The following is a 57,671-nucleotide window of genomic DNA, read 5'->3' as shown; positions in this document are numbered from 1 at the left end:
GGTGATACCTGCGCTTTGTGCACTCAACGGATTCGCAAAAGTAACAGGTTGGCCCTCAAAAATAATATCCCCTTCATCAGGCTGATAAACACCGGATAAAATCTTCATCAACGTAGACTTTCCTGCGCCATTCTCACCCAGCAGCGCATGAACCTCTCCTTTGCGTAAAGCAAAATCCACATTACTCAACGCTAATACGCCGGGAAAACGTTTCGTAATATGACTCATCTGTAAAAATGTTTCAGACATTGCTGCTTTCCTCAATATACAGAAACTGCAATCAGTGAATCAGGCACAAAACGTTGCCAGGAAGCCATCGTCACCGTTAATGCGAATACTACCTATAAGTTCATATGCGTTTTATCAATTATGCTAACTCGAGTTAGCGAAGTGCCTTTTAAAGCTATTTTAGCTACTCAAAATAGCCAAATCATTTGGTTTAAAACTGTGACGCTGAACAGACAATTTATTACAACCTATTAATTTAAAAAGGATTTATTGAAAATACCCGTCCAGGTTTATTTGACGCAGATCGAATTTTAACCACTTCTCGTGAAGCCTCTCACAGTTCCACAACAAAAAAGTTGTGCAAAAAACTCTCTAATACCTAAGCTAACTCGAGTTAGCAAAAATGGGTTATTCAGCCAACTGCGACAGTGGTGTTCAACATCCGCTTTTGCAGCACGGCATAAAGTGAGATGAGGAACCTCGAATGAACAAAAATAGCTTACCGAAAATTGGAATTCGTCCGGTGATTGATGGGCGCCGTATGGGTGTTCGTGAATCGCTCGAAGAGCAAACCATGAATATGGCTAAAGCCACTGCTGCGCTGATCACAGAGAAACTTCGTCACGCCAGTGGCGCACAAATTGAATGTGTGATTGCCGACACTTGCATTGCCGGGATGGCTGAATCTGCCGCCTGTGAAGAAAAATTCAGCAGCCTGAACGTAGGCGTGACGATTACTGTTACCCCATGCTGGTGCTACGGTAGCGAAACCATCGACATGGATCCGATGCGCCCGAAAGCTATCTGGGGCTTTAACGGAACAGAACGTCCCGGCGCAGTTTATCTGGCCGCAGCATTGGCTGCGCATAATCAAAAAGGACTTCCCGCCTTCTCTATTTACGGCCATGACGTACAGGATTCCGGCGATACCACGATCCCTGCCGATGTTGAAGAAAAATTGCTGCGCTTTGCCCGCGCGGGCCTGGCGGTTGCCAGTATGAAAGGCAAAAGCTACCTGTCCGTAGGCGGCGTTTCAATGGGCATTGCTGGCTCGATTGTCGATCATAACTTCTTTGAATCCTGGCTGGGAATGAAGGTTCAACCCGTTGATATGACCGAACTGCGTCGTCGCATCGACCAAAAAATCTATGACGAAGCTGAGCTGGAAATGGCGCTGGCGTGGGCGGATAAAAACTTCCGCTACGGTGAAGATCAGAACGCACAGCAATATAAGCGTAACGCAGAGCAGAGCCGTGCGGTGCTGAAAGAGAGCCTGCTGATGGCCATGTGTATTCGCGACATGATGCAGGGTAACCAGAAACTGGCAGACAAAGGTCGGGTTGAAGAGTCGCTGGGGTACAACGCGATTGCCGCAGGCTTCCAGGGCCAGCGTCACTGGACAGATCAATACCCGAATGGCGATACCGCCGAAGCACTGCTCAACAGCTCCTTTGACTGGAACGGCATTCGCGAACCGTTCGTTGTCGCCACCGAAAACGACAGCCTGAACGGCGTGGCGATGCTGTTTGGTCATCAACTCACCGGCACAGCGCAGGTCTTTGCCGATGTGCGCACCTACTGGTCGCCAGAGGCGGTTGAACGCGTCACGGGTAAACCGCTAACCGGCCTTGCTGAGCACGGTATTATTCACCTGATTAACTCCGGCTCGGCAGCGCTGGATGGCTCCTGCAAACAGCGCGACGGCGAAGGGAAACCGACCATGAAGCCGCACTGGGAAATCTCACAGAAAGAGGCGGATGATTGCCTGGCGGCTACCGAATGGTGTCCGGCTATTCACGAATACTTCCGCGGCGGCGGCTATTCTTCTCGCTTCCTGACCGAGGGCGGCGTGCCGTTCACCATGACCCGCATCAACATCATCAAAGGCCTGGGCCCGGTGCTGCAAATCGCGGAAGGCTGGAGCGTGGAATTACCGAAAGAGATGCACGACCAGCTTGATGCGCGCACCAACTCCACCTGGCCAACCACCTGGTTTGCCCCGCGCTTAACCGGTAAAGGCCCGTTCAGCGATGTCTATTCCGTCATGGCTAACTGGGGCGCAAACCACGGCGTACTGACGATAGGTCACGTGGGCGCGGACTTTATTACGCTCGCCGCCATGCTGCGTATCCCGGTTTGTATGCACAACGTGGAAGACGAAAAAATTTACCGCCCTTCAGCCTGGGCAGCCCATGGTATGGATATGGAAGGCCAGGATTATCGCGCCTGCCAGAACTACGGCCCGCTGTATAAGCGTTAATGCGACTCTGGCCCGGTGGCGCAAGCTTACCGGGCCTGCGCAGTGAATTTTGTAGGCCGGGTAAGCGCTGCGCCATCCGGCTACGTTTGGGGAGCGATTATGAAACAAGACGTTATCCTGGTTCTCGACTGTGGCGCGACCAACGTGCGGGCTATCGCCGTTGACCGACAGGGAAAGATTGTCGCCCGCGCAGCAACCCCGAACGCCAGTGACATCGCAACAGAAAACAGTACCTGGCATCAATGGTCGCTGGAGGCCATTCTGCAACGCTTCGCCGATTGCTGTCAGCGCCTCTGCACGCAACTAGCCGCCTGCCATGTCCGCGGGATCGCCGTCACCACTTTTGGCGTAGACGGCGCGCTGGTTGATAAGAACGGCAAGCAGCTGTATCCGGTGATTAGCTGGAAATGTCCACGCACCGCAGCGGTGATGGAGAATATTCACCGCTACATATCACCGCAGCAATTGCAGGAAATTTCCGGCGTCGGCGCATTTAGCTTCAACACGCTGTATAAACTGGTGTGGCTGAAAGAAAACCATCCGCAATTTCTGGAGCAGGCGCACGCCTGGTTGTTTATCTCGTCGCTTATCAACCACCGTTTAACCGGCGAGTTCACTACAGATATCACCATGGCGGGCACCAGTCAGCTGCTGGACATCCGGCAGCGCGATTTTAGTCATGACATTTTGCAAGCTACGGGCATACCGCGCCGTCTGTTCCCGCGCCTGGTTGAAGCAGGCGAACAGATTGGGGCTTTGCAACCAGAGGCTGCCAGCCTGCTCGGGCTTACGGCGGGAATTCCGGTCATCTCTGCCGGACACGACACGCAGTTTGCGCTATTTGGGGCTGGAGCCCAACCAGATGAACCGGTGCTCTCTTCCGGCACATGGGAAATTCTGATGGTGCGCAGTGCGCAGGTGGATACCTCCCAGCTCAGCCAATATGCGGGTTCCACTTGTGAGCTGGATAGCCAGGCTGGACTTAATAACCCCGGCATGCAGTGGCTGGCTTCCGGTGTACTCGAGTGGGTGCGTAAGCTGCTGTGGACTGCCGACACCCCCTGGCAGACGCTGATTGACGAAGCCAGGGCCATCCCGGCAGGCGCCGAAGGCGTGAAGATGCACTGCGACCTGCTGGCCTGTCAGAATGCGGGCTGGCAAGGGGTTACGCTCAATACCACCCGTGGGCACTTTTATCGCGCCGCGCTGGAAGGACTGACAGAACAGCTGCTGCGAAACCTCCATACGCTGGAAAAAATCGGTCATTTCCAGGCCACAGAACTGCTATTGGTTGGTGGGGGAAGCCGCAACGCGTTGTGGAATCAGATCAAAGCGAATGTTCTCGGGATACCTGTCAAAGTGCTGGATGACGCCGAAACCACCGTGGCAGGTGCCGCAATGTTTGCGTGGTCAGGCATTGGGGAATTTGCCTCACCGGAACAGGCACGCGGGCAGGTACGCTACCAGTACCGTTACTTCTATCCGCAAACCGAATCCGAACTAACAGGAGTCGAGTAACATGCTCAAAACAATATCTCCCTTAATTTCGCCCGACCTGCTGAAGGTGCTGGCTGAGATGGGCCACGGCGATGAGATTATATTTTCCGATGCCCACTTCCCGGCCCACAGCATGGGACCACAGGTTATCCGCGCCGACGGTCTATTGGTCAGCGACCTGCTACAGGCGATTATTCCGCTCTTTGAACTGGACAGCTATGCCCCACCGCTGGTGATGATGGCGGCTGTTGAAGGCGATGCCCTCGATCCTGACGTCGAGGCCCGCTATCGTCAGGCGCTTTCACTGCAAACCCCCTACCCGGACATCACGCGTATTGACCGCTATGCCTTCTATGAACGCGCGCAACAGGCGTTTGCGATCGTTATCACAGGAGAGCGGGCAAAGTACGGGAATATTCTATTAAAAAAAGGAGTAACCCCGTAATCTCTGGTCTGAATGCCCGTCAGCTACGGGCATTCATCATAAGATGAGGATCAGAACATGAAAGCGGCGCGCCAGCAGGCGATCGTAGATCTGCTTACCAACCACAAAAATCTGACAACCGAAACCCTTGCTTTGCAACTTAAGGTCAGCAAAGAGACCATCCGCCGCGATCTCAGCGAGCTACAAGCCCAGGGAAAAGTGCTGCGCAATCACGGGCGGGCCAAAGTGATTCATCGGGAAAATCAGGACAGCGGCGACCCGTTTCATATGCGACTCAAAAGCCACTATGCCCACAAAGCGAATATTGCCCGCGAAGCGCTGGCATGGATCGAAGAAGGTATGGTGATAGCCCTGGACGCCAGCTCAACGTGCTGGTACATGGCGCGACAGTTACCGGACATCAACATTCACGTCTTTACCAACAGCCAGCCCATTTGCCAGGAATTGGCTAAACGCGAACACCTTCAGCTAATCAGCTCCGGCGGTCGCCTTGAGCGTAAATACGGTTGCTATGTTAACCCCTCGCTCATCTCGCAGCTCAAACCACTCGAGATCGATCTGTTTATTTTTTCCTGCGCAGGGATCGACAGCGACGGCGCACTCTGGGACTCTAACGCGACCAATGCCGACTTCAAGTCCATTCTGCTTAAGCGCGCAGCGCAGTCATTATTGCTGATCGATAAAAGTAAATTTAATCGTTCGGGAGAGGCCCGGATTGGGCATCTGGATGATGTGACGCATATTATTTCAGATACGCCGCTGATTGAAACAATGCAGGCCGGATGAGACATTTACGCCTTCATCCGGCCTGCAATTTTACCTTATCGCTCGTCGCGACGACCACCAACAGCAGCCCACAGGCGACGGACGTGCACGGTGACTTCTTCACGGTCATGATACAGCTGACGCGCCTGAATCTGGGCATTTACGCCATGCTCGTCAAGCTGTGCCTGAATATAAGCCAGGTTTTGCGACACCTCTTCGTAGCGTTTTTTCATCGGCAGCTTGAGGTTGAAGATAGTCTCTCGACACCAGCCGTTGACCAGCCATTGCGCCATCAGGGCGGCAACCTTCGCGGGCTTTTCCACCATGTCGCAAACCATCCACGAAATGTTATTGCGATTTGGCCGGTACTTAAATCCGTCTTCGCGCAGCCAGGTAACTTGTCCGGTATCCATCAGGCTTTGCGCCATCGGACCATTATCCACGGAGTAAACCCACATGTTGCGTTTAACCAGTTGATAGGTCCAACCGCCCGGGCATGCCCCTAAATCCACCGCATACATTCCGTTAGCCAGACGTTCATCCCACTCATCGGCAGGAATAAACACGTGCAGCGCTTCTTCCAGCTTCAGTGTTGAACGGCTCGGCGCATCGGCCGGGAACTTCAGACGCGGAATGCCCATGTAGAACGGGGAGTTATTGTCGGGCCAGGAATAGCCGGTATAGCAACAGCCTGGTGCGATAAAGAACACATGAACCACCGGACGTTTTGGCGTTTCATATTTTGCCAGCACGCCCGCTTCCCGCAGCGCCGCGCGCAGTGGTACGGTAAATTTACGGCAAAATTTAACCAACTCTTTGCTTTCATTGGTATCAGCAACTTCAACGCGCAGATCGCCGCCTTTCTCTACCACGCCCTGCAACATGCCGACAATCGGCGTAATGCGGTCTTCCGGCGGTAAATATTGCAGCAGTTCGCCCACCACAAACATTTGACGGGCAAAAATCAGCGAGCTAAACGGCAACTCTTTCACTAACTTTTCGGCATCGTCCTGCTGATAGCATTCGAAGATGACGTAACCCGCATTGTCTTTCACGCGGGCAAAACCGAAGATTTCCCGGCGTCCTGCTTTATCCGTAATTTCTGCGGCGCACTCTTTTTCAAAACCTGGGCGACACAACAATACAACCTTATTCATGGCTAACGCCCTTACGTTTCAATCGAATAGCGCCCACTAACATCAGCGCCCAGCCCACAAGGAAGCTGAAACCGCCGACGGGGGTAACAAACGCCCACAGGCGTAAATGCGAGAGCGCGAGGCAATACAGGCTGCCGCTAAACAGCACGGTTCCTAATGCCAAAAACACGCTACTCCAGTAAAACCAAATGCTAATGCGCCGCTGCATGGCGACGGCCAGGCCAAATATAGCCAGCGTATGGAACGCCTGATACTCGAGGCCAGTCTGGATCCACCCCATCTCAACGACACCGAGGGTTTTACTCAGAACATGTGCCCCAAAGGCGCCCAACGCCACAAAGATAAAGCCACTTACGGCGGCAAAAATCAGCATAAAACGGCTGGTCATGTGAATACCCTACGTAAATTATTGTTCATAACGAAAGCGGAATTTTTCTTGTTCCGTGGCCGCTTTCGCCAGAATCCACTGACGGAAGGCGGCTATTTTACCCAGTTCTGCCTGACTGTCATGACAAACCAGATAAAATGCGTTTTTGCTGACCAGAACATCATTAAACGGACAGACCAGACGTCCGGCTTCTATTTCGGATTGCGCCATGACGTTATTAGCCAACGCAATTCCCTGTCCATGAATAGCAGCCTGGAGCACCATGGCGCTATGGCTGAAGATGGGTCCCTGCTGTACGTTGATATGATTCAGGCCAAGCTGGCGCGTATAGGCTTGCCAGTCACGGCGTGACGCATCGTGCAATAATGTGTGTTTCGCCAGATCTTCGGGCGTCTTTAGCGGTTTATCACCGGTGAGTAATAGCGGCGAGCAGACCGGCAATAAATATTCTGCGTACAATTTTTCAACGCGCAGACCCGGCCAGTTGCCACGTCCGTAGAAAATCGCCACATCAACATCGTCAGCCAGTTTGTCTTCCTGACGGTCCACCGCCTGGATCCTGACATCGATTCCCGGATAAGCTGAGTTAAAGCTAGAGAGTCTGGGAACCATCCATTGGATTGCAAAACTGGGCAATAAACTCACAGTGAGCGCACCTTTTGCACTGCGTGCCTGAAGTTTACGCGTCGCGTCGGTTAATTGCGAAAAAATCTCTTTGATGTCGAGAAAGTAGCTTTGGCCTTCTTCCGTTAACAGCAAAGATCGATTGCGTCGACGAAACAGCTTCAGCCCCAGGAAATCCTCAAGTGACTTGATTTGATGACTTACTGCGGCCTGCGTCACAAAAAGCTCTTCTGCTGCGCGAGTAAAGCTCAAATGACGCGCTGCAGCATCAAAAACACGCAACGCATTTAGGGGTGGTAATCGTTTTGACATGACTTTTAGGCTTTGATGTTAAATGAATTTAACAATTAACCAACAGGTTGTAACCTATTAGTTTTTTTTATCTGAGCCATTATAAATTGTCCGTTGAGGTTCTACCAGCAAATACCTATAGTGGCGGCACTTCCTGAAGCCGGAACGAAAAGTTTTATCGGAATGCGTGTTCTGGTGGGCTTTTGGCTTACGGTTGTGATGTTGTGTTGTTGTGTTTGCAATTGGTCTGCGATTCAGACCATGGTAGCAAGGCTACCCTTTTTCACTTCCTGTACATTTACCCTGTCTGTCCATAGTGATTAATGTAGCACCGCCAAATTGCGGTGCTTTTTTTTGTCCGACTCTTTGTCGATGGACGACCGGTTAGTTATCCAGTTCTACCATCTCTTTCACATCGGTACGGTTAATCTGCTGTTTGTTGCCGTTAGCGTCTTTATACGAAATCATCCCCGTTTCATTGTCGGTCTGTGGCTTACCATCAGATACGATTGATCGACCATCATTGGTGTGCATCACGTAATTCGAACCAGAACAGGCGCTCAGGGCAAAAGTCAGCATACAAGCAGAGATAATTGCGGCAGTCTTTTTCATCTTTTTCTCCTTAAAGCGATTTATGCTATTAAAAACACACTCCGTAACAGGCTAAATTGCTCGCCTAACGGTATATAGCATAAGACACTGCGTGGACTTTGCCAGGATATCCAGAGTATTCCGATGGTTAGCACACCCCTTGTATCAGCGCCCTTTTTGCGCCACGATCGGTTTACTGAACTGAGGAATACCATGAACGCTTTTAACCCCGCGCAGTTTCGCGCGCAATTTCCCGCACTCAACGATGCTGGCGTCTATCTCGACAGCGCTGCTACCGCACTGAAGCCGCAGGCAGTGATTGAGGCCACCCATCAGTTTTATAGCCTGAGCGCCGGGAACGTCCACCGCAGCCAGTTTGCTGAAGCACAGCGCCTGACCGCACGCTATGAAGCCGCACGGGAAAAAGTCGCAAGCCTGATTAATGCGCCGGATGACAAAACAATCGTCTGGACCCGCGGTACGACGGAAGCGATCAACATGGTTGCCCAAAGCTATGCGCGACCGCGCTTACAACCGGGTGATGAGATTATCGTTAGCGCAGCAGAACATCATGCCAACCTCGTGCCCTGGCTGATGGTGGCGGAGCAAACGGGGGCGAAGGTCGTCAGGCTGCCGCTTAACGCCCATTTATTGCCAGACGTTGAAAGCCTCGCGCAACTCATCACTCCACGCAGCCGCATTCTGGCGCTTGGGCAGATGTCGAACGTTACCGGCGGTTGCCCGGATTTAGCCCGCGCCATTACACTCGCCCATGCGGCTGGAATGGTGGTGATGGTGGACGGCGCCCAGGGGATTGTCCATTTCCCCGCCGACGTACAGCAATTAGACATTGATTTCTATGCGTTCTCAGGCCACAAGCTGTATGGTCCCACCGGCATTGGCGTGCTGTACGGTAAACCGGAACTGCTGGATGCCATGTCTCCCTGGCTCGGTGGGGGTAAAATGATTAGCGAAGTCAGTTTTGACGGTTTCACCACCCAGGCTGCTCCATGGAAGCTGGAGGCCGGTACGCCTAACGTTGCTGGCGTTATCGGACTAAGCGCGGCGCTCGAATGGCTGGCGGACGTTGACGTGGTGCAGGCCGAAAACTGGAGCCGGGGTCTGGCGACGTTGGCAGAAGATGCGCTGGCGAAACGCCCCGGCTTTCGCTCCTTCCGCTGCCAGGACTCCAGTCTGTTAGCCTTTGATTTCGCAGGCGTTCATCACAGCGACATGGTGACGCTGCTGGCCGAATATGGCATTGCACTGCGTGCAGGACAACACTGTGCGCAACCGCTGCTGGCAGAACTGGGCGTATCCGGGACGCTACGCGCCTCATTTGCACCTTATAATACGCAAAGTGATGTAGATGCGTTGGTCGCAGCCGTTGACCGCGCGCTGGAAATATTGGTGGATTAATGACAAGCCCTCTGTTCGCCGGACACCCGTTTGGCACAACCGTAACGGAAGAGACGTTACGCAATACCTTTACCCCGCTCACCCAGTGGGAAGATAAATATCGCCAGCTGATTCTGCTGGGTAAGCAGTTGCCAGCGCTTCCTGATTCGCTAAAGGCACAGGCCAAAGAGATCGCGGGCTGCGAAAACCGCGTTTGGCTGGGGCATACCCTTCATGAGAATGGTACTTTGCATTTCTTCGGCGACAGCGAAGGTCGCATTGTACGCGGGCTGTTGGCGGTATTACTCACGGCGGTTGAAGGTAAAACCGCAGCCGAGTTAGTGGCGCATTCGCCTATGGCATTATTTGACGAGCTAGGTTTACGCGCGCAGCTCAGCGCCTCGCGTACCCAGGGGCTGCATGCTCTTAACGAGGCGATTCTTGAGGCTGCCCGACAGGTTTGATGGTTGCCGGATGGCGACGCGAACGCGTCTTATCCGGCACAACACACTCAACTCTGGCGCGCCGCTTTCGCCATCATCTTCTTCAGCGCGTGTGAGACGGCAACAAAGCCAAAGGTGGCGGTCACCATAGTGGCCGCGCCAAAACCGGATGCGCAATCCATGCGCTTCGGCCCTTCCGCCGTCGCCTTCATCGCACATACCGAGCCATCTGCCTGCGGGTAAACCAGCGCTTCGGTCGAGAACACACAGTCCACGCCCAGCTTGCCTTTGCTGTTTTTCACCACGCCAAAATCGCTTTTCAGCCGCTCGCGTAGCTTGGCTGCCAGCGGATCCTGGATAGTTTTTGCCAAATCAACGACCTGTATCTGCGTCGGGTCGATCTGCCCTCCCGCACCACCGGTGGTCACCAGCGGAATTTTATTACGCCGACACCAGGCGATCAGTGCCGCTTTTGGGCGCACGCTATCAATCGCATCAATGACATACGAATAACCCGCACTCATATACTCAGCAACATTATCCGGCGTGACAAAATCATCGACCACGTTCACCCGGCACTCCGGGTTAATCTGGCGGATACGTTCAGCCATCACTTCAGCTTTTGCCAAGCCGACGTTATCGCGCAGAGCATGGATCTGGCGGTTAGTATTGGTGACGCACACATCATCCATATCGATGAGCGTGATGGCGCCAATACCGGTACGCGCCAGCGCTTCCGCCGCCCACGACCCTACCCCGCCAATCCCGACCACGCAAACGTGCGATTGGGCAAACAACTGCAGCGCATTTTCGCCATACAGACGCGCCGTACCGCCAAAACGCTGGCGCCAGGCATCACTGATAACCACAGACATAACACCTCAAATTCATTAATATCGAGCGCCATCCGGCTATTAACCGCTGAACACGTTACCTGTACCCGGCGCTGTTTTCAGTACCCAGACGCGACCGTAGTGATTATACCACCCCGCACGGTGTCCGGCGTCAGCACCAATGCCCTGATAGATATCGAAGTGTTGCCCTTTAATAGCGCCACCCACATCTAACGCCACCATCAGGCGCAGTTCGTACTGGCCGGTAAACTTGCCGTTATTGTCCAGTAACGGGACTTCCGCCAGCAATGTTGTGCCCGCCGGAATGATACTGCGGTCAGAAGCCACAGACGCGCGGCCAATCAACGGTACCGCGCTGGCCCCTTTGACCGGTGCAAAAGATTGCGGTTTAAAGAAGACAAACGATGGGTTCTGCTCCAACAGCTCACGCACTTCGGCTTCGCTGTGCGTTTCACCCCAATGGCGAATAGCCTGCATCGACATATCTTCTTTTTTCACTTCGCCACGATCGATAAGCACCTTACCGATGCTGCGATAGGCGTGGCCGTTTTTCCCGGAATAGCTAAAGAAGTTAAGCGGGCTGCCATCGCCAAAATCGATGTAACCACTGCCCTGCACATCCATAATGAAGTTATCCATTAGGGAGTTGCTGTACGCCAGAATGTAGTTGTCGCTCAGCGCGCCCGCGTAAATCTCGGCCCGGCTTGGTAAGCGGCCACGTTTTGGCGGCATGCGATAGATAGGATACTGAAACTCGCCCTGGCGCGTATGGCGCGCCTGAATAACCGGCGTGTAGTAACCGGTAAACTGGACGTTACCGTAATTGTCCGCCCCTTCCATTTGCCAGGCATCAATACCAAACTGGCGCATACTGCGCGTATCACCGCCCGCACGTAACCACTGCTGGATAGCGTTGTAAACGTTGCTCTGGTTGCCGTACAAACGTGGCGAAGCGCTGCGAATTTGATTAACCTGCTCGGCGAAATCACCGGCATTGATTGGTGCGCCAACCGCATCAGGCTGGTTCACCAGTGAGAAAGGCTGGGTAAATTTCCCGTCTTTATACTGCTGCCCACGATCGGTGGGTTTTGAGGAACACGCGGCGAGCATCGCGACGACAGCTCCCGCAAGAAGATATTTTGCCCAACGTCCTTTCATTGTTCTCGTCTTATGTTGCCTGAATGCGAGACGAAGATAACAAACCCCCGAACCTAATGAAATGCGTATACATACCCGAACGCAAATTTTGAGCAAAAAACAATCCAGAATGCGTTGTTTTTGTTCATTTTCACCTTAAAAACGTGATCAAGGTGAAAAAAGGGTTGCATGAAAATGCGAGCAGAGTATAGTGCGCATCCACGGACGCGGGGTGGAGCAGCTTGGTAGCTCGTCGGGCTCATAACCCGAAGGTCGTCAGTTCAAATCTGGCCCCCGCAACCAATTAAAATTTGATGAAATAAAAGCAGTACGGTGACGCGGGGTGGAGCAGCCTGGTAGCTCGTCGGGCTCATAACCCGAAGGTCGTCGGTTCAAATCCGGCCCCCGCAACCAATCAAATTTTATAAAATATAAAGCAGTACGGTGACGCGGGGTGGAGCAGCCTGGTAGCTCGTCGGGCTCATAACCCGAAGGTCGTCGGTTCAAATCCGGCCCCCGCAACCAACATTATAAACACCCTAAAGGGTGTTTTTTTGTATCTGCGGTCCATAAAAAAAGCGCTTTTCAGCGCTTTTTTGTTATCCCCTTCTCGCCAGCGTCGCACCATCGGCAAAGTAGGCTTTGATCCCCGCCAGAATCGACTCTGCAACTTCCTGCTGGAAGGTCGCAGTTTTGAGCTTGCGCTCTTCCTCAACGTTACTGATAAATGCGGTTTCCACCAGAATAGACGGAATATCCGGCGCTTTTAGTACCGCAAACCCGGCTTGTTCAACCTGGTTCTTATGCAGATTGTTAACTTTACCGAGCTTATTCAATACCGCTTTACCAAACTTCAGGCTGTCGGCGATGGTCAGCGATTGCACCATATCAAACATGGTATGGTCGACGTAGCGATCGCCGCTCTTGCTGACGCCGCCAATCAAATCCGAGGCGTTCTGCGTTTGCGCCAGATATTTCGCGGCGGTGCTGGTCGCCCCTTTGGTCGAGAGCGCAAATACCGACGAACCTCTGGGCTGTCGACTGGTAAATGCATCGGCGTGAATAGAGACAAACAGGTCTGCACGCTGCTTCTGCGCTTTCGCCACGCGGACTTTAAGCGGAATGAAGATATCTTCATTTCGCGTCATAAAGACCTTCATGTTGCCCTCTTTCTCTATGAGGGCTCGCAGGCGTCGGGCAATCTGCAGCACCACATCTTTTTCACGCGTCTTGTATTTCCCCACCGCACCGGAGTCCTCTCCGCCATGCCCTGGGTCAAGCATAATGACAATGGGACGATCGCGCCCCGCTTTACCCGGCTGTGGGCCACTTTGCGCAGGCGGCACCTGTTTGTCCAGATCGCCCTTGTTGTATTCTTCCAGCAACGCCAGCAGCGGATCCTGAACATCCTGGGCATTCGCAGGATAGAGATCCATCACCAGACGTTCTTTAAAGCCTGCCACCGGAGCCAGCGCAAAAAGTTGCGGCTTCACATTCTGTTTCAGCTCGAACACCATCCGCACGGTCTGTGGGTCAAACTGCCCGACACGTGCCGATTTAATATACGGATCGTCAGGACGGATCTGCGCACCCATGCCCTTGAGCACCGAGTTCAAATTAACGCCTTCAATATCCACAACCACACGCTCAGGATTACTCAGGGCAAACTGTTTGTATTTCAGCAGACGGTTAGATTCTACCGTGACGCGGGTGTAGCTGGACGCTGGCCAGACACGTACGGCAACGACCTGACTCATGGCAGCCAGACCAACCTGGCTGACGCTCAAAAGCCACATAGCACCCGCACCTTTCAGTAAACGGCGGCGACTGATTGCTGAATTGGATCCCGACATGCTTCTCCCGAGCAAAAAGAAATCTTTATTGAGGTAATACGTAAAACGTCTGAATTGACCGGAAACTTTAGCGAATGACGCATAATCTGTCATCTATAAAAGGGTAAACATTCTTTTTATATTCACGGCATTACTGAGAAAAATCTTCGGCATGGGTAAAAATTACGCTTGCGCACAGCGCCAAAACAGAATAAAAATACACAAATTACGAATAATCATGCAATGAGGGTGTGCCGTGGTGAAGGAGCGTAGAACCGAACTGGTACAGGGATTCCGCCATTCTGTTCCCTATATCAATACCCATCGGGGAAAGACGTTTGTCATTATGCTGGGCGGCGAAGCCATCGAGCATGAAAACTTTTCCAGTATCGTCAATGACATTGGCCTTCTTCATAGCCTCGGCATCCGCCTTGTCGTGGTCTATGGCGCACGACCGCAGATTGATGCCAATCTTGCGGCGCATCATCATGAACCGGTGTACCACAAGAATACGCGCGTTACCGACGCTAAAACCCTGGAGCTGGTCAAACAGGCGGCAGGGTTACTTCAGCTTGATATTACCGCCCGCCTGTCAATGAGCCTGAATAATACGCCATTGCAGGGGGCGCACATCAATGTGGTCAGCGGTAATTTTATTATCTCCCAGCCGCTGGGCGTTGATGACGGCGTGGATTACTGCCATAGCGGACGTATTCGTCGTATTGATGAAGATGCCATTCACCGGCAGTTAGACAGTGGCGCGATTGTGCTGATGGGTCCGGTCGCCGTTTCCGTCACCGGTGAGAGCTTTAACCTGACTTCAGAAGAGGTCGCCACACAGTTGGCTATCAAACTGAAGGCAGAGAAAATGATCGGCTTTTGCTCCTCTCAGGGCGTCACCAACGATGATGGCGATATTATTTCCGAGCTGTTTCCTAACGAAGCCCAGGCGCGCGTTGAGTTGCAGGAAGAGAAAGGCGATTACAGCTCCGGCACAGTGCGCTTCCTGCGTGGGGCAGTGAAAGCCTGTCGCAGTGGGGTACGGCGCTGCCATCTGATCAGCTATCAGGAAGATGGCGCATTGCTGCAGGAACTGTTCTCCCGTGACGGGATCGGTACGCAGATCGTAATGGAAAGCGCCGAGCAGATCCGCCGCGCTACCATTAACGATATCGGCGGGATTCTGGAGCTGATCCGCCCGCTGGAGCAGCAAGGCATTCTGGTACGTCGCTCCCGCGAACAACTGGAAATGGAGATCGACAAATTCACGATTATTCAGCGCGATAACCTGACCATCGCCTGCGCCGCTCTGTACCCTTTCCCGGAGGAGAGAATTGGCGAAATGGCGTGCGTGGCGGTGCATCCGGACTACCGTAGCTCATCGCGCGGGGAAGTATTGCTGGAGCGGATCGCCGCGCAGGCCCGGCAAATGGGACTGAGCAAACTGTTCGTGCTGACCACGCGCAGCATTCACTGGTTCCAGGAACGTGGTTTCACGCCGGTGGATATCGACCTGCTGCCGGAAAGCAAGAAAGAGATGTACAACTATCAGCGGCGGTCAAAGGTGCTGATGGCGGATTTGGGGTAGTGGTCGTTGCCGGATGCGGTATAAATGCCTTATCCGGCAACGAATTTTATTGACTAAACAACGCCGACAATCCGCTGCGACGTTCGGTGCGGGTGGCAATGGCGTTACTTAATATCCGCTCATCGGCATACAGTGACAGACGCCGGCGCGCGCGGGTGACGGCGGTATAGACCAGCTCGCGGGTAACCACGGGTGAATGCTGGCTCGGTAAAATCAACGCCGCATGGTCAAACTCAGATCCCTGCGATTTGTGCACGGTCATCGCCCAAGTGGTTTCATGTTCAGGTAAGCGACTGGGCTGGACTGATTTGATAGAACCGTCCGGCAGCGCAAACCACACCCTCAGGCCCTGTCCACGATCGAGGGCAATGCCGATATCACCGTTAAATAATCCCAGCGAACTGTCATTGCGCGCGATCATCACCGGCCTTCCCTCATACCAGCGGCTATGCGTTGAACGATGAATTTTACGTTTTTGCGCCATCACCTGCTCAAGGCGTTCATTCAAACCACCCACGCCAAACGGACCTTCACGCAGGGCGCACAACAGCTGATACTCATTGAAGGCCTGAATGACAGCATCCGGCTCAGCGCCCTCACGCAGTAAATCCAGATAGTGCCCATAACCCGCCAGCGCCTCATCCAACATCGCGGCGTAATCTTCGCTGCTATGTAGCGTGCGTTTTTCAATGTCGCTAAACCCCTGCCGGAAGACCGTTTTGAGCGCGGCTTTGTCACCACGATTAATCGCAGCAGCCAACTGACCGATTCCGGAATCGCTACCGAAACGGTAACTCTTTTGCAGCAGACACAAACTGTCGCGCAAAGCGGCGGCCTGAGTTCCCAGACCTGCCGGAATAGCGCTTCCGGTCAGACGACTGAGCTGGCGGGCGCGTTCCGGGGTAAACCCGTCACCGACGAAAGCACAGATATCCCCCAGCACCGCCCCCGCTTCGACGGAAGCGAGCTGGTCACGATCGCCAAGAAAAATCACCCGCCCGTGCGGCGGTAGCGCATCGATAAGGCGCGACATCATCGGCAAATCAATCATCGAGGCTTCATCCACCACCAGCACATCCAGATGCAGCGGGTTTCCCGCATGATGGCGCAGGCGCTGACTGCCTGGCTGAGCGCCTAATAATCGATGCAACGTACTGGCGTCATCGGGAATGCGTTTCTTTTGCTCTTCGGTTAACGGCAGTTCTCGTAGCGCTGCACCCAGCGAGGCAGTCAGGCGCGCTGCCGCCTTTCCAGTAGGAGCCGCCAGGCGAATACGGCAGCGTTCCCCCTCAGTCATCTGAATCAACGCCGCCAGAAGCCTCGCAACTGTTGTCGTTTTTCCGGTCCCCGGCCCGCCGGAGATCACCGATATACGACGGGTCAACGCCACCGCAGCGGCCACTTTTTGCCAGTTAACACCTTCCGCTGGTGGAAACAACGCCGCCAGCGTGTGGGTCAGCCGTTGTTCATCCACCTCAATGGCGTGGTTAACTTCACTGAAAAAGCGAGCCACCGCCCGTTCGTTATGCCACATCCGGTTCAGATACAAGCGATCGCCGTGCAGCACCAGCGGCGTGGGTTGCTCACCACGGCTTACCGCCCCGGAGGCCAGCAGACATTCCGTCCAGTCTTCTGGCTCCCCCACTTCAGCGAGCCAGGCGCTTAAAAGGGGATGGGCATCCTCGCTCAGGGATAACCGCGAAAGTGGTAAGCAGACGTGCCCTTCTCCTGCTTCACGACTGAGCAACGCCGCCGCCAGCGCAACGGCAGGGTTGTCATTTCCGGCAACCGCCAGCGCAAACTGAGCATCCAGAGGCCGGAGCTGTTTTTGCTCCACAGCTTCCAGTAATCGTTTCTGGATTGTCATGACATCTCCTCCAGTGGCGCACCGACAAACATCTCGTCCATCAAGGCGATTAACTCCCCGTCAGGTCGGGTCGCGTAAATTCCCTGTTGCGGATTTTCACTGTCAATGCCACGCAAGAAGAGATAGATAACACCGCCAAAATGGCGTTCATAATCGTAATCAGCAATGCGATGGCGCAAGTAGCGATGCAGCGCCAGGGTATAAAGTTGATACTGCAGGTCGTAGCGATGCGCCTGCATGGCAGAGGCCATCGCCTGCTGCGTATACGCTGAGCTGTCTTCCCCCAGCCAGTTCGATTTGTAATCGAGAAGGTAATAACGCCCCTGGTGGCGGAAAACCAGGTCAATAAATCCTTTCAGCATGCCGCGTACCTGCATAAATTCCAACGCAGGGCACCCCGCGGAGAGCGGATCGTATTGGCGAATTAACGCATCAAGTTGGCTGGCCATCAGCGGCTGCGAAATCGGCAGGTAAAACTCCATCTCCACCTGTTTTTCACGCGCGGAAAGATGGCTCAAACTCACGCCCGTCTCGTTGAGAGGCGCCTGCAAAATGGCGTCCAGCCATTCGGTCAAAACCGGCGTCCAGTGCGCGTCATAACCGCCCAACGCCAGTTTTTCCTCGACCCAACGCGGATCTACCGGTTGAGTAAAGTCGAGATCTTCAAACAGGCTATGCAAGAATGTACCTGGCGAAGCGCCGCGCGGGAACTGATGCGGTGTAAGCCCTGACTCTTCAATAACCTCACCAACGCCTGCGGCATCAATATCCAGTCGCGGGATCAGATCCTGCGCGATTCCATGCCCACGCTGCTGCAGACCGGAATAACTGGTCACGCGCCAGCTATCGCCGGGCGTACGCTGCAGTATTTTCGCACTCAGTTCGCAGCTAACAGCCTGCGCAACTTGCCAGCGTTCACCGTCAGGCTGCGCAGGCGTCTGGCAGGCAATATCATCACTGCACAGCGCTTCAATCGCACTACGCAGACCCGCGGCATCCATCGGCTCACCTTTTTGCAACAGGCGACCAAGGGCGCTGTGATGTACATCGGTATCCCCTTTTTTATCGCCCCGACGTCGCACCAACGGCGCCACGCCAAGGCTGCAGTGCCATACCGAACGGGTTAGCGCGACATAGAGCAAACGCAGGTCTTCCGCCAGACGCTCCGCTTCAGCCAGCTCAACGCTCTCCTCGGCATCGCTGAGATCCAGCATGGCTTCAAAAGAGCTGCGATCGTGGTAGAAAGCCTGATCCTGGACGCGGAAATTCGTGATAAACGGCAGCCAGACCAGCGGATACTCCAGCCCTTTAGATTTATGGATAGTGACGATTTTGACCAGATGCTTGTCGCTTTCCAGCCTGAGCTGCTGGCTGGACGCGTTGCTGTCGGGTTCAAGAATATGCTGGGACAGCCAGCGCACCAGCGCATGCTCGCTTTCCAGCTGCGAGCCTGCTTCCTGCAACAGTTCGCTGATATGTAAAATATCAGTCAGGCGGCGTTCGCCCCCCGCCGTCGCCAGCAGGTTTTCCGCAATCTGGCGGGTTGTCATCAGCGCGCGCAGCATCGGCATCACGCCGCGTTTATGCCAGATCTGACGATAGCCATCAAACTCTTCGACCACCGCATCCCAGGCATTTTCGTCGTTATTTAAGGCTTCAAGATCCTGCGCATTCAGCCCCATCATTGAGGTCGCCAGCGCGCTACGCAGCGTGTTCTCACGCTCCGGCGTCATCACCGCCTGCAGCACCCACAGTAACTCCCGCGCTTCCAGCGTTTCAAATACGCTGTCACGGTTGGAAAGGTAGACAGAGGGAATTGCCAGCTGCGTCAGCGCATCACGGACCAGTGCCGCCTCCTGGCGGCTACGAACCAGTACGCTGATGTCCGACGCGCGTACCGGACTGGATGTTTTACCACTGACCAGTTGCGCAGCGCCAGACTGCCCGGCTTTAAGCCAGTCGCGAATTTGCGTGGCGCACACCTGGGCCATGTAGTTCTGATAATCGCCTACGCCGCAGCTTTCCCCTTCCATCAGCCACATGCTCATGGCTGGCTGTGTCTCACCGTGTAAAACAAACCGAAACGACTGGTTTTTTTCTGCAAATTTTACCGGGCTAAAGGGGATTTCGCGGAACATAAAGGCGTCATCCATCTGGCTGAAAAGCGTATTTACGCTATTTACCATGCCGGGGGCCGAACGCCAGTTGGTATCGAGCGTATAGTGTGCGCTGACCTCGCTGCGCGCCTTCATATAGGTGAAGATATCCGCGCCGCGAAACGCGTAAATCGCCTGTTTTGGGTCGCCAATCAGCAACAGTGCGGTATCCGGCTGATGCTGCCAGATCCGGCGAAAAATACGGTACTGCTGCGGATCGGTATCCTGAAATTCATCGATCATCGCGACCGGAAAACGGGTACGGATAGCCGTCGCCAGCGCATCGCCGCTTTCACTGCGCAACGCCGCATCCAGACGGCTGAGCATATCGTCAAAGCCTAGCTCACCGCGGCGTCGTTTCTCCTCGACAACCGCTGAACGGATCTCCGCCAGCGCCCGGGTGATCACCAGATCGCGGAGAGTTAACGGTTCGCTAAGCAGTTCATCAATAGCGACAAACAGCGGGTGCTGAGGGGTTATTCCGCCCGCTTTAGTGCGCTCTTCCAGAAAACGCTGTGAGAATTTCTCCAGCGCGTCAGGAAGCTGATAACTTTGGGTTTGTTCTTGCGCCCATGCGCTGATCTTTTCGATCCACTTACCCTGGTTACCACGGTTAAATTTACGCCGGTCGATCCCGGAGGCTTCCAGCAGGCCATCCAGCTCATCAACGGAATCACGCCATTGCTGCTTGATCTGGTTAATGCGCGCGAGAATTTGTTCGTGTCGGGAAGCCAGCGTTTCGTCATCAGACGGCGGAGCCTTGATGACCGGCGCTTCCCCCTGCAGATAGCGATCGATGTCTCTCAGCAGAGCCTGCGGTCCTTTCCACGTTTCAAAAATCACCTGCGCAATGTCGCGGGGTAGCGGATAGCAATGCCGACGCCAAAAGTCCGCACAGGCCTGATAGCGCAGCAGCGATTCATCTTCTATCAGTTGCTGTTCGAACAGCATGCCTGATTCAAAGGCGTTGAGACTGAGCATACGCTGACAAAAGCCGTGGATGGTAAACACCGCCGCTTCATCCATCTGTCTTTCAGCCAATAGCAGCCACTGAGCGGCCTGTTTTTTATCGGCGATTTCATCTAACAAACGGGCATATAGCGGGTTGTCGGTTGTTTCACGCAGGCAGGCAATTCGCAGTTCATGAATGTTGCTACGAATTCGTCCGCGCAACTCTTCGGTGGCCGCCTCGGTGAAGGTGACCACGAGCAGTTCTTCAACGGTCAGAGGACGAGGAAAGGCGGCAGAGCCGCCCAGTCCAAGCAGTAAACGTAAATACAGGGCGGCGATGGTAAAGGTTTTACCGGTGCCCGCAGAGGCTTCAATCAGGCGCTCGCCCGTCAGGGGCAAGCGCAGTGGATCAAGGGACTCAGCGGCATCATTCATTCTTATCACTCATCAGGGGTAAGGTTTGCTGCAACGCGCTGACGGTCTGCCACACTTTCCAGCCTTCCGGGTGCACATATTCTGCTTTCCCGTTCTGACTGCCGGAAACCTGTGACAGTATCGCCATGCCTTGCGGCTCAACCACCGCCTGATGGAAGAAGTCGGCAAGTTTTTGCGGCGTCAGCAGTTTAATCTGAGCCACTATTTTATCACGTGAATCGAAGCGCATATTGCCGCGATCAAAATCTTTGCTTAACTGTGAGGCTTCTTCCCCCAGCGTTTGCGGCGCCTGCAGCATTTGCGCAATAATCGCCTGCTGAATTTGCGCAAACTCTTCAGGTTTCATCGCCCGCAGCTTCGCTTCCGCCGTCGGGAAAAACGCTTTATAACGCTCCCAAAGATAAGACGGCTGCTTATCATTGCTTTGCAGCAGGAACCCCATTCCCCACTGACGGCCGATACTCATCGGGAACGCAAATACAGCGTAGCCTAACTGCTCTTCAGTACGCAGTTGATTGTAGAACCACGGCTGAACAATCTGCCCTAACATGGCGCTGTAGGCTGAACTGGCGTATTCATCGTATCCGGTTGGCACAAATACCGCCGCCAGCGCGGAGTCCGTGCTACTGCCTGCTTTTTCAAAGATGACGGACTGCTTCTTGTCCACAACCACATCTTTATTGCGACACCACTGTGACCCGTTAGCGCCAAGCTGTTGTTGGATATCCCGCGCCATGGTCGTCGCCTGAGCGGCGCTCATATTACCAATTACCAGGAATTCAGGCCGCGCACCGGTTTTTAAGGCGTCGCGGTACGTCATCACCTCTTTCAGGGTGATAGAAGGCAGTAGCTTACGGCGCTCATCGCGTGAAAAGTACGGCACCTGAGAAAGCATTTGCACTGGCATAATTGCCTGATCGTAGGCTTTACCCTTCTCTGCAGAATCCATCATCTGGGCATACCAGGATTTCGCCTGTTCCAGCTGTTCATCCGTTGAGGTGTAGCTGAAATAGCCGCTCAGCAGAGCCTGAAAAAGCTGCGGCAGACGTTGGGTGTAGCCGTTGGCGTTAAGCATCAACCCATTGTTAGCGTTGGTAGAGAAACCAATTCCACCTACCGACGCCTGGTTGCTTAACTGATCGAGCGCAATCCCCGCCAGGTAATCGTTAAGTGCGAATAATACCTGGTTGCGGGCGCTGTCCATGGCCTTCGGGTTACGCAGGATCACGCTGACGTCAGCCTTCGGCTCACTGGCAAAATACTGGCTCGGCGCATACACCACGCGTAGATCCGGCTCATCAACGATCAGTTCCGGGTGAGCGTATTTTTTATCCGTTTTAATCAGCGTGAAATCATCCGGAATGTAGGGGTTCAACTCCGGTAACGACAGCGCAATGCCCTGCGCTTTTTGCTGCCAGTCGGCAAAGGTTTTGTCGCTGATTTTATCCACCTGGTAAGGCGCATCGACAAAATAAGCGGTTTTATTATGCGGTTCTTTCGCACTGATATACCAGATACGCGCATTCTGTGGCGTCATCATTGCCAGGCGTTGCTCAACGGCTTTCACATCGTACTGGTCGGCAATATTCACCGCATCCAGCGTATGTTCGACAGGAACGCGGATCATGGTATCAGCCAGCCATTCCACGTAGTCCATATCACGGGTGATGGAGGGATAACGGAAATCGAGATCCAGTACGTGCGCCAGTTCGTCAAAATAGCGTTTATCGACGCCTTTATCGCGTAACAGATTGAGATAACTGAAAATTGCCGCAACAACTTCATCGCGGTTCGCCAGCCCTTTGTCGGTTAACGTCGCGGAAATGGCTAACACGCCGCTGTTCCCATTGACCACCGGATCGGAATCCGCACGAATACCTTCAACCAGTCCCTGCTTTTGCAGCCAGTCAGACAACGTGCCAGGGCTACGATTACCAATCAGATAGGTCACCAGCTCATCGGTTTTACTGCGGAACTGCGCGCTGTTGTTATCGATACGAAACTCGACGCGCAGTACTTTACGCGGCATTGCCGGAACATAGTGGATGATGACGCCCTTTTGCGCGTCGGTGACTACCGGTACGGTAATTTCAGGCTTTGCGATATTTCTGTTCGGTACGCGTCCAAAGGTGTCAGCAGCTATCCGCGCCAGCTCTGGCAGGGGCTTATTGCTATAAATCACCGCCTTCATCAGGTTCGCGGAGTAGTACTTTTCATGAAATTTTTGTAATGCCTGCACCACCGGGTTTCCCGGTTTATCGCTTAATGTCTCGAGATTTCCGCCGGAGAAACGCGAGCCAGGGTGCGCCGGGTTGATGGTCTCAGCACTCACCTGCGCCATACGCATCCCGTCTCGGGTGCGCGCCAGCGTCAGCTCGGAGTTAACCGCGTTACGCTCACGATCGGCATATTTTTTATCCAGCAACGGATCGGCAATAGCGTCCGCCAGGCGATCCACCGCCCCCACCAACGCGTCGTTTTCGACTTCAAGATAGAAGGCCGTACGGTAAGGCGCGGTGCTGGCATTGTGGCTGCCGCCGTGCATTTTCAGGAATTCAGCCAGACTGTCCGGCTGTGGGTATTTTTTCGAGCCCATCAGACACATGTGTTCGAGATAATGCGCCAGCCCCTGATGCTCGTCCGGATCTTCCAGCGAGCCCACGGGAACCACCAGTGCAGAAAGGGATTTCACGGCCTGAGGATCGGATACCAGCAACACGACCATGCCGTTATCAAGGCGCACGGCCTGATACTGGCGGGTGTCTTTATCGCTTTTACGGATGGTTTCAGCTAAAGGCTGCCAACCGGTATCTGCCTGACTTACGGGAACCCAAAGGGCGACGAACAACAGTAATGCGCTGAACCAGGTGCTGCGGGGCATTCACAAACCTCATCATTAACGTATTCACCTGTTCACAGCAAAGCACGCATAAATACGTGGTCTGAACAGGGCAAGACTATGTGCTGAACGAGCCAGCATCCTCTCTTTGTAAGAATCAGTCCGTGACAGAATGCGCATCATAGTGGAAGCCATCGAACTGCGCAATTTTTATACAATCATCATGACTGATTAAAGCGAAAAATCGGTAACAGGTAGCGCTGAGACTGTAAAACAATGGTATCCAGCGTAGCCGCATCCAGCTGACGCCAAAGACGCTGATACCAGATATCATCACCTTCACCCCGTACCATCATGTTGCCTTCATAGGCCTGCAGAAACTTACTGCGCGCTTTTTGCAACGTTGCATCGTCATCTAACATGGCATCATTTACGGCGTCATAACAGGTTTTTATCCAGGCGCCGCCGCTTTCGGGCAATACCAGCAATGGTGACGACATGCCTTCCCGATACCCGTCAATGAGCTGCGACAGGTACAGCAGCGCCTGCTCTGCATCCAGTGGCGGAAAACGCCATTCCCCGTCTTTACGCAGGAACAACCGGCTCTCTCCCGTACCGCCACTGGCACAATAGACAAGATGTTCCAGCCAAAGTTGCACACCCTGCGCAATGCTTATCAAAGATGGGCGCCAGCGCAACAAACCGTCCTCTTGCACCTGTGGCAGCCAACCGGTGATTTGCACGCCGTTACAGTTAAGATCGATTTCCATACTCTGGCAGGGCTGACGACAGGCGATAATGCGTTCAGCCAGCGACTGCATCTCCTGACGCTGCGTATCCCACAGAATTTCGCCAAATGGCCCATAGGGAAGCGTGCCCGCCGCACGAAAACGGCGAAACAGTTGTTCAGCATCCTTCTCTTCAACCAGCGTGTTAAGCAATTGCTGATTAAGCTGATAGCGGGTTAATCCTTCAAGAGTGAACGGTTCCGTTTCCGGGATCTCACTTTCTTCAGAGCGGAAGTTGACCCTCAGCCGCATCTGGAAAAAAGCCCTTACCGGATGAGCCCAAAATCGCTGCAGCGTTTCCAGCGTCAGCGTTTCAGGCATCTCAAAGGGAAGCGTCTGGACAAAATCCGTGTGCGCTTTTCCTGACAGGCTCGCCGCAGGCAGCCATTCCCGGGCATAGCTTTGCTGTTCGCCCGGCAGATAGTTTTGTGCATCAAAGGGCATACGGGTATGCAAACGAGTAATGTGTGCTTTTACCCGGGCCTCGCTTTGATCGCAGGTCAACGATTCATCGCCCGGCAGATAGTGGCTTTGCCCGATGTAGTCCATCAGTTCCTGCACCAGTACCGACGGGAAGCGCTCGCTGTTGTCCTGAATGGAGCGGCCAATGTAGCTGATGTAGAGCGTTTGCTGTGCTGAAATCAATGCTTCAAGAAACAGGTAGCGGTCATCATCGCGACGGCTGCGATCGCCCCTCATCGGTTTTTGACTCATCAAATCAAAGCCCAATGGTGCAAGCTGACGCGGATAAACGCCATCGTTCATACCCAGCAGGCACACCACCTTGAAAGGAATAGAGCGCATCGGCATCAGCGTACAAATGTTAACTGGCCCCGCCAGGAAGCGCTGGCTAATGCGCTCCTGGTCAAGACGCTGGGCCAGCTCATCACGCAATAGAGAAAGCGGTATGGCATCACCATACTCAGCCCCCAGACCTTGAGTGATAATGGCCTGCCACTGCTGTTCAATCAGCGTCATCGCCGCTTCGGTATCTGCATCCGGCAGGAAGAAATCATTAAGCATGTCCCGACAAACGGGCAGCCACTCTTCCAGCGGGCGCTCCTGCGCTAACCCTCTACGCCAGAGATTGAGCTGCATCAGCAACGAGGCCAGATGCCCTACCAACTCGGCAATCAAACCGTTGGACTCATCGTATGGCAATACCGATTGCCACTCGCCCTGCGCGCTTTCCATCGCGTAGCCGAGCAGCATGCGCGTTAAACCAAATTGCCAGGTATGCTGACCTGTAGGCGGAAGTTCCAGTTCACGCACGTTATCGTCGTCAATTCCCCAGCGAATCCCGGATTCATTGACCCATAAACGAAGATAGCGCAGCCCTTCTTCATCGATATTGAAACGCGCCGCCAGCACGGGTACATCCAGTAATGCCAGCACATCCTCTGAGACAAAACGGCTATCCGGCAGTGACAGCAGGCTAATAAAGGCCTGTAAGACGGGATGAGACTGGCGCGCCCGACGGTCGGAAATCGCATATGGTAAGTAACGCTCAGCTGGCGCGCTGCCAAAGACCGACTGAATAAATGGGCTGTAGCTGTCGATATCCGCCACCATCACAATAATATCGCGCGGCGTCAGCGTGGGATCCGCTTCCAGCATTGCCAGCAGGCGGTCATGAAGAATTTCTACCTCGCGCTGTGGGCTATGACAAACATGGAAAGTCACGCTGGTGTCGTTCAGCTCAAGCCGTCGTTTATTATCGCTACGCGAATACTCTTCCAGCGTAACACCCGCCACGGCATGACTTTCAAGTTCCAGAATATCCGATTGAATATTATGCAAAAGATTGTCAGGCGTAATATCGACAAACGCATCCAGTTCCTGACTATTTTCCAGTTCTGAAAGCAAATAAATGTAATCGCGCCCCAGTTTGCCCCACGAGGCCAGCATCGGGTTGCCCACATCCTGTTCACCATCGCTGTTAAACACCCCTTCGGCTTTCTGACTATCGCGAAACAGCGGTAGATGGCGTTCTTCAAAGCTGTGCCGACGCTGACGCGCCATCAGCTTCGCCAGCCAGGCGGGATCTTTTATATCTCCCCAGTAGTAGCGACAAGGGTTGGTAAACAGCAGATGAATATCAATGTGCTTGCCCAGCGCCTGCAATGCCTGCAAATAAACCGGCGGCAGCGCCGAAATGCCGCAAATAAAGACGCGAGAAGGCAGTCCCTGCGGGCACTCGGACGAGCTTTCCAGAGTCTGAATAAATCGTTGGTATAAATTGGCGCGATGCCAGCGCGGCTGGCCCAATTCCTCGGTGTGTTCCACCAGCGCTTTCCACAACGGCGCCTGCCAGGCCTGAGATTCGCCGAGTCCCTCAACCAGTCGCCCGGCTTCCCACTGGGTCAACCACTCAGGGCGATAGACTAAATACTGGTCAAAGAGGTCAGCCGCGCGCGAGGAAAGCTGAAACAGTTTACGTTTATCGGTGTCGTCCGTCAGATAGTGGCGCAGCAATGCGAAGTCATCGCCATCCAGCAATTGCGGCAACAGCGTCATCAACTTCCAGCTCATGCTCTGTTTGCTGAACGCGCTCTCTTTCGGGATATCCGGCAGCACGCGCACAAACATATCCCAGATAAAACTCGCGGGCAGCGGAAAATCGATGTTGGCGGCAATACTAAACTTCTGTGCAAGGGTCATTTGTAGCCACTGCGCCATACCGGTACTTTGAACCAGGATCATCTCAGGTTCAAAGGGGTCGTCCAGCCGCTCGCGCTCAACGATAAATTCCATTAACGCTTCCAGCACATCCAGACGATTGGAGTGGTAGACCCTTAACATAGCGACTCCTGACTACTGACGATTCGGGCAATGCAGACGCCTCATCTGACCCTGCCTGCCCAAGGGTGAAGAAATTTTAACGTTGATGCTGACACATCCTGCGCTCGTTGTCTGCATTCGGTTAACCTGCCAGTTCAAAGGCGATGAAAACTGATACAGCTGGGTTTGCTGCCAGGCGTGACGCCAGAGTTGCTGATACTGGTTTCTGATGATAAAGCTGTTCATCAGCGCCCGCTGGTATCCTGACAGCGCGGTCACAATCATGATCATCAGCACCATTGCCAGCATCACTTCCGGCAGGCTAAAGCCACGCTGTCTGTTCAGGGGATCTGACATAGCGCCTGCTCCTTTAGCGGACAAAAATCGCTCCAGCCATGCACCGAATATTCGATATTGTCATCAATAATCGCCCCCTGCCGCCATAACGATACCCCTTCATAATGGACTATAAGCAGCACGGAATTATTAGTGAGCTGTCGCAGACAAACCGCGGCATCCTGCGTGGTATAACGCCGACACTGTGCAGCGAGTTGTAAGCGCCAGGGCTGCATACGCCCCCATTCCATCGCAGATTGCACCACCACCTGGCGCTGCAGAGCCTGACTTTGCGTGACCACTCGCGAAGCAAAACGGGACTCCTGCCTGCTAACGCCTTGCAGCAGAAGGCTACCGAGCACCAGCAGTAACAGGACCATCGCTAAAGATGAAACGCCCCGCTCACGGTTCACAGGTTGAATCCTGTCACGCTGTAGACTGCTTCAATAACCTTTTGTGGTTCGACATTGTTCACTCCGCGCAAACGCAGCGTAAGGAGCGGGGAATATCCGCTGATATTCAGACGTTCAACCTGAAATGCCTCAATCTGTATCGTGGCTGGATCGGACATTTTCTCCCACCCTTTTCCATTGCAGTCCGTTACTCCCCGCAGGGTCTCCAGTACCTTGTCCTGTAAACGAAATCCAATCGTATCGGCCTCTTTCGCGGGACTGCTCTCCCAAATGCCGTTGCTATTGGCATCCCAGCGCGCAATGACACAGTCGCCCTTAGCCGATATCTCCAGCCCTTCTCCGACACAGTTTCCGCGGCAGTACCCTGCCCGCTGAAGATGCTTCGCCACGGTGTATACCCGCTGCCATATTTCATCTTCAAGCGCTAACTGGCGCGTGTTGCGCAGGATCTCTCGCTGCAGCGCGGGTAAAAATCGCGCTGAGCTAAGCAATAAAACGCTGCTAATCGCCATAGCAATCAGCACCTCCAGGAGTGAAAAGCCCCGTTCATTTACTGACATAACCTGGCCTCATCTTTCTCGCAAAGCCTGATTCGCCCCCAGCCTGACACCACCACGCGCCATTCCCCTGTCGTATTTTTCAGGCGAATATGTCCAGCCCATGCCGTATTGCGCAGACCAAAAAAGGCCAGTGAAGGCGTTATCTCTGCCATTTCGACATCGTCCCAGGGCGGTGTAAAAACCAAGGGCGAAACGGGTAGACACGTGGTTTGCACAGCAGCAGAGCTGACAAAACACCAGGATGTGCCATCCCGAATCACGCTGATGACGTGATCGCGGTTACGCCAGTTAGCATCTTCACGCAGTTGCAGCAGGTAATCTCGCATCTGAATGGCGGTTTGCCATAGCCGCTGTTGCTGTTGCCAGCGCTGCCAACCATACAGCCCCGAGGCGCCAAGCGCCGCGACGATCAGCATCGCAATCAGGGTTTCGATAAGCGTGTAGCCGTGTTGTTTTTTCATGTCGCCAGTATGGCGTGAGGAAAATGAATAACGAGCGGGAAATTCGGTTTCTACGGCGAGCTACGAGGAATATTTGTCGCGTTGCAGGTCGTTGCAATATTTCAGGAACCCACGCCGAAGAACGCGATTTGAGACAAAATAAATATCCTCCGGCATAGCCGGAGGTTTTTCGGATGCGCCTATAAGGCTCTGTTACCAGCCGCGCCCTAACAGGCGCATACGATCTGACATTTGCATCAGACTTCGTTACTTACGGCCCGTAAACGGGCTACCCGCATAAGGGATCGATAACTGCTCACCCATTTTATCTTCTGCAAGCTGGTGCTTTATGTATTCCTGTATCTTCACCGTGTTCTTACCCACCGTATCTACGTAGTATCCCCGGCACCAGAACTTTCTATTCCTGTACTTGAATTTCATATCCCCAAACTGTTCATACAGCATCAGACTGCTTTTCCCTTTCAGATACCCCATAAAGCCGGATACGCTCATTTTGGGTGGGATTTCCACAAGCATATGAATATGATCTACACAGCATTCCGCTTCCAGGATCCGCACGTTTTTCCACTCACACTGCTTTCTTAAGATGCTGCCTATCGCCCTGCGTTTCTCACCGTAGAATGCTTGTCTTCGGTATTTGGGCGCAAAAACTATGTGATATTTACAGTTCCATCGGGTGTGCGCTAAGCTCTTTTCGTCCCCCATTGGGACCCCCTTTTGATTTCTTGTTAAACATTTGCAGTTGCCAGACCGCAATGTGTTTTAACAAATCAAAAGGGGTTTTAATAACTGGCCCAAAGCTGAAAGCTTTCCGGAACCCCCAGCCTAGCTGGGGGTTTTCTGTGCACAAAAAAACCGACGCACACGGGCGTCGGTTGTGACAGCATGAAGCCGGTTAGATAGCCACTGGCGCTTTAATACCAGGATGCGGATCGTAGCCTTCAATTTCGAAATCTTCGAAGCGATAGTCAAAGATAGATTCAGGCTTACGTTTGATGACCAGCTTCGGCAGCGCGCGCGGTTCGCGGCTAAGCTGCAGATGCGTTTGATCCATATGGTTGCTGTACAGGTGCGTGTCGCCGCCGGTCCAGACAAAATCACCCACTTCCAGATCGCACTGCTGCGCCATCATGTGTACCAGTAAGGCGTAGCTGGCAATGTTAAACGGCAAACCGAGGAACACATCGCACGAACGCTGATACAGCTGGCAGGAGAGCTTGCCATCCGCCACGTAAAACTGGAAGAACGCGTGGCACGGCGCCAGCGCCATTTTATCCAGCTCACCGACGTTCCATGCAGAAACGATAATTCGGCGAGAGTCCGGGTCATTTTTGAGCTGGTTTAACACCGTGGTGATCTGGTCAATATGGCGACCGTCTGGCGTAGGCCACGCACGCCACTGTTTGCCATAAACCGGGCCCAGATTACCGTTTTCATCCGCCCATTCGTCCCAGATTGAGACGTTGTTTTCATGCAGGTAGGCAACGTTGGTGTCGCCCTGCAAAAACCACAGCAGTTCATGAATGATCGAGCGTAAATGGCAGCGTTTAGTCGTAACCAGCGGGAACCCTTCCTGCAGATTAAAACGCATCTGATGACCAAAAATGGAAAGCGTTCCGGTTCCGGTACGGTCGTTTTTCTGTGTGCCTTCATCCAGCACTTTTTGCATCAGTTCTAAATACTGTTTCATGGTTCCTCAGGAAACGTGTTGCTGTGGGCTGCGGCGGTACGCCCAAACCATCATAATAATACCTGCGACAATCATCGGGATTGAGAGGATCTGTCCCATGCTGATGTACTGTACCCAGGTGCCGGTAAACTGCGCATCCGGCTGGCGGAAGAATTCAACGATAATACGAAACGCGCCATAACCAATCAGGAACAGACCGGATACCGAACCCATCGGGCGCGGTTTACGAATGTACAGATTAAGAATGATAAACAACACAACGCCTTCCAGCGCCATCTCATAAAGCTGTGAGGCATGGCGCGGCAGCGAGCCGTAGGTATCAAAAATAGACTGCCATTGCGGGTTAGTTTGCAGCAGTAAAATGTCTTCGGTACGGGAGCCCGGGAACAGCATGGCGTACTTGAAATTCGGATCAACGCGTCCCCACAGCTCACCGTTGATAAAGTTGCCCAAACGCCCTGCGCCCAGACCAAACGGAATCAGCGGGGCAATGAAATCAGAAACCTGGAAGAACGAACGCTTGGTGCGTTTGGCGAAGATAATCATCACCAGGATCACACCAATAAGCCCACCGTGGAAGGACATCCCGCCGTCCCAAACGCGGAACAGATACAGCGGGTTATCGAGGAATAACGGGAAGTTATAGAACAGTACGTAACCAATACGCCCTCCAAGGAAAACCCCGAGGAAGCCCGCATACAGTAGATTTTCTACTTCATTTTTGGTCCAGCCACTGCCCGGACGATTAGCACGGCGCGTCGCCAGCCACATCGCAAAAATAAACCCCACCAAATACATTAAGCCGTACCAGTGAAGCGCGACGGGTCCGATTGAGAAAATGACCGGATCGAAATCCGGAAAATGCAGATAGCTACTGGTCATCTGTCACCACAAGTTCTTGTTATTTCGCTGAAGTCAGACAGCAATTGATAAGCGCGCCTGCATAATGCAGGCGCTCCAAAGGTGCGAATGATAGCACATGGGGATCGCAGCGGATGCCGATTACAGTTAAAAGATATGTATACCTACTGTTACCAGCCCTCGATTCACAATCCCCCGCGAATCAGTCCCCCCATGCCACGGCGTTCCATAAAAGCCGCCACCTGATGGCGTACTTCTGTCGCCATCTGCGCTTCCAGACTGCGTTGCGCCAGCGTTTGCGCCTCATCAAAATCGATATGGCGCAGCAGATATTTAACGCGAGCCACGGAACGACCGTTCATCGACAAATGGCGAAAACCCAGGCCGATCAGAATGGCCACGCACATCGGGTCGCCCGCCATTTCACCGCACAATCGCAAATCGATACCGCTTCTTTCGGCTTCCTGCGCAATCATCGCCAGCACACGTAACATACCCGGATGCAGGCTGTCATAAATGCTGGCCACCCGCGTATTGTTACGATCGACAGCCAGAATGTACTGGGTGAGATCGTTGGTTCCGACCGAGATAAAGTCTATCCGGTTTATCAGGTGCGGCAGCATAAACACCATCGACGGAACTTCCAGCATGATGCCAATGCGCGGTTTTGGGATCGCGTAGCCGATCATCTCTTCCACTTCGCGTCCGGCGCGTTCAATCAAACGTCGCGCTTCGTCCACTTCATCAATGCTGGTGACCATCGGCAGCAAAATGCTCAGGTTGCCGGTTGCCGCGTTGGCACGCAGCATGGCCCGAACCTGGATCAAAAAGATCTCCGGCTGATCGAGCGTTATGCGAATGCCACGCCAGCCAAGGCACGGGTTCTCTTCACTGATCGGCATGTAGGGCAGTTGTTTATCGGCACCGACATCCAGCGTACGCAGGGTCACCGGCTTGTCGTTAAACATTTGCAGCATGCCCTGATACTGCGCAACCTGTTCTTCTTCCGAAGGAAAACCGCTTTGCAGCATGAACGGGATTTCGGTGCGATACAGGCCAATGCCGTCGATCCGGCTCCCCAGCTTCTCTTCATGCTCCGGGCTGAGGCCCGCATTGAGCATCACCTTCACGCGCTCGCCACTTTTCAACTGTGCTGGCTGGTTGACGTCATCTTCCGCCAGGCGGCTCAGCTCAATTTCTTCACTGATAAGACGCTGATATTCCTGGATCAATACCGGTTCTGGATCGACCAGCAGTTCACCGCGATAACCGTCCACTACCAGCGTACGGCGGTGTAACACCGATGGCTGGATATCGGCCCCCATGACGGTAGGGATACCCAGCGCACGAACCATAATAGCCGCATGAGAGTTGGCCGCGCCGTCCCGAACAACCACACCGACTAAGCGGTCCTGAGGAAGTTCCGCCAGCGTGGTGGCGGAAAGCTCATCCGCCACCAGCACAAAACGTTCCGGCCAGGTATTCGGCCCCTGGATCGAGTCGTCAAGATGGAACAGTAGACGCTGGCCCAGCGCGCGTAAATCTCCGGCCCGCTCTTTGAGGTAGTTATCACTCAGCGCGGCAAACTGTTCGGCAAACTTTTCAATGATCGTTTTAACGGCCCACTCGGCCACCGAACCGTTATCCACTTCCGCAAACAGCTCACGGCGCAGACGAGTATCGGAAAGCAAGTGTGAGTAGAGATCAAAAATCGCCGCCGTTTCTTTTTGCGCCCCGGCGGTAAAGCGTTTGCTGTAGCGGCGGAATTCATTCGCCGCCTCTTCCAGCGCACCGGTGAGTCGCTCGCGCTCAAGCACCGGATCCAGCGTTGAAGCCTGATAGACCTGCTCCATCAGCGGCAGCGTCGCATCCTGCCAGCCTTCGGCTATTGCCACGCCAGGGGCGGCGGGCAATGCGCGGATGCGCGTTTGCCGGTATTGGCCGAACAACGCGTTAAGCTGCGACTGCGAAAGAATCGCCGCCATTTGCGTAGCGAGCGTGACGAGGAAAGACTCTTCACTTTCATCGTACTGGCGCAATTCGCGCTGCTGGACCACCAGCACACCTAACAGCTGACGGCGCTGAATAATCGGTACGCCTAAGAACGCACGAAAGCGCTCTTCTTTTACCGAAGGGATGTATTTAAAGCTGGGATGTTTTTGCGCATCGGCGAGGTTGATAGGTTCCGCCAGCCTGCCAACCAGGCCAACGATACCTTCATCAAACGCGAGTGCGACAGTACGACCACGCGGTTTCTTCAGTCCCCGGGTCGCCATGAGGTAATAACAACGTCGATCGTGATCGGCCAAGTAAACCGAACAGACCTCTGTATCCATCGCAAGACAGATGTCGGTAACCAGAATATTCAGCGCTTCATTCAGACGCGGAGCACTGGCCACCTTTTCGACTATTTCGCGCAGGCGGGTGAGCATAATTTGCGTAGCTTAACCTCTTTTACGTCTGTACGCAGGTGCGCTTTGCGGCTTAGGAGTGCTCTCCTGAAGCGCCATGACAACACTTGCGAATTCTTTCATCACCCTGCGATAGACATCGCGTTTAAATGACACCACCTGTCGAACCGGATACCAGTAACTCACCCAGCGCCAGCCGTCGAACTCAGGTGTACTGCTGGTTTGCATATTGATTTCAGCATCGCTGCTGACCAATTGCAGAAGAAACCATTTTTGTTTCTGGCCGATACAAACCGGCTTCGTGTCCCAACGCACCAAACGTTTCGGTAACTTGTAACGCAACCAGTTACGAGTAGAAGCAAGGATCCGTACATCTTTACGACTGAGACCCACTTCTTCAAAGAGTTCCCGGTACATCGCCTGCTCTGCTGTCTCTCCTGCATTTATCCCACCTTGCGGGAATTGCCAGGAGTGCTGACCAAATCGCCGGGCCCACATGACCTGCCCCTGGCGGTTACAAATTACTATCCCTACATTCGGGCGGTAGCCATCGTCATCAATCACCGGACTACCTCAATATAAACCTTATATACAAACGATTGTTTCACACTCCAGAGAGGCGGTAAACCACTCTGTTAAGGGCGCGATACTCTAATAACAATTGAATAACTCACAGCTAAGGGCGGAGTTATAAACAGAAGAAGGGCAAGCAAGGCGATTTTATTCACCTTTTCTGTGGATATAGTTGTGAAGAAGTACGGAATTACTATGGGAAAACCCAGAACAGTCCGAATAAGACATTCGTCACATATCAAAAATAGTCTTCTATATTCATAAAGTTAAAACCGTTCAGCGCAAATAAACCCATAGAAATGTGACGTATATCACGCACACGATCTTCAGGCTGATGAAAGATCGACCAGCGTTGGTTTTATCCACAGATTATGCCAATAAGTTAGGCACAATTTGTGTAAAAATTCGATTTTCGTCGCACGTCAAGGCTGTAAATTGAAACAGTAGTGGGGGTTTTTCACAGTTATCCCATCTTTCTGTGGATAACATGGTGTAAGATCCTGTTCATTGTCAGTGACCAGAATTGGAAAACCCGCTTCGCTGTTGCGCAACTCTGCGTATGTGAATCTAAAAACCAATATAAATCATAGAATTGAATAAAGCATGTGGAAAAAGATAAACTCTGTCCACACGGTATAAAATCTTTGCTCATTTTTTCACCTAAGGGTTAACCCGATGTCAGAACTCCATCCGCTGCTTTCTCCCCCTGAATCTGAAGCCCAGTTGTTGAGCCAGGCACGGCTGCTTTCGGGCTACGCGCTGGGAGAGTTGGCGGCAATGGCAGGACTCGTTACCCCCAAGGATCTCAAGCGCGATAAAGGCTGGATTGGCGTGTTACTGGAAATCTGGCTCGGCGCCAGTGCGGGCAGCAAACCGGAGCAGGATTTTGCGGCGCTGGGCGTGGAGCTGAAAACAATCCCAGTGGATAGCCTTGGCAGACCGCTGGAAACCACCTTTGTGTGCGTGGCACCGTTAACCGGCAATACCGGCGTTACCTGGGAAACCAGCCATGTGCGGCACAAACTTAAACGCGTTCTGTGGATCCCGGTAGAAGGCGAACGCAGCATCCCGCTGGCAGAGCGCCGCGTCGGCTCTCCCCTGCTGTGGAGCCCGAATGAAGAAGAAGACCGGCAATTGCGTCTGGACTGGGAAGAGTTGATGGACATGATAGTGTTAGGCCACGTCGAACGCATCACTGCCCGCCATGGGGAAGTGCTACAGCTGCGTCCTAAAGCCGCCAACGCCCGAGCGCTTACCGAGGCCATTGGCGCCCATGGCGAACCCATCCTGACCCTACCACGCGGTTTTTACTTGAAAAAGAACTTCACGCGCGCATTGCTTGAGCGACATTTCTTGTTCCAGGCGCAATAGCACCGTCCGGTCTTTCACCCGCCGCGTTACGGGCCTATAATTACCGCTTCTTTTTTTTTGGCAGGACTTTGTTCGATGTTATTTGCATGGATAACCGATCCTAACGCCTGGCTTGCGCTCGGTACGCTGACGCTGCTGGAGATCGTTCTTGGGATCGACAATATTATTTTCCTCTCTCTGGTTGTAGCCAAACTCCCGACAGCGCAACGCAATCATGCCCGACGTATTGGGCTTGCGGCGGCGATGATCATGCGTCTGGCACTGCTCGCCTCTATTGCCTGGGTAACGCGTCTGACAAACCCGCTATTCGAAGTGTTTGGCGAGGCAATATCAGCGCGCGACCTGATCCTTCTACTCGGGGGATTGTTCCTGATCTGGAAAGCCAGTAAGGAGATCCACGAATCCATTGAAGGTGAGGAAGAGGGGCTGAAAACCCGCGTTTCCTCTTTTCTGGGCGCGATTGTGCAGATCATGTTGTTAGACATTATCTTCAGCCTGGATTCCGTGATTACTGCGGTAGGCTTGTCCGATCATCTGTTTATCATGATGGCGGCAGTGGTGATTGCCGTGGGTGTGATGATGTTTGCTGCACGCCCGATTGGCGATTTTGTCGATCGCCATCCTTCGGTAAAAATGCTGGCGCTCTCGTTCCTGATTCTGGTCGGTTTCACGCTAATTCTGGAAAGTTTCGACGTCCACGTTCCGAAAGGATATATCTATTTCGCCATGTTCTTCTCTATTGCGGTAGAGACCTTGAACCTGTGGCGTAATAAAAAAAATCCGCTCTGATGAAATCCATCGCTCCCCGCACGGGGAGCGAATGCGCGTCACACCTACCTCTTCTCACAGTTTAAGATTTTACTGCTTTCGCCATGCACAACTTCGCGTTATTACTAAACTATTGTCAGATGCAGGCCATGTGAGGATAAGCAGATGAAAAAATGGGCAGTTTTGATTTCCGCCGTAGGACTGGCTTTTGCCGTTTCCGGATGCAGCAGTGATTATGTAATGGCGACAAAAGATGGTCGAATGATCCTGACCGATGGAAAACCAGAAATTGACGATGATACCGGTCTGGTGAGCTATCACGACCAGCAAGGCAATGCGATGCAGATTAATCGCGATGATGTGTCTCAAATCATTGAACGCTGATGGTTGAGGTCAGCAGCGCGCTGGCCTTAACAATTTTACTTCCCTTTTTCTCTTCCCTCAGCCATTTTTATAATCCTTATGTCGTGATTATAAAAAGGAAACGGCTATGCAATATCACCGTATACCCCACAGCTCGCTTGAAGTCAGTACACTGGGGCTGGGCACAATGACGTTTGGTGAACAAAACAGCGAAGCCGACGCACATGCACAGCTCGATTATGCCGTAGAACAAGGCATAAATTTGATCGACGTTGCCGAGATGTATCCGGTACCGCCGCGTCCTGAAACCCAGGGTCTCACCGAAACCTACGTAGGTAACTGGCTCGCCAAACACGGCAGCCGTGAAAAGCTAATCGTTGCTTCTAAGGTCAGTGGACCTTCACGTAACAACGACAGCGGTATTCGACCGAATCAGGCGCTGGACCGTAAAAATATTCGTGAAGCGCTGCACGACAGCCTGAAAAGACTGCAAACCGATTACCTGGATCTGTATCAGGTTCACTGGCCGCAGCGCCCGACCAACTGCTTTGGTAAGTTAGGCTACAGCTGGACGGACTCTGCGCCAGTCGTTTCGCTGCTGGATACGCTGGACGCGCTGGCAGAGTTTCAGCGCGCGGGGAAAATTCGCTACATCGGCGTGTCCAATGAAACCGCGTTTGGCGTGATGCGCTACCTGCACCTGGCGGACAAGCACGATCTGCCGCGCATCGCCACCATCCAGAACCCCTACAGCCTGCTGAATCGCAGCTTTGAGGTTGGACTAGCGGAAGTGAGCCAGTATGAAGGCGTTGAACTGCTGGCCTACTCTTGCCTTGGTTTCGGTACATTAACCGGTAAATACCTGAACGGCGCGAAGCCTGCCGGTGCACGCAATACGCTGTTTAGCCGTTTCACACGTTACAGCGGCGAGCAAACGCAAAAAGCCGTTGCGGCCTATGTGGATATCGCGAAACGCCATAATCTGGATCCTGCGCAAATGGCGTTGGCATTCGTGCGTCGTCAGCCGTTTGTCGCCAGCACCCTGCTGGGAGCCACGACGATGGAGCAGCTAAAAACCAACGTTGAAAGCCTGCATCTGGAGTTGAGCGAAGAAGTACTGGCAGAGATTGAAGCGGTGCATCAGGTGTATACCTATCCTGCACCGTGACGGTTAGTGCCTGATGGCGCTACGCTTATCAGACCTACAAATTGCTGCTCTCTGTAGGCCTGATAAGGCGACGCTGCCATCCGGTACATTCATTGTTCACTCATCTCGTACCAGGCTGGCGGCGCTGCCAAATCCACAGCGCCGCAATCGCCAGCGCAAACAGCGCGCCGAATCCAATACCAATCGCTACCGCCGGGATCCCCACCAGCACTGCCAGTGAGTAAATCCCAAGCATCAGCAGCATCGCGCTGTTTTCGCCCAGGTTTTGCACCGCGATCGCATTACCCGCACCGACGCTTTTCTTGCCTCGCTCCTGCAGCAACGCATTCAGCGGTACCACAAAGAAGCCACCTGACACGCCGATAAGCATCAGCAACGCGTAAGCCGGAAGCAGCGCATGCTGAAGTGAGAAAATCAGCACCACGACGCCAATCAGGATCCCCGCTGGCATACAGCGCGACACGGTTTCCAGCGTCACCAGCTTCGCTGCCGCCCCCGCGCCTACGACAATCCCAATCGCTACCATGGCATTGAGGTAGGTCGGCGTAGCGTTATCGGTGATGCCGAGCGCCACCGGAACCCACAGCACCAGCAGAAAACGCAGCGTGACGCCCGCGCCCCAAAAAAGGCTGGTTCCGACCAACGAAAAACGTGTTTCACCGTTGCGCCACAGCGAAGAGGCGGCGCAGAAGAAACTGCGCGTCATTTTCCCCAGATGCCAGGATTGGCCAGGACGAGCCGCGGCCAGTTTCGGGATGTACAGGTTAGCCACCACGGCGCCAGCATAGGCCAGCGCACAGGCAGAAAGCGCGGCAATCACATGCCAGTCGGCCAGAACGCCGCCGGCGACAGAACCGAGCAAAATCGCGGCGATGGTGGAGGCTTCCATCAGACCGTTGGCTTTCACCAGTTTGTCACCGGTGGTCAGTTCACCGAGAATGCCATACTTGGCCGGTGAATACGCGGCCGCGCCAATCCCCACCAGCGTATACCCGAGAAACGGATTAATGCCGAAGCAAATACTCGCCGCGCCCAGCAGTTTCAGGGCGTTCGCGAACATCATCACTCTGCCTTTGGCAAAGCTATCCGCCACCTGTCCAACAAATGGCGCAAACAGGATGTAAGCGCCCACAAACACCATTTGCAGGATTGGCTGGCTCCAGTCCGGATAAAATTGTTCCTTCAGCAGCGCCAGCGTGGCGAACAGCAGTGCGTTATCGCCAAACGCCGACAGAAACTGCGCGGCGATGACAGACATCATCCCTTTGGACCAGATTGAAGTGTTAGTGTGCGCTGACTCAATCATGTTGTTTTTCCGGCTCATCGACCCAGCTTTTCAGCGTAACAAAATCCGGCTTACCGCTGCCGAGCAATGGGAGTTGCTTCAGGTGGCGAATATCACGCGGCACGGCAAGTTCAGGCACGCCATGCGCTCGCGCATACTGCTGTAGTTTTTCACGCGTGAGTTCGCTGTCGGTAGTGAACAGCACCAGCGCCTCACCTTTGCTGGCATCGCTCTTGATCGCCGTGGCGTGCATTTTGTCTGCAGATACCGCCAATGCCAGTTGCTCAACCATTTCCAGCGAGACCATCTCTCCGGCAATTTTAGCAAAACGCTTGGCGCGCCCCTGGATCTGTACAAAGCCGTTTTCATCAAAGCGGACGATGTCTCCGGTGTCATACCAGCCGCGCTCAATCTCACCCTGCGCATTTTCTGCCGTCGGCACTTCCAGCACGCCAGGTTTTTCGACGCGCAAATAGCCGCTCATAATATTCGGGCCTTTCAGTTGTAAACGCCCACCGTCCTCAATACCCGGAACAGCCAGCAGTCGGGCATCCATGCCAGGCAAGATGCGCCCTACCGTTCCTGATTTTGCCGCCATCGGCACATTGATCGACACAACCGGCGCACATTCCGTCACGCCATAGCCTTCAAGGACGCGCAGGCCAAATTTCTCCTGCCATAGCTGCTTTGTGCTGTCTTGCAGTTTTTCTGCGCCTGCCACCACATAGCGCAGGCGGTGGAAATCGTACGGATGCGCGAAACGCGCATAGTTACCGAGGAACGTTGAAGTACCAAACAACACGGTGCAGTTCCGGTCGTATACCAGCTCCGGCACAATGCGGTAATGAAGCGGGCTGGGATAAAGAAACACTTCCGCACCGGTCAGTAGCGGCGTGAATAATCCCACCGTCAGGCCAAAGGAGTGGAACAGCGGCAGTGCCGACATAAAGCGGTCATCGGCGGTGAAATCGGCAATTGTTTTAATCTGCTCAACGTTCGCCAGAATACTCTTGTGGCTGTGGACCACGCCTTTCGGATGGCCTTCCGAACCAGACGTAAAGAGGATCACCGCAGCCTCTTCCGGCTGCTGTTTCACCTGCGCCAGATGCGGTGCCAGCAGATGTGAGAAAATCCACAGCTTATCGCTCAACGTCACATCGGCTTTTAAATCTTCCAGATAAACCCAGCGCACCTGGGTGAGCTGTTCCGGTAGATGCCAGAGTTTGCCTTTATCGAGAAACTGTCGGGAAGTGAAGATCGTTTTGATTTCAGACGCTGTAATGGCGCTGGTTAACCCTTTCACGCCCGCCGTGTAGTTCATCATGGCCGGAATGCGTCGACGCGCAATGGCTCCAAAAATGACCGCCGCGCTGATCCCCGCATTTGGCAGCATCAGGCCGATTTTTTCACCTTCGGCGCTGTATTTTTCCAGAATACGGGCCACAAAGAGCGTCTTAGTCAGCAGTTTGCGGTAGCTGTCCGGCGTAAAGTTAACATCTTCAATGCAGTTTTTGCCCGCGCCAAAACGGTATTTTGCCGCCAGCAGCGACTCGTATAGCGTTTCACGCGGGCGTACAGCCATGCGTGCTTCCATCATAATTTGATGCAGCATTTCACCGGCGATTTTGCGGCGATCGCGAGCTCGCGGGGCTTCCGGCATTGGCATTTGAGTCGGCGGTAGAATGTGCAGTTGGATACGCGGGAAGAATCGCTGTTTAACCAGACCTTTCAGGCGGCTGAAGTGGGAAAGCTCTGCTCCCTCAATGCGGACAGGAACGACCGTCGCTCCCGACTTCGCGGCGACAAACCCGGCACCGTCATATATTTTCATCAACGAACCGGTGGTCGAAATGCGTCCTTCGGGAAAAATCACCACCGGACGGCCCTGCTCGACCAGACGGACCAGATGCTTAATCGACATCGGTTTGGTTGGGTCTAACGGCACAAAGTCAATCAGCGGGGTTAGCCAGCGCATATACCATTGCTGGCTGATCGAGGTGTAAACGGCGAAGACGGGACGAATCGGTAAAAATAGCGCCAGTAGGATGCCGTCTATAAATGAGACATGGTTGGGAGTGATTAGAACGCGTTCTCCCTGTAGCGCGCTGACATTGCCCGTGACGCGAACGCGGAAAAGCACGCGAAACAGATTACGAAAAAAGCCAAATAGCATCTCAACTCCCTGTGCCATTAATTATAGAAACATTAATGGTGGGAGAGTATACGAGTTGGGGAATGGGCGCGACAGGTAAACAGGTAAATACAGTCCGAAAAAAAACCTGCGCATCCGCGCAGGTCGGTGCAAGAGACAGGTACGAAGTGCGTACCGAATAATCTCACCAATCAATACCTCTGGGATCTTGATTGTGGTCGTCAGCAGCCAGATACGCCAGTACGAAAACGCAAAGGAATGAACCCAAATGCAACGAGTTGTGTAAATTATCGGTTACTGTTACAGATAGGCTGAAGGCAAAAAAAAACCTGCGCATCTGCGCAGGCTGGTGTAATTCTAGTGATCAACCCGAAAGTTGATTTCACCTATCAATACCTCTGGGATCCCAACTTTAGCAATCAGCTCAGTTCTCCCACCAGCGAACAATCGCAACAGCACATCGCAAAGTGTAAGCAAAAATTAGCATTTTCTATTTTCTGTCTTACTTCGCTCGCGCGCGCTCACATTTGCGAGGTCCTGACGGGCAATCTGCTTGAACAGCCAGCCATTTTCCGTAACACTGACGGAATGTAAGCGTTTACCCACAACAGGTACTATCATGGCGACCATAAAGGATGTAGCCCGACTAGCTGGTGTATCAGTCGCCACCGTTTCTCGAGTGATCAATGATTCCCCCAAAGCCAGCGAAGCATCGCGTCTGGCCGTAACGAGTGCAATGGAATCACTCAGCTACCACCCCAATGCGAATGCGCGTGCACTGGCGCAACAATCCACTGAAACCATCGGTCTGGTCGTTGGTGATGTGTCCGATCCATTCTTTGGGGCAATGGTTAAAGCTGTCGAGCAGGTGGCCTATAACACCGGGAATTTTTTGCTGATTGGCAACGGCTACCATAATGAACAGAAGGAACGTCAGGCGATTGAACAGCTCATTCGCCACCGCTGCGCGGCCCTTGTTGTCCATGCCAAAATCATCCCGGATGCGGATTTGGCTTCATTAATGAAGCAAATCCCCGGCATGGTATTGATTAACCGAATTCTGCCGGGATTCGAACAACGCTGCGTTGCCCTCGATGACCGTTTCGGCGCATGGCTCGCTACCCGACACCTTATTCAGCAGGGCCATACGCGCATTGGCTACCTGTGTTCCAATCACAGTATTTCTGATGCGGAAGATCGTCTGCAAGGCTATTACGACGCGCTGGCGGAGAGCAATATACCGGTAAGCGATCGACTGGTGACGTTCGGCGAACCGGATGAAAGCGGCGGTGAACAGGCCATGACCGAGTTACTTGGTCGTGGCAAAAACTTCACTGCGGTAGCCTGCTACAACGACTCAATGGCGGCTGGCGCCATGGGCGTATTGAATGATAACGGCATTGATGTGCCGGGAGAAATCTCGCTGATTGGCTTTGATGATGTGCTGATTTCCCGCTATGTGCGCCCACGTCTGACCACGGTACGCTATCCCATCGTGACGATGGCAACCCAGGCCGCCGAACTGGCGCTCGCGCTGGCGGAGAAGCGACCCGCACCTGAAATTACCCACGTCTTTAACCCAACTCTGGTGCGTCGCCATTCCGTTTCGGCGCTGACAGAGCCGGGGAACTCATCGTCAAACGATTAACCAGGATTGCGTCATGACTACGATGTTGGACGTTTCACGACACGCAGGCGTCTCAAAAGCGACCGTTTCGCGCGTACTAAATGGAACGGGTCAGGTAAAAGAGAGCACACGCCAGAAAGTGTTCAAGGCCATGCAGGCACTCGATTATCGGCCCAACTTTTTAGCGCGCTCTTTGGCGAATCGCACCAGCAACAGCATTGGCCTGGTGGTTTCCACATTTGATGGATTCTACTTTGGCCGCCTGCTGCAACAGGCCTCGCGCCAGACGGAGTCTCACGGCAAGCAGTTGATCGTCACCGATGGTCACGACACGCCGGAGCGTGAGCAGGAAGCCGTGCAAATGCTGGCCGACAGGCAGTGCGACGCCATTATTCTCTATACCCGCTATATGAGTGAAACGGCGATTATGTCGCTGATGAACAGCATTGCGATGCCTTTGCTGGTCATCAACCGTGATGTCAGTCAGGCCCGCGATCGCGCGATTTTCTTTGAGCAGGAAGACGCGGCGTATCAGGCGGTCAATTATCTGATCTCGCAGGGGCACAGCGATATTGCTTGCATCACCGTGCCAGGCCATACGCCTACCGGTAAATCCCGCCTGATGGGGTATCGTAAGGCTCTGGAAAAAAACGGTATTCCCTGGGATCCTGATAAGGTTAAATACGGCGACTCCACGATGACGCGAGGCTATGAAGCCTGTCGAGAACTGCTGGAGGAAGGTGTGAGATTCAGCGCCCTGTTCGCCTGTAACGATGACATGGCATTAGGCGCATCAAAAGCGTTACATCAGGCCGGACTGAGGATCCCGACGGACGTCTCGCTGTTTGGTTTTGATGATGCGCCCAGCGCCAAATGGCTGGAACCGGGGTTATCTACCGTTTATCTGCCGATTGATACCATGATAACCACGGCAATCGACCAGGCTATCCGTCTGGCCAACGGTGAGAGCGTGGAGCCGATCCCTCCGTTTACCGGCAAACTGGTATTACGTGACTCAGTAACGCTCGGACCGTACTTTAAGTAATATGAAAAAGAGCCGGATGGCGACGCAAGCACCTTATCCGGCCAGCTTTACTCAGATTAATTCCAGCGCTAACAGCTCATCAATGGTCTGGCGACGACGAATCAGTCGCGCCACGCCGTTATCAAACAAGACCTCCGGCAGCAGCGGGCGGCTATTGTAGTTTGACGACATTGACGCTCCGTACGCCCCGGTATCATGCAAAACCAGATAATCACCCGGCACCACCGCAGGCAACAGACGGGTTTCCACATTTCCGCCTTCCTGCTGGGTAAACACGTCGCCTGATTCGCACAGCGGTCCGGCCACCACTGTTTCCCGTTGAGGAGTTTGTTGCAGAGAACGACCATCTCCCGCCAGCGCGGAGATATGGTGATAGCTACCGTACATGGCCGGGCGCATCAGATCGTTGAAGCCCGCATCGATCAGCACAAAGTGACGACTGCCCATCTCTTTTACGCTGCGCACCTGCGCCACTAACACACCAGCTTCCGCGACCAGGAAACGCCCTGGTTCGATCTCCAGTTTGACGGCATGACCCAGATGACGCGCAATACTATCGCGCGCGGCGTTCCACAATCCAAAATAGTGATCGGTGTCGATCGCCTCTTCACCTTCGCGATACGGGATTGATAAACCGCCGCCTGCGGAGATCGCCTCCAGATCCTGACCAAATTCCACCACCTGACGCACCATCGCGCCGCACACCTGCTCCAGATGCGCGTAGTCCACGCCAGAGCCGATATGCATATGAATACCCACCAATTTCAGCTTATAGCGCTGAATTACCTCCAGCGCCGCCGGAAGATCGCTGTACCAGATACCGTGCTTGCTATTCTCACCCCCGGTATTGGTTTTCTGACTGTGTCCATGCCCAAAGCCAGGGTTTACGCGGAGCCACACGCGATGGCCCGGCGAGAGCTGGCCCAGTTGTTCCAGCATATCGACCGACCCGGCATTTACCGGAATGCTCAATTCATGCACCCGAGCGAGCGTCGCTTCATCAATCATATCGGCGGTAAAGACAATCTCATCTTTGCCCGGTACAAAACCTGCCGCCAGCGCGCGTTCAATTTCGCCAAGCGAGACGGAATCGACCTTCACGCCCTGCTCGCGCATCAGGCGCAAAATATGAATATTCGAACATGCCTTCTGGGCAAAACGCACCACGTCAAACTGACTCAGTTTGGCAATCTGCGCGCGAATAATCTGCGCATCATAGACCCACACCGGGCAGCCGAATTCGGCAGGCAGGCGCAACAGGTTGTCGGCGGTCAGGTCAGTGTCTGTGTTGTTGAGTGGGCGTGGCATGGTGTGCTCCGGTATTGGCTTTTTTATGATTACGCCACAGCCCAAAAAGAATAAAAAATATCGTTTTATCGTGAGTCTATGCAAAAATGATATGGATTAGCTCATTCGAGGATTGCCTATGCCCGCGGTTAACCTGCGCCACATTGAAATTTTTCACGCCATCATGACCGCAGGCAATCTGACGGAGGCCGCGCGCATGCTACATACCTCGCAGCCCACCGTCAGTCGGGAACTGGCCCGATTCGAAAAAGTCCTGGGATTAACGCTGTTTGAACGCACGCGTGGCCGACTGCATCCAACCGTGCAAGGCTTACGTCTGTTTGAAGAGGTACAACGTTCGTGGTACGGCCTGGACAGAATTGTGAGCGCCGCCGAAAGCCTGCGCGAATTTCGTCAAGGTGAATTGTCGATTGTTTGCCTGCCGGTATTTTCGCAGTCCTTTTTACCGCCGCTGCTGCAGCCATTTCTTGCGCGCTATCCGCAGGTCAACATTCAGATCGTGCCGCAGGAGTCACCACTGTTGGAAGAGTGGCTGTCGGCGCAGCGCCACGATCTGGGGTTAACGGAAACGCTGCATACGCCAGCCGGAACGAAACGCACCGAATTGCTGGCGCTGGATGAAGTGTGTGTACTGCCGCAGGGGCATCCGCTGACCGAGAAAGCGGTATTAACGCCGCAGGATTTTCAGGGAGAGAACTATATCAGCCTGTCGCGGACCGACAGTTACCGTCAGCTACTGGACACCCTGTTTAACGAACATCAGGTGAAGCGCCGCATGGTGATTGAAACCCACAGCGCCGCTTCAATTTGTGCAATGGTGCGGGCGGGCGTGGGGATCTCGGTGGTAAACCCACTGACCGCGCTGGATTATGCCAGCAGCGGAGTGGTTATCCGCCGCTTCAGTATTTCGGTACCCTTTACGGTCAGCCTGATCCACCCACTTCATCGCCCTGCCTCGGCGCTGGTCGATGCTTTTACGGCGCATCTGCAAGCCCATCTCCCGAGACTTATCGATCCGCTGGAGGCTATTTTGTATCCACAGACGAAAGCATAAACGCCACCGCATCTTGCGCATGGATTGCCGCGGTGTCGAAAACCGGTAATGGACTTAGCTCGGCTGGAACCAGCAGACCAATCTCGGTACAGCCAAAGATAACCCCTTGAGCGCCCTGTTTAGCCAACTGATCAATTACGCTCAGGTAGTAGTCGCGGGAGGCGTTGCTGAACTCACCGAGGCACAGCTCGTCGAAAATAATCTGGTTTATTTTCTGACGGTCATCAGCCTCAGGAATAAGCGTGCTAATACCAAATTCAGTCTGTAGACGTCCGCGGTAAAAATCCTGCTCCATGGTGTAGCGCGTACCCAGTAGCGCCACGTTGCTCATCTGCTGTTTTTGTATGGCCCGACCCGTCGCATCGGCAATATGCAGGAACGGCACGTCACAGGCGGTTTCAATCGCCTCAGCAACTTTGTGCATGGTGTTGGTACACAGCACAATCCCTTCCGCTCCGGCTTGCTGAAGCCCTGCGGCGGCCTGCGCGAGGATCTCCCCAGCCCGCTGCCAGTCACCGCCAGACTGACAGGCTTCGATCTCGTGAAAATCTACGCTGTGCAACAGAATCTGTGCCGAGTGCAGGCCACCCAGACGCTGTTTTACCCCTTCATTAATGAGTCGATAATAAGGAATGGTGGATTCCCAGCTCATACCGCCTAACAGACCGATCGTTTTCATCATTTCCCCTGATTTGTTGTTATCTCTCCAGTGAACCAAAGATGTGATCAACTTTCCACATCTGTTGGCGTGCATTTCTTTTTTTAATTTTCTGATATAGGTTTAATGAAACATTGTTTTAATTACAGGAAGGCCGAATGTTTATTTTTCATAAAGAGACCACCCTTGAAGATCTGGGCAATGGCGTTACCCGACGCATTCTTGCTCACGACGGTAAAATGATGGCGGTTGAGGTGAACTTCGAGCAAGGCACGATTGGTCCGATGCACAATCATCCGCATGAGCAGCTGACTTACGTTTTGTCTGGGGAGTTTGAATTTACCATCGGCGAAGAAAAGCATGTCGTTAGGGCAGGCGATACCCTATATAAACAGCCCAACATTATGCATGGCTGCGTCTGTTTAAAACCGGGAACGCTACTCGATACCTTTACGCCCATGCGCGAAGATTTTCTGCCTGCGTAATTTTATCTGTTCGTAATCTGCCTGGCGGCATAATGTTGTTCCAGAGGGAATGAATATGTCGCCTCCGGTGTATTGCTACATTCACCTTATGTTTAACCGACAAAACCTGCCAAAGGGTAGGGTTTGTCAGTTCTGGAAAGCAGATTAACGCGCCAGCCAGCCGCCGTCTACCGCAACGGTATAGCCGTTGATATAGTCAGATGCGCTGGATGCCAGGAACACAATCGGCCCCATCAGGTCACTCGGCAGACCCCAACGACCCGCCGGGATACGATCGAGAATTTCTGCGCTACGCTGCTCATCAGCGCGCAGCTGTTGAGTGTTGTTCGTCGCCATGTAACCCGGCGCAATTGCGTTGACGTTGATGTTATGTTTGGCCCACTCGTTCGCCATCAGGCGGGTGACGCCCATTACGCCGCTTTTAGACGCGGTGTAAGACGGCACGCGGATCCCGCCCTGGAAAGAAAGCATAGAAGCGATGTTGATAATTTTGCCGCCGTTACCCTGAGCGATAAAGTGCTTCGCCGCGGCCTGAGACATAAAGAACACGCTCTTAATGTTCAGGTTCATCACGTCGTCCCAGTCTTTTTCGCTGAAGTCGATCGCATCGTCACGACGGATAAGACCTGCGTTGTTGACCAGAATATCGATATGACCGAATTCTGCCACTGCGCGCTCCAGCAGCGCCGGAATGCCGTCAATTTGACGCAGGTCGGCGGTCAGACTTAAAAAACGGCGCCCCAGCGCGGTCACGCGTTCGATAGTTTCCGTCGGTTCAACGATGTTGATCCCCACGATATCGCAGCCCGCTTCAGCCAAACCCAACGCCATACCCTGACCCAGGCCAGTGTCACAACCGGTCACAACGGCGACCTTACCTTCAAGAGAGAATGCATTCAAAATCATTGTAAATCCTTAATTTTTTATAATGCCCGCCGCAGCAGGCACGGCTATCGCCCGCAACTAGCGCAGATCTTTGACCGCTACATGGTCCATATCATCAAAGACCTGGTTTTCGCCGACCATGCCCCAAATGAACGTATAAGCTTTTGTGCCAACGCCGGAGTGAATTGACCAGCTCGGCGAAATCACCGCCTGCTCGTTGTGCATCACAATATGACGCGTTTCCTGAGGCTGCCCCATCATGTGGAAGACGCAGGTATCTTCTTCCATATTGAAATAGAAATAGACTTCCATACGACGTTCATGGGTATGACACGGCATGGTGTTCCACAGGTTACCCGGCGCCAGTTCGGTCAGACCCATGCTCAACTGGCAGGTTTCCAGCACATCCGGCACAAAATATTTGTTGATGGTACGACGGTTACTGGTGAGGTCATCGCCCAGCGTCACTGGCGCAACGTCTGCTGGCGTGACTTTTTTGGTTGGATAAGTCATGTGGGCCGGCGCGCAGTTGTAGTAAAACTTCGCCGGTTTCGCCGTATCGATGCTGGCGAATACCACTTCTTTGGCCCCTTTCCCGACGTACAGCGCGTCACGATGACCAATTTCATAGCACTGGCCGTCAACGGTAATCGTGCCCGGGCCACCGATGTTAATCACACCCAGCTCACGACGCTCGAGGAAGTAGGTTACGCCCAGCTGTTTGCCGACTTCGCCACCCACAGAGACGGTTTTGGCCACTGGCATAATGCCGCCAACAATGATGCGGTCAATGTGGCTGTAGACCATGGTGTATTCATCTGGGACAAACACTTCTTCGACCAAAAACTCATTACGCAGCTCCTGAGTATCCAGGGTTTTCGCATGCGCACTATGGATGCTTTGTCTTACGTCCACATTTACCTCCAGTGATAAATTGACCGTGAATGCTTAAACGAATAGCAAAACGCTGTTCCGTTTTATCTTATGCACTCATGATATCCCTCCCGGAATGGGTTTTCAATTACAAATAAAACAACGTTTCACTTTTTCTGCGTCTTATTATCAAAAGTGTAATTGCGATCACGCTAGCGCATATAAATCGCGGGAATGGTTTCAATAAAATTATTTAAAACAATTAGATAGATAAAAATAAACAAGAGTAGTTCATGAGGGGTAGGGATAAGACATTGAAAATACAGCCAGCCTCACATGCCGTTCACACACCTTTTCTAACAAAGTGCGCTGTTAATCACATGAAATGAAACACCGTTTTGATACGTTAGCAGAGTTTAGAGTGTATGTTTCTGTAACTGGCCTTGCCCTCCTGTTGGAGGGCTTTTTTATAGATGCAGGGGGAAATACAGTGGGGAAGGCGTTTAAGCAGAGAAAACTACGGGTGGTTAATCTCGTTCGATAGCGAGCGCCACGCCCTGACCACCGCCGATACATAACGTTGCCAGGCCCTTGTGCGCCCGACGCTTCACCATTTCATGCACCAGTGAAACCAGAATACGGCAGCCAGATGCGCCAATCGGATGACCAAGCGCAATGGCTCCGCCGTTCACATTCACTCGCCGTTCATCCCACTCCAGCATTTTTCCAACGGACAATGCCTGTGCGGCAAAGGCTTCGTTGGCCTCGATAAGATCAACATCAGCCAGTTGCCAGCCCACACGCTCAAGGCAACGGCGCGTCGCGTACACCGGCGCAATTCCCATGAGCGCGGGATCGACCCCGACGCTGGCAAAGGCGCGGATGCGGGCCAGCACCGGCAAATTCAGCTCCTGGGCCTTAGCCTCGCTCATCATCATCACCGCAGCGGCGCCATCGTTGATGGATGACGCGTTGCCCGCGGTTACTGAACCGAGCCTGTCGAAGGTCGGATCCAGGCGCGCCAGCCCTTCTGCGCTGGCATCGGTGCGCGGCTGTTCGTCGGTATCCACCACGAACGATTGCCCATTACGCTGCGTTACCACCGGCACGATTTCATCTTTAAAGCGCCCGGCGTCAATTGCCATCCGCGCCTTGTGCTGCGAATGCAGTGCGTAGGCATCCTGCAGTTCACGGCTGATGCCATATTCCCGCGCCAGATTTTCCGCGGTAACGCCCATATGGTAATCGTTGAAAGCGTCCCACAGGCCGTCATGCACCAGGCTGTCGACCAGTTGACTGTTGCCCAACTGTGCGCCGGTACGGCTATCAGTAAGGACATGCGGCGCACGGCTCATATTCTCTTGTCCGCCCGCAATGACAATGTCGGCTTCGCCGCACTGGATAGCCTGGGTCGCCAGATGCAGCGCTTTCAGACCCGAGCCGCAGACATCGTTAATGGTGATGGCGGAGACGGTATTGGGTAGCCCACCATTGATGGCGGACTGACGCGCCGGATTTTGCCCGGCACCTGCGGTAAGCACCTGTCCGAGGATCACTTCATCCACAGCGTGAACGTCCACGCCCGTGCGCTCCAGTAACGCCCTGACTACCATGCTACCTAATTCAACGGCAGAGTGGCGCGCCAGCGTCCCCTGGAAGCAGCCGATCGGTGTCCGTAACGCCCCGACTATCACAACCTCTTTCATCACCACCTCAGCGCAAAATAACACCGCAATAGTAGATGATTGTTAAAAAGAGTTATTAAGGTTGTTTAAAAACGGTGATTTTTATCACAAAGGAAATTCGTATCATTTATTGGTCATCTGAACGCCACTCTGCTGTAAATGGTCGCGCAGCCAACTTCCCGCCACGCCAGGCGGTGATTTCTTATTCCACAGCAGATCGATAGAGATAGCCTTTGGCCAGCCGGGCAGCATCAATTGGACCAGCGGTTTTTCTGCCGCAAACTCCTCCACCAGCGCACAAGGGAGCGCGCACCAGCCGAATCCCTGCACCGCCATACTCAGCAGCAACAAATAGTTAGGCGCCGACCAGACGGGGCCGCGCGCCACGTTGGTGCCGCTTTCCAGATAGGTATTCAGCCGCAGCTCTCGCCAGGTATGCAGCTGTTCCCACTGCATTTTTTCTTGAGTCGCCAGTGGATGTGATGCCGCAACGTATAATCCCATCCAGGTTTGCATCGGCAGACGCGTGACGCCCATGTCGGTCGGGTAATCCTCCCGCGCTTCGATCAACCCAACCTGAGCACGTCCTTTTTGCAGCAGATCGATAACGTCTTCATCTTCGCCAATCAGACATTCAAACTCGGTATGGGGAAACTTGTGGTCAAACTGCACCATCAATTCTTCCAGCACATCCGGGTGCAGCGTGTCAGACAAAACGAAGGTCAGACGCGCTTCCGTTTCACCCGACAGCGAAATTGCTGCCTCATCAAGACGTTCGCTGGCCGTCAAAATTGCCTGCACATAGCCCAGCACCCGCTTACCTTCTTCGGTTAGCGTCGGCTGACGTGATGAGCGGTCAAACAGCGCAAAACCGAGATCGGCTTCCAGATGCGCAATGGCCGTGCTGATGGTGGACTGACTTTTACGCAGCCGCCGGGCCGCAGCAGAAAATGAGCCGCAGGAAACGGTCTCCACAAATGCCGTTAACGCTTCAGGGGAGTAACGCATGAACTATCTACTTTATCGATGGATACTATCTTTTAGATATCACATAAAACGATAAAATTGCCACCATTCCGTTATCCGGGCATCAAAGAAGGTTTTAGATTATGCAACACGATACAGTCCAACGCCGCTCGTTACTGGAGCGAATTTTTCATGCCGTCTGCTTTGAGGGCATTGCCACCGCGATCCTCGCACCAACCACCGCATGGTTGATGCAGCGCTCGGTGCTGGAAATGGGCGGACTGACCATTCTTCTCGCCACGACGGCGATGATCTGGAATATCATTTATAACGCCCTGTTTGACCGACTGTGGCCGTCGCACCTGGTAAAACGTACGGCTAAAGTGCGGGCATTCCACGCCTTAGGCTTCGAGAGCGGTTTTATTGTCATCGGGGTGAGCATCGTGGCGTATGTGCTGAACGTCAGCCTGCTCCAGGCATTCACGCTAGAAATAGGTTTCTTCCTGTTCTTCCTGCCATACACCATGTTCTATAACTGGGCTTATGACACTTTACGCGAGCGCGTTATGAAGCGTCGCCAGCAGCGCGTTACTGCCTGATAATTCAAACAATAGCCGGAATCGTCTCGGTTCCGGCTTTTGATCCATTCACTCGCCCGCTTGTTGACACCTCCCCCAGCCCCTGCCATTTGTGGTAAATTGCGCTTCTTTTTGTTTATTTTATAGTTGATACGTTCAAATAATGTCGAAATTTTGGTCAAAAGAAGAGACTCTCTGGAGCTTCGCACTATATGGGACTGCCGTCGGCGCAGGAACCCTCTTCCTCCCCATACAGCTGGGTTCTGCAGGCGCGGTGGTGCTGTTTATCACCGCACTCGTCGCCTGGCCTTTAACCTACTGGCCGCACAAGGCGCTGTGCCAGTTTATCCTGTCCTCAAAAACCTCGGCAGGTGAAGGGATCACTGGTGCAGTTACGCACTACTACGGCAAAAAGATAGGCAGCCTGATCACGACCCTCTATTTTATTGCCTTCTTTGTGGTGGTGCTGATCTACGCCGTGGCGATAACCAATTCACTCACTGAACAACTGGCAAAACATATCGCCATCGATCTGCGTGTTCGCATGCTGGTCAGTCTTGGCGTGGTGCTGGTGCTGAACCTGATTTTTCTGATGGGCCGACAAGCAACCATTCGGGTAATGGGCTTTCTGGTGTTCCCGCTCATCGCGTACTTTTTGTTCCTTTCGCTCTACCTGACCGGAAGCTGGCAGCCAACGCTACTCACCGGCCAGATGTCTTTCGATCAGCACACGCTTCATCAGGTTTGGATATCTATTCCCGTGATGGTTTTCGCTTTTAGCCATACGCCAATTATCTCGACGTTCGCCATCGACCGACGTGAGAAATATGGCGAGCAGGCCATGGGTAAATGCAAAAAAATCATGAAGGTAGCCTACGTCATCATCTGCCTGAGCGTGCTGTTTTTCGTCTTCAGCTGTTTGCTTTCGATTCCGACAAACTATATCGAGGACGCGAAAAATGAAGGCGTGACCATTCTGTCAGCGCTATCGATGATGCCAAACGCACCAGCATGGCTGTCGATTTCTGGGATCATTGTCGCCGTCGTGGCGATGTCAAAATCGTTCCTCGGCACCTACTTTGGCGTGATTGAAGGGGCAACCGAGGTGGTAAAAACATCGTTGCATCAGGTGGGAGTGAAGAAAAGCCGGGCCTTTAACCGCGCCCTGTCCATTATGCTGGTTTCGACCATTACGTTTATCATTTGCTGCATTAACCCTAATGCAATTTCAATGATTTACGCGATTAGCGGGCCGCTGATTGCCATGATTCTGTTTATCATGCCGACATTATCTACCTATCTGATCCCGGCGCTAAAGCCGTACCGTTCAGTGGGTAATCTGATCACCCTGATTGTCGGTCTGCTGTGCGTATCTGTGATGTTTTTTGGCTAGAACGTGTTTTTAACGGCTCATTCATCAGTATGTGGATGAGCCGTTAAACTGACTTATTTGATGTACGAATCGAGTACCTTCAAAACCACATCCAAATCTTCTTCGCGCTTAATTTCATCGCCCTGATGCACAATGTGCTCGGTCAGATGACCTTTAATAACCTCGCGCATTAACCCGTTTACCGCACCACGGATCGCCGCTATTTGCTGCAATACCGCCGCGCATTCATGCGGTTCATCCAGCATGGTTTTCAACGCCGCTACCTGCCCCTGAATCTTACTGGCTCGGGCTTTCAGCTTTTGTTTGTCGCGGATCGTATGTGACATAGCAATACCTTTTCAACGTCTGGCTGGAGCGACAATACCATCGTCATTCTACTGGGGGGTAGTATTTAATACTGGGGGGGAGTAGAATCTGGCAAAATTAAACAACTAAGAATCATTCTCATGGGTGAGTTTTCTACGCTTCTTCAGCAAGGCAACGCCTGGTTTTTCATTCCCAGCTCGATTCTATTAGGAGTGTTACACGGTCTGGAACCGGGGCATTCCAAAACGATGATGGCGGCCTTTATTATTGCCATTAAGGGAACCATCAAACAGGCGGTGATGCTGGGGCTGGCGGCAACGCTGTCGCATACCGCAGTGGTATGGCTGATTGCGCTCGGTGGGATGTATATCAGCAAAGCGTTTACTGCCCAGGCCGTTGAGCCCTGGCTGCAGTTTGTCTCGGCGATTATTATTCTCGGGACCGCATTCTGGATGTTCTGGCGAACCTGGCAGGGAGAACAGAACTGGCTGACCCAGACGCATCATGACCACGATCATGATCATCACCATGATCATGATGACCATCACCACCATCATAACCACGATGAAGCTCACCATCATCATCACGAACATGACCACGATCATAACCATGCTGCGTTAGCAGGGCTGAGCGAGGGTTCGAAAGCGTATCAGGATGCCCACGAGCGGGCACATGCTACCGATATTCAGCGCCGCTTTGCAGGCAAAGAGGTCACCAACGGCCAAATATTATTGTTTGGTCTGACCGGCGGGTTGATCCCCTGCCCTGCTGCCATTACGGTACTGCTGATTTGCATCCAGCTCAAAGCCTTCACGCTGGGTGCCACTATGGTGCTGTGCTTCAGCCTCGGGCTGGCGCTAACGCTGGTAACGGTGGGCGTGGGAGCGGCAATCAGCGTGCAGCAGGCGGCCAAACGCTGGAGCGGATTTAACACACTGGCACGCAAAGCGCCCTATTTTTCCAGCGCGCTTATCGCGATGGTCGGCTTATATATGGGGATTCACGGCTATATGGGGATCGTCGGTTAACGAGCAGAGAGCGCAGCAGCGATTGCCGCTGCGCATCAAACCAGGCTAGCTTGCGACGTTCCCCCACACCAGTTGGCCTTTATGGAAGGTCGCGGTGCGTGGGGAGATTCGCGCGACCGCTTCCGCTGAGCAGGAGGCATCCACCAGTACAAAGCTGGCTTCATCCTGCGCCTTCGGCCAGACGCGCTCACCTTTATCGTTAAGCGGCAGCACATCGCCGGTGGCGAGGAACAGCGCCCGCGACAGGTTGACTTCATTGGGACGAATATAGAGCTGCGCGTACAGATTCGCCTTCTCCAGCATGTCTCCAAGCCCGTACGGCGACCAGTGGTCAATCACACTGTCAGTCCCGGTAATCACTTCCACGCCTTTGTCACGCAGCTGCTTGAGCGGCATATGCAAGGTTCCGATCGGCACCGTCGAGGCAATAGTAATCTGCTGCGCCGCCATGCGGCTCGCCAGCGCATCCACCTGCTGTTCGTTCAGCGTCGCCAGCGCAAATGCGTGGCTGATGGTCAGTTTGCCCTTCAACTGCGGCGTTTTCTCCACCGTTTCCACCATGTAATTCACCGCCGCAACGCCCGCCGGGCTGGTTTCATGCAGATGGATATCCACGCCTTTATCGTAATCCAGCGCAATCTGGAACATGGTGTCGAGGGATTTTTCCATCGCCCCGTCCACGCTGGTTGGGTCCAGACCGCCGACGTAATGCGCCCCCGCCTGCATTGCTTCACGCATCAACGGTTCAGACTTTGATAACAGCAGGCCATGCTGCGGAAACGCCACGATTTCACAGGCAAAACCCGGCTGGCGACGCGCCAGCACCGCCTGCAGATTTTCCAGGTTTTTCAGCCCGGAAACCGGTTCGATATTGCAATGGCTGCGGGCGATCGAGGTGCCCTTTGATTGCAGCAGATCGATGAGCTTTTCCGCGCGCTCCTGCGTGTATGGCTGGAGTTCAGGCAGCAGCTTTTGCTCCAGGCGGATCATATCCTGAATGGTGGTGCCAGCCGGGCGATTCAGCGAACGCCAGGGACCGCCGTAAAAGGTTTTATCCAGATGGATGTGCATGTCGCGCATGGCGGGCAGCATCAGCTTTCCACCCGCATCGTAGTGCGGCAGCGTCGCATCCGGATGCTGCTTATTCTCACGCAGGGCAACAATTTTCCCGTCCTGAATTTCAACGGTTTGCAGCGCGGTACGGGTATGCACCACCACCGAGTTTTCGTAATCAAAACCCGCTTCCAGCAGGACGTTATCCAGGTAATAGTGCTTATCGTTAATCGTCATTGTGCTCTTCGTCCCGCAGGTGTTCCCGACAGGATTAGCAGCATACGCGACCGGAGCCACTGCGCCAAACAGCGCGGCAGCGGTCACCATTTTTCCGCTCTGACTTAAAAATTCACGGCGGCTGTTACTTTCCTTCATTCACATTTCCTCTCAGGAATGGACAATATGGGTGCCCGTTTCGCCGCGCAGTGCGGCCGGCAGGCATTCCGGCGTGGTGATGATCACTCGCTTACCGCCACGCGCCAGGAACGCCAGACTGGCAACAATTTTGGGTAACATGCTCCCCGGCGGGAAATGTCCCTCCTGCATGTAACGGGTCATCGTTGCGACATCCACCTTATCCAGCGCCTGCTGGTTGGGTTTGCCAAAATGAATACAGACCTGTTCGACGCCGGTGGTGATCACCAGAATGTCAGCGCGGATCTCCTGCGCCAGCAGAGCCGTGGAGAGATCTTTATCAATCACCGCATCCACGCTCTGATAATCCCCCTGATCGCTACGCACCACCGGGATCCCGCCGCCCCCCGCGCCAATCACCACAAAACCTTGCTGGGTCAGCGTTTTGATCGCCTCAGCCTCGACAATACGCTTAGGTTCCGGAGAGGCGACGACCCGGCGGTAGCCGCGTCCCGAATCTTCAACAAAGCGCCAGCCCGGATTGACCCGCTGCAGTTCATCGCGCTGCGCTTCGCTAAAGAACGCGCCGATAGGCTTGGTCGGGTTAGCGAAGCCCGGATCGTTTTTGTCGACCTCCACCTGCGTG

The 57,671-nt window shown here is 53.6% G+C and carries 50 protein-coding genes and 3 tRNA genes (2 of these 53 only partly in view); 21 read left to right on the top strand and 32 right to left on the bottom strand.

From position 1 onward, the window contains the following. On the bottom strand, positions 1 to 249 hold the 5' portion of the coding sequence (locus tag HV243_RS04945; RefSeq protein WP_047499376.1) for a sugar ABC transporter ATP-binding protein. 1,251 nt of this gene lie to the left of the window's left edge; only the first 249 of its 1,500 coding nucleotides appear in the window; it begins with the start codon at positions 247 to 249; its stop codon lies off the left edge, out of view. 463 nt (positions 250 to 712) lie between these two features. Between HV243_RS04945 and fucI the strand changes: the two genes are divergently transcribed. From fucI to fucR, 4 genes are all read left to right on the top strand, one after another. After that, positions 713 to 2,488 carry an L-fucose isomerase gene (fucI, locus tag HV243_RS04940; protein ID WP_053389422.1) on the top strand — a complete coding sequence of 592 codons (1,776 nt, stop codon included), beginning with the start codon at positions 713 to 715 and terminating at the stop codon, positions 2,486 to 2,488. A 99-nt stretch (positions 2,489 to 2,587) separates the two neighbouring features. Next, positions 2,588 to 4,006, top strand: a complete 1,419-nt coding sequence (gene fucK, locus HV243_RS04935) for an L-fuculokinase (RefSeq protein WP_053389421.1) — start codon at positions 2,588 to 2,590, stop codon at positions 4,004 to 4,006. A gap of 1 nt (position 4,007) precedes the next feature. After that, complete coding sequence (fucU, locus tag HV243_RS04930) at positions 4,008 to 4,430, top strand: L-fucose mutarotase (protein WP_047357909.1); 423 nt, start codon at positions 4,008 to 4,010, stop codon at positions 4,428 to 4,430. Between the two features lie 57 nt (positions 4,431 to 4,487). Beyond that, positions 4,488 to 5,216 carry an L-fucose operon activator gene (fucR, locus tag HV243_RS04925; protein WP_047357910.1) on the top strand — a complete coding sequence of 243 codons (729 nt, stop codon included), beginning with the start codon at positions 4,488 to 4,490 and terminating at the stop codon, positions 5,214 to 5,216. A gap of 35 nt (positions 5,217 to 5,251) precedes the next feature. On the opposite strand, the gene rlmM is transcribed toward fucR, so the two are convergent. The 4 genes from rlmM to HV243_RS04905 all read right to left on the bottom strand — a co-directional run bounded on the left by rlmM (position 5,252) and on the right by HV243_RS04905 (position 8,267). Next, the gene (rlmM, locus tag HV243_RS04920) at positions 5,252 to 6,352 is read right to left on the bottom strand and encodes a 23S rRNA (cytidine(2498)-2'-O)-methyltransferase RlmM (protein WP_003034040.1); all 1,101 of its coding nucleotides are present in this window, start codon (positions 6,350 to 6,352) and stop codon (positions 5,252 to 5,254) included. Then, complete coding sequence (locus HV243_RS04915; protein ID WP_003034037.1) at positions 6,345 to 6,740, bottom strand: DUF423 domain-containing protein; 396 nt, start codon at positions 6,738 to 6,740, stop codon at positions 6,345 to 6,347. Before HV243_RS04915 ends, rlmM begins: the two co-directional genes overlap by 8 nt. A gap of 18 nt (positions 6,741 to 6,758) precedes the next feature. Continuing rightward, a complete protein-coding gene (gcvA, locus tag HV243_RS04910) occupies positions 6,759 to 7,676 on the bottom strand; it encodes a glycine cleavage system transcriptional regulator GcvA (RefSeq protein WP_016154260.1) in 918 nt (305 codons plus the stop codon). 363 nt (positions 7,677 to 8,039) lie between these two features. Next, entirely contained in the window at positions 8,040 to 8,267 is a 228-nt protein-coding gene (locus HV243_RS04905) for a YgdI/YgdR family lipoprotein (protein ID WP_016154261.1), read from the bottom strand. A 192-nt stretch (positions 8,268 to 8,459) separates the two neighbouring features. Here HV243_RS04905 and csdA point away from each other — a divergent pair, with 192 nt between their 5' ends. Both csdA and csdE read left to right on the top strand, forming a co-directional pair. Continuing rightward, the gene (gene csdA / locus HV243_RS04900) at positions 8,460 to 9,665 is read left to right on the top strand and encodes a cysteine desulfurase CsdA (protein WP_016157368.1); all 1,206 of its coding nucleotides are present in this window, start codon (positions 8,460 to 8,462) and stop codon (positions 9,663 to 9,665) included. Then, entirely contained in the window at positions 9,665 to 10,108 is a 444-nt protein-coding gene (gene csdE / locus HV243_RS04895) for a cysteine desulfurase sulfur acceptor subunit CsdE (RefSeq protein ID WP_046276137.1), read from the top strand. Before csdA ends, csdE begins: the two co-directional genes overlap by 1 nt. Before the next feature lie 47 nt (positions 10,109 to 10,155). Here the strand turns inward: csdE and tcdA are convergent, their stop codons facing one another. Then, positions 10,156 to 10,962, bottom strand: a complete 807-nt coding sequence (gene tcdA / locus HV243_RS04890; protein WP_019077596.1) for a tRNA cyclic N6-threonylcarbamoyladenosine(37) synthase TcdA — start codon at positions 10,960 to 10,962, stop codon at positions 10,156 to 10,158. 39 nt (positions 10,963 to 11,001) lie between these two features. Then, positions 11,002 to 12,099: a murein transglycosylase A gene (mltA, locus tag HV243_RS04885; RefSeq protein ID WP_019077597.1), complete on the bottom strand. Its 1,098-nt coding sequence runs from the start codon at positions 12,097 to 12,099 to the stop codon at positions 11,002 to 11,004. Between the two features lie 205 nt (positions 12,100 to 12,304). Between mltA and HV243_RS04880 the strand changes: the two genes are divergently transcribed. The 3 genes from HV243_RS04880 (at position 12,305) to HV243_RS04870 (ending at position 12,603) form a co-directional block, all read left to right on the top strand. Then, positions 12,305 to 12,381: transfer RNA gene (locus HV243_RS04880), tRNA-Met, on the top strand. 34 nt (positions 12,382 to 12,415) lie between these two features. Further along, positions 12,416 to 12,492 (top strand) — tRNA-Met (locus HV243_RS04875). Positions 12,493 to 12,526: 34 nt separating this feature from the next. Further along, positions 12,527 to 12,603: transfer RNA gene (locus HV243_RS04870), tRNA-Met, on the top strand. A gap of 74 nt (positions 12,604 to 12,677) precedes the next feature. On the opposite strand, the gene amiC is transcribed toward HV243_RS04870, so the two are convergent. Continuing rightward, positions 12,678 to 13,931 carry an N-acetylmuramoyl-L-alanine amidase AmiC gene (gene amiC, locus HV243_RS04865; protein WP_016154266.1) on the bottom strand — a complete coding sequence of 418 codons (1,254 nt, stop codon included), beginning with the start codon at positions 13,929 to 13,931 and terminating at the stop codon, positions 12,678 to 12,680. Between the two features lie 235 nt (positions 13,932 to 14,166). Between amiC and argA the strand changes: the two genes are divergently transcribed. Further along, complete coding sequence (argA, locus tag HV243_RS04860) at positions 14,167 to 15,498, top strand: amino-acid N-acetyltransferase (RefSeq protein ID WP_008785703.1); 1,332 nt, start codon at positions 14,167 to 14,169, stop codon at positions 15,496 to 15,498. 46 nt (positions 15,499 to 15,544) lie between these two features. Here the strand turns inward: argA and recD are convergent, their stop codons facing one another. From recD to rppH, 13 genes are all read right to left on the bottom strand, one after another. Further along, a complete protein-coding gene (gene recD / locus HV243_RS04855) occupies positions 15,545 to 17,365 on the bottom strand; it encodes an exodeoxyribonuclease V subunit alpha (protein ID WP_053390050.1) in 1,821 nt (606 codons plus the stop codon). Next, a complete protein-coding gene (recB, locus tag HV243_RS04850; protein WP_053390051.1) occupies positions 17,362 to 20,907 on the bottom strand; it encodes an exodeoxyribonuclease V subunit beta in 3,546 nt (1,181 codons plus the stop codon). Before recB ends, recD begins: the two co-directional genes overlap by 4 nt. Beyond that, the gene (ptrA, locus tag HV243_RS04845; RefSeq protein WP_053390052.1) at positions 20,900 to 23,788 is read right to left on the bottom strand and encodes a pitrilysin; all 2,889 of its coding nucleotides are present in this window, start codon (positions 23,786 to 23,788) and stop codon (positions 20,900 to 20,902) included. Before ptrA ends, recB begins: the two co-directional genes overlap by 8 nt. Before the next feature lie 179 nt (positions 23,789 to 23,967). Next, the gene (gene recC, locus HV243_RS04840) at positions 23,968 to 27,336 is read right to left on the bottom strand and encodes an exodeoxyribonuclease V subunit gamma (RefSeq protein ID WP_053390053.1); all 3,369 of its coding nucleotides are present in this window, start codon (positions 27,334 to 27,336) and stop codon (positions 23,968 to 23,970) included. 12 nt (positions 27,337 to 27,348) lie between these two features. Next, the gene (locus HV243_RS04835; RefSeq protein ID WP_053390054.1) at positions 27,349 to 27,672 is read right to left on the bottom strand and encodes a prepilin-type N-terminal cleavage/methylation domain-containing protein; all 324 of its coding nucleotides are present in this window, start codon (positions 27,670 to 27,672) and stop codon (positions 27,349 to 27,351) included. Continuing rightward, positions 27,657 to 28,064 (bottom strand): DUF2509 family protein, encoded by a 408-nt coding sequence (locus HV243_RS04830; protein ID WP_053390055.1) that lies wholly within the window; start codon positions 28,062 to 28,064, stop codon positions 27,657 to 27,659. Before HV243_RS04830 ends, HV243_RS04835 begins: the two co-directional genes overlap by 16 nt. Next, positions 28,061 to 28,624, bottom strand: a complete 564-nt coding sequence (locus HV243_RS04825; RefSeq protein WP_047359084.1) for a prepilin peptidase-dependent protein — start codon at positions 28,622 to 28,624, stop codon at positions 28,061 to 28,063. Before HV243_RS04825 ends, HV243_RS04830 begins: the two co-directional genes overlap by 4 nt. Further along, a complete protein-coding gene (locus HV243_RS04820; protein ID WP_181603934.1) occupies positions 28,615 to 29,085 on the bottom strand; it encodes a prepilin peptidase-dependent protein in 471 nt (156 codons plus the stop codon). The genes HV243_RS04825 and HV243_RS04820 overlap by 10 nt, the downstream gene beginning before the upstream one ends. A 246-nt stretch (positions 29,086 to 29,331) precedes the next feature. Beyond that, positions 29,332 to 29,790, bottom strand: a complete 459-nt coding sequence (gene tnpA, locus HV243_RS04815) for an IS200/IS605 family transposase (RefSeq protein WP_181603933.1) — start codon at positions 29,788 to 29,790, stop codon at positions 29,332 to 29,334. Between the two features lie 190 nt (positions 29,791 to 29,980). Continuing rightward, on the bottom strand, positions 29,981 to 30,775 hold the full coding sequence (gene thyA / locus HV243_RS04810; protein ID WP_003033990.1) for a thymidylate synthase: 795 nt from the start codon (positions 30,773 to 30,775) through the stop codon (positions 29,981 to 29,983). A 6-nt stretch (positions 30,776 to 30,781) separates the two neighbouring features. Continuing rightward, complete coding sequence (lgt, locus tag HV243_RS04805) at positions 30,782 to 31,657, bottom strand: prolipoprotein diacylglyceryl transferase (RefSeq protein WP_003825606.1); 876 nt, start codon at positions 31,655 to 31,657, stop codon at positions 30,782 to 30,784. Positions 31,658 to 31,821: 164 nt separating this feature from the next. After that, a complete protein-coding gene (gene ptsP / locus HV243_RS04800) occupies positions 31,822 to 34,068 on the bottom strand; it encodes a phosphoenolpyruvate--protein phosphotransferase (RefSeq protein ID WP_016157379.1) in 2,247 nt (748 codons plus the stop codon). A gap of 12 nt (positions 34,069 to 34,080) precedes the next feature. Then, on the bottom strand, positions 34,081 to 34,611 hold the full coding sequence (rppH, locus tag HV243_RS04795) for an RNA pyrophosphohydrolase (protein WP_003825602.1): 531 nt from the start codon (positions 34,609 to 34,611) through the stop codon (positions 34,081 to 34,083). A 684-nt stretch (positions 34,612 to 35,295) separates the two neighbouring features. On the opposite strand from rppH, the gene mutH reads away from it, so the two are divergent. The 4 genes from mutH to HV243_RS04775 all read left to right on the top strand — a co-directional run bounded on the left by mutH (position 35,296) and on the right by HV243_RS04775 (position 38,290). Next, the gene (gene mutH, locus HV243_RS04790; RefSeq protein WP_053389719.1) at positions 35,296 to 35,991 is read left to right on the top strand and encodes a DNA mismatch repair endonuclease MutH; all 696 of its coding nucleotides are present in this window, start codon (positions 35,296 to 35,298) and stop codon (positions 35,989 to 35,991) included. A 75-nt stretch (positions 35,992 to 36,066) separates the two neighbouring features. Beyond that, positions 36,067 to 36,780 carry a TerC family protein gene (locus HV243_RS04785; protein ID WP_016154277.1) on the top strand — a complete coding sequence of 238 codons (714 nt, stop codon included), beginning with the start codon at positions 36,067 to 36,069 and terminating at the stop codon, positions 36,778 to 36,780. Positions 36,781 to 36,924: 144 nt separating this feature from the next. Then, positions 36,925 to 37,143, top strand: coding sequence for a lipoprotein YgdR (gene ygdR / locus HV243_RS04780; RefSeq protein ID WP_000758660.1), 219 nt, complete (start codon positions 36,925 to 36,927; stop codon positions 37,141 to 37,143). Positions 37,144 to 37,249: 106 nt separating this feature from the next. Then, on the top strand, positions 37,250 to 38,290 hold the full coding sequence (locus HV243_RS04775) for an NADP(H)-dependent aldo-keto reductase (RefSeq protein ID WP_016154278.1): 1,041 nt from the start codon (positions 37,250 to 37,252) through the stop codon (positions 38,288 to 38,290). A gap of 100 nt (positions 38,291 to 38,390) precedes the next feature. On the opposite strand, the gene lplT is transcribed toward HV243_RS04775, so the two are convergent. Continuing rightward, positions 38,391 to 39,596: a lysophospholipid transporter LplT gene (gene lplT, locus HV243_RS04770; protein WP_016154279.1), complete on the bottom strand. Its 1,206-nt coding sequence runs from the start codon at positions 39,594 to 39,596 to the stop codon at positions 38,391 to 38,393. Beyond that, complete coding sequence (gene aas / locus HV243_RS04765; RefSeq protein ID WP_016154280.1) at positions 39,589 to 41,748, bottom strand: bifunctional acyl-ACP--phospholipid O-acyltransferase/long-chain-fatty-acid--ACP ligase; 2,160 nt, start codon at positions 41,746 to 41,748, stop codon at positions 39,589 to 39,591. Before aas ends, lplT begins: the two co-directional genes overlap by 8 nt. A gap of 598 nt (positions 41,749 to 42,346) precedes the next feature. Here aas and galR point away from each other — a divergent pair. Both galR and HV243_RS04755 read left to right on the top strand, forming a co-directional pair. Next, entirely contained in the window at positions 42,347 to 43,375 is a 1,029-nt protein-coding gene (galR, locus tag HV243_RS04760; protein WP_016157382.1) for an HTH-type transcriptional regulator GalR, read from the top strand. Between the two features lie 13 nt (positions 43,376 to 43,388). Beyond that, positions 43,389 to 44,399, top strand: a complete 1,011-nt coding sequence (locus tag HV243_RS04755) for a LacI family DNA-binding transcriptional regulator (RefSeq protein ID WP_053389721.1) — start codon at positions 43,389 to 43,391, stop codon at positions 44,397 to 44,399. Positions 44,400 to 44,450: 51 nt separating this feature from the next. Here HV243_RS04755 and lysA read toward each other — a convergent pair whose 3' ends face one another. Then, positions 44,451 to 45,707: a diaminopimelate decarboxylase gene (gene lysA / locus HV243_RS04750; protein ID WP_016154282.1), complete on the bottom strand. Its 1,257-nt coding sequence runs from the start codon at positions 45,705 to 45,707 to the stop codon at positions 44,451 to 44,453. A gap of 118 nt (positions 45,708 to 45,825) precedes the next feature. On the opposite strand from lysA, the gene HV243_RS04745 reads away from it, so the two are divergent. After that, complete coding sequence (locus tag HV243_RS04745; RefSeq protein ID WP_016157385.1) at positions 45,826 to 46,761, top strand: LysR family transcriptional regulator; 936 nt, start codon at positions 45,826 to 45,828, stop codon at positions 46,759 to 46,761. Here the strand turns inward: HV243_RS04745 and HV243_RS04740 are convergent. Next, positions 46,733 to 47,440 carry an aspartate/glutamate racemase gene (locus HV243_RS04740; RefSeq protein ID WP_016154284.1) on the bottom strand — a complete coding sequence of 236 codons (708 nt, stop codon included), beginning with the start codon at positions 47,438 to 47,440 and terminating at the stop codon, positions 46,733 to 46,735. The two genes, HV243_RS04745 and HV243_RS04740, sit on opposite strands and share 29 nt — an antisense overlap. Before the next feature lie 137 nt (positions 47,441 to 47,577). On the opposite strand from HV243_RS04740, the gene HV243_RS04735 reads away from it, so the two are divergent. Then, on the top strand, positions 47,578 to 47,904 hold the full coding sequence (locus HV243_RS04735; RefSeq protein ID WP_053389722.1) for a cupin domain-containing protein: 327 nt from the start codon (positions 47,578 to 47,580) through the stop codon (positions 47,902 to 47,904). Positions 47,905 to 48,048: 144 nt separating this feature from the next. Here HV243_RS04735 and kduD read toward each other — a convergent pair whose 3' ends face one another. From kduD to HV243_RS04715, 4 genes are all read right to left on the bottom strand, one after another. Continuing rightward, entirely contained in the window at positions 48,049 to 48,810 is a 762-nt protein-coding gene (gene kduD, locus HV243_RS04730) for a 2-dehydro-3-deoxy-D-gluconate 5-dehydrogenase KduD (protein ID WP_016154286.1), read from the bottom strand. 57 nt (positions 48,811 to 48,867) lie between these two features. Next, on the bottom strand, positions 48,868 to 49,704 hold the full coding sequence (kduI, locus tag HV243_RS04725) for a 5-dehydro-4-deoxy-D-glucuronate isomerase (RefSeq protein ID WP_053389723.1): 837 nt from the start codon (positions 49,702 to 49,704) through the stop codon (positions 48,868 to 48,870). Positions 49,705 to 50,189: 485 nt separating this feature from the next. After that, the gene (locus HV243_RS04720) at positions 50,190 to 51,368 is read right to left on the bottom strand and encodes an acetyl-CoA C-acetyltransferase (RefSeq protein WP_006686936.1); all 1,179 of its coding nucleotides are present in this window, start codon (positions 51,366 to 51,368) and stop codon (positions 50,190 to 50,192) included. Positions 51,369 to 51,470: 102 nt separating this feature from the next. Further along, positions 51,471 to 52,355: a LysR family transcriptional regulator gene (locus tag HV243_RS04715; RefSeq protein WP_047357807.1), complete on the bottom strand. Its 885-nt coding sequence runs from the start codon at positions 52,353 to 52,355 to the stop codon at positions 51,471 to 51,473. A 101-nt stretch (positions 52,356 to 52,456) separates the two neighbouring features. On the opposite strand from HV243_RS04715, the gene HV243_RS04710 reads away from it, so the two are divergent. Continuing rightward, a complete protein-coding gene (locus HV243_RS04710) occupies positions 52,457 to 52,912 on the top strand; it encodes a multidrug/biocide efflux PACE transporter (protein ID WP_016154290.1) in 456 nt (151 codons plus the stop codon). 142 nt (positions 52,913 to 53,054) lie between these two features. Next, positions 53,055 to 54,284, top strand: a complete 1,230-nt coding sequence (locus HV243_RS04705) for an amino acid permease (protein ID WP_029139645.1) — start codon at positions 53,055 to 53,057, stop codon at positions 54,282 to 54,284. Between the two features lie 53 nt (positions 54,285 to 54,337). On the opposite strand, the gene rcnR is transcribed toward HV243_RS04705, so the two are convergent. Beyond that, positions 54,338 to 54,610, bottom strand: coding sequence for a Ni(II)/Co(II)-binding transcriptional repressor RcnR (gene rcnR / locus HV243_RS04700; protein ID WP_016154292.1), 273 nt, complete (start codon positions 54,608 to 54,610; stop codon positions 54,338 to 54,340). Between the two features lie 120 nt (positions 54,611 to 54,730). On the opposite strand from rcnR, the gene HV243_RS04695 reads away from it, so the two are divergent. After that, entirely contained in the window at positions 54,731 to 55,618 is an 888-nt protein-coding gene (locus HV243_RS04695; protein ID WP_053389724.1) for a nickel/cobalt efflux protein RcnA, read from the top strand. Between the two features lie 45 nt (positions 55,619 to 55,663). Here the strand turns inward: HV243_RS04695 and HV243_RS04690 are convergent, their stop codons facing one another. Continuing rightward, positions 55,664 to 57,046, bottom strand: a complete 1,383-nt coding sequence (locus HV243_RS04690) for an amidohydrolase family protein (RefSeq protein WP_053389725.1) — start codon at positions 57,044 to 57,046, stop codon at positions 55,664 to 55,666. A gap of 12 nt (positions 57,047 to 57,058) precedes the next feature. Further along, a protein-coding gene (locus HV243_RS04685) for a carbamate kinase family protein (RefSeq protein WP_016154295.1) crosses the window boundary here: on the bottom strand, positions 57,059 to 57,671 show its 3' portion. 338 nt of this gene lie beyond the right edge of the window; 613 of the gene's 951 nt are visible here — the last part of the coding sequence; its start codon lies off the right edge, out of view; its stop codon occupies positions 57,059 to 57,061.

This window comes from Citrobacter sp. RHBSTW-00599 (assembly GCF_013784065.1).
Lineage (GTDB): Bacteria > Pseudomonadota > Gammaproteobacteria > Enterobacterales > Enterobacteriaceae > Citrobacter > Citrobacter braakii.
This window is presented reverse-complemented; position numbering and strand designations above follow the sequence as displayed.

Coding starts and splice junctions, on each gene's coding strand:
- HV243_RS04710 (WP_016154290.1), top strand. CDS start 52,457: ATGCAACACGATACAGTCCAACGCCGCTCGTTACTGGAGCGAATTTTT.
- HV243_RS04740 (WP_016154284.1), bottom strand. CDS start 47,440: ATGAAAACGATCGGTCTGTTAGGCGGTATGAGCTGGGAATCCACCATT.
- recD (WP_053390050.1), bottom strand. CDS start 17,365: ATGACAATCCAGAAACGATTACTGGAAGCTGTGGAGCAAAAACAGCTC.
- mutH (WP_053389719.1), top strand. CDS start 35,296: ATGTCAGAACTCCATCCGCTGCTTTCTCCCCCTGAATCTGAAGCCCAG.
- tnpA (WP_181603933.1), bottom strand. CDS start 29,790: ATGGGGGACGAAAAGAGCTTAGCGCACACCCGATGGAACTGTAAATAT.
- fucK (WP_053389421.1), top strand. CDS start 2,588: ATGAAACAAGACGTTATCCTGGTTCTCGACTGTGGCGCGACCAACGTG.
- aas (WP_016154280.1), bottom strand. CDS start 41,748: ATGCTATTTGGCTTTTTTCGTAATCTGTTTCGCGTGCTTTTCCGCGTT.
- rlmM (WP_003034040.1), bottom strand. CDS start 6,352: ATGAATAAGGTTGTATTGTTGTGTCGCCCAGGTTTTGAAAAAGAGTGC.
- HV243_RS04835 (WP_053390054.1), bottom strand. CDS start 27,672: ATGTCAGATCCCCTGAACAGACAGCGTGGCTTTAGCCTGCCGGAAGTG.
- ygdR (WP_000758660.1), top strand. CDS start 36,925: ATGAAAAAATGGGCAGTTTTGATTTCCGCCGTAGGACTGGCTTTTGCC.
- fucR (WP_047357910.1), top strand. CDS start 4,488: ATGAAAGCGGCGCGCCAGCAGGCGATCGTAGATCTGCTTACCAACCAC.
- HV243_RS04690 (WP_053389725.1), bottom strand. CDS start 57,046: ATGAAGGAAAGTAACAGCCGCCGTGAATTTTTAAGTCAGAGCGGAAAA.
- HV243_RS04820 (WP_181603934.1), bottom strand. CDS start 29,085: ATGAAAAAACAACACGGCTACACGCTTATCGAAACCCTGATTGCGATG.
- HV243_RS04735 (WP_053389722.1), top strand. CDS start 47,578: ATGTTTATTTTTCATAAAGAGACCACCCTTGAAGATCTGGGCAATGGC.
- HV243_RS04825 (WP_047359084.1), bottom strand. CDS start 28,624: ATGTCAGTAAATGAACGGGGCTTTTCACTCCTGGAGGTGCTGATTGCT.
- HV243_RS04915 (WP_003034037.1), bottom strand. CDS start 6,740: ATGACCAGCCGTTTTATGCTGATTTTTGCCGCCGTAAGTGGCTTTATC.
- rcnR (WP_016154292.1), bottom strand. CDS start 54,610: ATGTCACATACGATCCGCGACAAACAAAAGCTGAAAGCCCGAGCCAGT.
- csdA (WP_016157368.1), top strand. CDS start 8,460: ATGAACGCTTTTAACCCCGCGCAGTTTCGCGCGCAATTTCCCGCACTC.
- ptsP (WP_016157379.1), bottom strand. CDS start 34,068: ATGCTCACCCGCCTGCGCGAAATAGTCGAAAAGGTGGCCAGTGCTCCG.
- mltA (WP_019077597.1), bottom strand. CDS start 12,099: ATGAAAGGACGTTGGGCAAAATATCTTCTTGCGGGAGCTGTCGTCGCG.
- HV243_RS04715 (WP_047357807.1), bottom strand. CDS start 52,355: ATGCGTTACTCCCCTGAAGCGTTAACGGCATTTGTGGAGACCGTTTCC.
- HV243_RS04785 (WP_016154277.1), top strand. CDS start 36,067: ATGTTATTTGCATGGATAACCGATCCTAACGCCTGGCTTGCGCTCGGT.
- thyA (WP_003033990.1), bottom strand. CDS start 30,775: ATGAAACAGTATTTAGAACTGATGCAAAAAGTGCTGGATGAAGGCACA.
- ptrA (WP_053390052.1), bottom strand. CDS start 23,788: ATGCCCCGCAGCACCTGGTTCAGCGCATTACTGTTGTTCGTCGCCCTT.
- lgt (WP_003825606.1), bottom strand. CDS start 31,657: ATGACCAGTAGCTATCTGCATTTTCCGGATTTCGATCCGGTCATTTTC.
- HV243_RS04905 (WP_016154261.1), bottom strand. CDS start 8,267: ATGAAAAAGACTGCCGCAATTATCTCTGCTTGTATGCTGACTTTTGCC.
- HV243_RS04720 (WP_006686936.1), bottom strand. CDS start 51,368: ATGAAAGAGGTTGTGATAGTCGGGGCGTTACGGACACCGATCGGCTGC.
- recB (WP_053390051.1), bottom strand. CDS start 20,907: ATGAATGATGCCGCTGAGTCCCTTGATCCACTGCGCTTGCCCCTGACG.
- galR (WP_016157382.1), top strand. CDS start 42,347: ATGGCGACCATAAAGGATGTAGCCCGACTAGCTGGTGTATCAGTCGCC.
- tcdA (WP_019077596.1), bottom strand. CDS start 10,962: ATGTCTGTGGTTATCAGTGATGCCTGGCGCCAGCGTTTTGGCGGTACG.
- HV243_RS04775 (WP_016154278.1), top strand. CDS start 37,250: ATGCAATATCACCGTATACCCCACAGCTCGCTTGAAGTCAGTACACTG.
- csdE (WP_046276137.1), top strand. CDS start 9,665: ATGACAAGCCCTCTGTTCGCCGGACACCCGTTTGGCACAACCGTAACG.
- gcvA (WP_016154260.1), bottom strand. CDS start 7,676: ATGTCAAAACGATTACCACCCCTAAATGCGTTGCGTGTTTTTGATGCT.
- recC (WP_053390053.1), bottom strand. CDS start 27,336: ATGTTAAGGGTCTACCACTCCAATCGTCTGGATGTGCTGGAAGCGTTA.
- HV243_RS04695 (WP_053389724.1), top strand. CDS start 54,731: ATGGGTGAGTTTTCTACGCTTCTTCAGCAAGGCAACGCCTGGTTTTTC.
- fucU (WP_047357909.1), top strand. CDS start 4,008: ATGCTCAAAACAATATCTCCCTTAATTTCGCCCGACCTGCTGAAGGTG.
- lplT (WP_016154279.1), bottom strand. CDS start 39,596: ATGATTGAGTCAGCGCACACTAACACTTCAATCTGGTCCAAAGGGATG.
- HV243_RS04755 (WP_053389721.1), top strand. CDS start 43,389: ATGACTACGATGTTGGACGTTTCACGACACGCAGGCGTCTCAAAAGCG.
- amiC (WP_016154266.1), bottom strand. CDS start 13,931: ATGTCGGGATCCAATTCAGCAATCAGTCGCCGCCGTTTACTGAAAGGT.
- HV243_RS04705 (WP_029139645.1), top strand. CDS start 53,055: ATGTCGAAATTTTGGTCAAAAGAAGAGACTCTCTGGAGCTTCGCACTA.
- HV243_RS04745 (WP_016157385.1), top strand. CDS start 45,826: ATGCCCGCGGTTAACCTGCGCCACATTGAAATTTTTCACGCCATCATG.
- fucI (WP_053389422.1), top strand. CDS start 713: ATGAACAAAAATAGCTTACCGAAAATTGGAATTCGTCCGGTGATTGAT.
- lysA (WP_016154282.1), bottom strand. CDS start 45,707: ATGCCACGCCCACTCAACAACACAGACACTGACCTGACCGCCGACAAC.
- kduD (WP_016154286.1), bottom strand. CDS start 48,810: ATGATTTTGAATGCATTCTCTCTTGAAGGTAAGGTCGCCGTTGTGACC.